The 57,671-nt window shown below is 59.5% G+C and carries 48 protein-coding genes and 2 riboswitches (2 of these 50 cut by a window edge); of the genes, 33 read left to right on the top strand and 15 right to left on the bottom strand.

The window, feature by feature from the left end:
* From HF327_RS04570 to HF327_RS04550, 5 genes are all read right to left on the bottom strand, one after another.
* Positions 1-354, bottom strand: partial view of a DNA polymerase Y subunit UmuC family protein gene (locus HF327_RS04570; protein ID WP_169107116.1) — the 5' portion only. It extends 1,089 nt beyond the left edge of the window; only the first 354 of its 1,443 coding nucleotides appear in the window; the start codon lies at positions 352-354; the stop codon falls past the left edge of the window.
* Position 355: 1 nt separating this feature from the next.
* Positions 356-1,252, bottom strand: a complete 897-nt coding sequence (imuA, locus tag HF327_RS04565; RefSeq protein ID WP_169107115.1) for a translesion DNA synthesis-associated protein ImuA — start codon at positions 1,250-1,252, stop codon at positions 356-358.
* 281 nt (positions 1,253-1,533) lie between these two features.
* Positions 1,534-2,883 (bottom strand): HD-GYP domain-containing protein, encoded by a 1,350-nt coding sequence (locus tag HF327_RS04560; RefSeq protein ID WP_169107114.1) that lies wholly within the window; start codon positions 2,881-2,883, stop codon positions 1,534-1,536.
* A 189-nt stretch (positions 2,884-3,072) separates the two neighbouring features.
* The gene (locus HF327_RS04555; protein ID WP_169107113.1) at positions 3,073-3,711 is read right to left on the bottom strand and encodes a 3-oxoacid CoA-transferase subunit B; all 639 of its coding nucleotides are present in this window, start codon (positions 3,709-3,711) and stop codon (positions 3,073-3,075) included.
* Between the two features lie 9 nt (positions 3,712-3,720).
* Positions 3,721-4,422: a CoA transferase subunit A gene (locus tag HF327_RS04550; RefSeq protein ID WP_169107112.1), complete on the bottom strand. Its 702-nt coding sequence runs from the start codon at positions 4,420-4,422 to the stop codon at positions 3,721-3,723.
* Between the two features lie 74 nt (positions 4,423-4,496).
* Here HF327_RS04550 and HF327_RS04545 point away from each other — a divergent pair, with 74 nt between their 5' ends.
* The 23 genes from HF327_RS04545 to HF327_RS04435 all read left to right on the top strand — a co-directional run bounded on the left by HF327_RS04545 (position 4,497) and on the right by HF327_RS04435 (position 33,446).
* On the top strand, positions 4,497-5,039 hold the full coding sequence (locus HF327_RS04545; protein WP_099737070.1) for a PAS and helix-turn-helix domain-containing protein: 543 nt from the start codon (positions 4,497-4,499) through the stop codon (positions 5,037-5,039).
* A 335-nt stretch (positions 5,040-5,374) separates the two neighbouring features.
* Entirely contained in the window at positions 5,375-7,561 is a 2,187-nt protein-coding gene (gene katG / locus HF327_RS04540) for a catalase/peroxidase HPI (protein WP_169107111.1), read from the top strand.
* 318 nt (positions 7,562-7,879) lie between these two features.
* Positions 7,880-9,082 carry a GGDEF domain-containing protein gene (locus tag HF327_RS04535; RefSeq protein ID WP_407927026.1) on the top strand — a complete coding sequence of 401 codons (1,203 nt, stop codon included), beginning with the start codon at positions 7,880-7,882 and terminating at the stop codon, positions 9,080-9,082.
* A gap of 341 nt (positions 9,083-9,423) precedes the next feature.
* Positions 9,424-9,894 carry a CopD family protein gene (locus tag HF327_RS04530; RefSeq protein WP_169107109.1) on the top strand — a complete coding sequence of 157 codons (471 nt, stop codon included), beginning with the start codon at positions 9,424-9,426 and terminating at the stop codon, positions 9,892-9,894.
* A gap of 238 nt (positions 9,895-10,132) precedes the next feature.
* Complete coding sequence (locus HF327_RS04525) at positions 10,133-10,669, top strand: MarR family winged helix-turn-helix transcriptional regulator (protein ID WP_328701758.1); 537 nt, start codon at positions 10,133-10,135, stop codon at positions 10,667-10,669.
* 96 nt (positions 10,670-10,765) lie between these two features.
* Entirely contained in the window at positions 10,766-12,226 is a 1,461-nt protein-coding gene (locus HF327_RS04520) for an efflux transporter outer membrane subunit (RefSeq protein WP_169107108.1), read from the top strand.
* A gap of 86 nt (positions 12,227-12,312) precedes the next feature.
* Positions 12,313-13,662 (top strand): HlyD family secretion protein, encoded by a 1,350-nt coding sequence (locus HF327_RS04515; RefSeq protein ID WP_169107107.1) that lies wholly within the window; start codon positions 12,313-12,315, stop codon positions 13,660-13,662.
* 16 nt (positions 13,663-13,678) lie between these two features.
* Positions 13,679-15,307: a DHA2 family efflux MFS transporter permease subunit gene (locus tag HF327_RS04510; RefSeq protein WP_169107106.1), complete on the top strand. Its 1,629-nt coding sequence runs from the start codon at positions 13,679-13,681 to the stop codon at positions 15,305-15,307.
* Between the two features lie 126 nt (positions 15,308-15,433).
* Positions 15,434-15,919 (top strand): energy transducer TonB, encoded by a 486-nt coding sequence (locus HF327_RS04505; RefSeq protein WP_198460413.1) that lies wholly within the window; start codon positions 15,434-15,436, stop codon positions 15,917-15,919.
* A gap of 99 nt (positions 15,920-16,018) precedes the next feature.
* A complete protein-coding gene (locus HF327_RS04500) occupies positions 16,019-17,092 on the top strand; it encodes an MBL fold metallo-hydrolase (RefSeq protein WP_407927022.1) in 1,074 nt (357 codons plus the stop codon).
* 51 nt (positions 17,093-17,143) lie between these two features.
* A riboswitch (glycine riboswitch) is annotated at positions 17,144-17,254 on the top strand.
* A gap of 18 nt (positions 17,255-17,272) precedes the next feature.
* Positions 17,273-17,400: riboswitch (glycine riboswitch) on the top strand.
* A gap of 93 nt (positions 17,401-17,493) precedes the next feature.
* Complete coding sequence (gene gcvT / locus HF327_RS04495; RefSeq protein WP_169107273.1) at positions 17,494-18,615, top strand: glycine cleavage system aminomethyltransferase GcvT; 1,122 nt, start codon at positions 17,494-17,496, stop codon at positions 18,613-18,615.
* 118 nt (positions 18,616-18,733) lie between these two features.
* Complete coding sequence (gene gcvH, locus HF327_RS04490) at positions 18,734-19,108, top strand: glycine cleavage system protein GcvH (RefSeq protein ID WP_169107104.1); 375 nt, start codon at positions 18,734-18,736, stop codon at positions 19,106-19,108.
* A 47-nt stretch (positions 19,109-19,155) separates the two neighbouring features.
* Positions 19,156-19,707, top strand: coding sequence for a MolR family transcriptional regulator (locus HF327_RS04485; RefSeq protein ID WP_169107103.1), 552 nt, complete (start codon positions 19,156-19,158; stop codon positions 19,705-19,707).
* A 90-nt stretch (positions 19,708-19,797) separates the two neighbouring features.
* On the top strand, positions 19,798-22,701 hold the full coding sequence (gene gcvP, locus HF327_RS04480; protein ID WP_169107102.1) for an aminomethyl-transferring glycine dehydrogenase: 2,904 nt from the start codon (positions 19,798-19,800) through the stop codon (positions 22,699-22,701).
* A gap of 263 nt (positions 22,702-22,964) precedes the next feature.
* On the top strand, positions 22,965-25,145 hold the full coding sequence (locus HF327_RS04475) for a PAS domain-containing hybrid sensor histidine kinase/response regulator (protein ID WP_169107101.1): 2,181 nt from the start codon (positions 22,965-22,967) through the stop codon (positions 25,143-25,145).
* Between the two features lie 15 nt (positions 25,146-25,160).
* On the top strand, positions 25,161-25,823 hold the full coding sequence (locus HF327_RS04470; protein ID WP_169107100.1) for an RluA family pseudouridine synthase: 663 nt from the start codon (positions 25,161-25,163) through the stop codon (positions 25,821-25,823).
* Between the two features lie 355 nt (positions 25,824-26,178).
* Positions 26,179-27,303 (top strand): high-affinity branched-chain amino acid ABC transporter substrate-binding protein, encoded by a 1,125-nt coding sequence (locus HF327_RS04465; RefSeq protein ID WP_169107099.1) that lies wholly within the window; start codon positions 26,179-26,181, stop codon positions 27,301-27,303.
* Between the two features lie 96 nt (positions 27,304-27,399).
* Positions 27,400-28,323, top strand: coding sequence for a high-affinity branched-chain amino acid ABC transporter permease LivH (livH, locus tag HF327_RS04460; RefSeq protein WP_099737974.1), 924 nt, complete (start codon positions 27,400-27,402; stop codon positions 28,321-28,323).
* Positions 28,323-29,561: a high-affinity branched-chain amino acid ABC transporter permease LivM gene (locus tag HF327_RS04455; protein ID WP_169107098.1), complete on the top strand. Its 1,239-nt coding sequence runs from the start codon at positions 28,323-28,325 to the stop codon at positions 29,559-29,561. The genes livH and HF327_RS04455 overlap by 1 nt, the downstream gene beginning before the upstream one ends.
* A gap of 55 nt (positions 29,562-29,616) precedes the next feature.
* Positions 29,617-30,384 (top strand): high-affinity branched-chain amino acid ABC transporter ATP-binding protein LivG, encoded by a 768-nt coding sequence (gene livG / locus HF327_RS04450; protein WP_169107097.1) that lies wholly within the window; start codon positions 29,617-29,619, stop codon positions 30,382-30,384.
* Positions 30,384-31,097 (top strand): ABC transporter ATP-binding protein, encoded by a 714-nt coding sequence (locus tag HF327_RS04445; protein ID WP_169107096.1) that lies wholly within the window; start codon positions 30,384-30,386, stop codon positions 31,095-31,097. The genes livG and HF327_RS04445 overlap by 1 nt, the downstream gene beginning before the upstream one ends.
* 101 nt (positions 31,098-31,198) lie before the next feature.
* Positions 31,199-31,963: an SDR family NAD(P)-dependent oxidoreductase gene (locus HF327_RS04440; protein ID WP_198460412.1), complete on the top strand. Its 765-nt coding sequence runs from the start codon at positions 31,199-31,201 to the stop codon at positions 31,961-31,963.
* Positions 31,964-32,462: 499 nt separating this feature from the next.
* The gene (locus tag HF327_RS04435; RefSeq protein WP_169107094.1) at positions 32,463-33,446 is read left to right on the top strand and encodes a Bug family tripartite tricarboxylate transporter substrate binding protein; all 984 of its coding nucleotides are present in this window, start codon (positions 32,463-32,465) and stop codon (positions 33,444-33,446) included.
* A gap of 160 nt (positions 33,447-33,606) precedes the next feature.
* Here HF327_RS04435 and HF327_RS04430 read toward each other — a convergent pair whose 3' ends face one another.
* The 4 genes from HF327_RS04430 to pobA form a co-directional block, all read right to left on the bottom strand.
* Entirely contained in the window at positions 33,607-34,044 is a 438-nt protein-coding gene (locus HF327_RS04430) for a universal stress protein (protein WP_169107272.1), read from the bottom strand.
* Between the two features lie 146 nt (positions 34,045-34,190).
* The gene (locus tag HF327_RS04425) at positions 34,191-34,661 is read right to left on the bottom strand and encodes a hypothetical protein (RefSeq protein WP_169107093.1); all 471 of its coding nucleotides are present in this window, start codon (positions 34,659-34,661) and stop codon (positions 34,191-34,193) included.
* Between the two features lie 188 nt (positions 34,662-34,849).
* Positions 34,850-35,620 (bottom strand): 2OG-Fe dioxygenase family protein, encoded by a 771-nt coding sequence (locus tag HF327_RS04420; RefSeq protein WP_169107092.1) that lies wholly within the window; start codon positions 35,618-35,620, stop codon positions 34,850-34,852.
* 203 nt (positions 35,621-35,823) lie between these two features.
* Positions 35,824-36,999 carry a 4-hydroxybenzoate 3-monooxygenase gene (gene pobA / locus HF327_RS04415; protein WP_169107091.1) on the bottom strand — a complete coding sequence of 392 codons (1,176 nt, stop codon included), beginning with the start codon at positions 36,997-36,999 and terminating at the stop codon, positions 35,824-35,826.
* 198 nt (positions 37,000-37,197) lie between these two features.
* Here pobA and HF327_RS04410 point away from each other — a divergent pair, with 198 nt between their 5' ends.
* Entirely contained in the window at positions 37,198-37,986 is a 789-nt protein-coding gene (locus tag HF327_RS04410; RefSeq protein WP_169107090.1) for an IclR family transcriptional regulator domain-containing protein, read from the top strand.
* A gap of 64 nt (positions 37,987-38,050) precedes the next feature.
* Here HF327_RS04410 and HF327_RS04405 read toward each other — a convergent pair whose 3' ends face one another.
* Positions 38,051-38,962, bottom strand: a complete 912-nt coding sequence (locus HF327_RS04405; RefSeq protein WP_169107089.1) for a LysR family transcriptional regulator — start codon at positions 38,960-38,962, stop codon at positions 38,051-38,053.
* A 193-nt stretch (positions 38,963-39,155) separates the two neighbouring features.
* Here HF327_RS04405 and HF327_RS04400 point away from each other — a divergent pair, with 193 nt between their 5' ends.
* Positions 39,156-40,154, top strand: coding sequence for a Bug family tripartite tricarboxylate transporter substrate binding protein (locus HF327_RS04400; RefSeq protein WP_169107088.1), 999 nt, complete (start codon positions 39,156-39,158; stop codon positions 40,152-40,154).
* Positions 40,155-40,287: 133 nt separating this feature from the next.
* Here HF327_RS04400 and HF327_RS04395 read toward each other — a convergent pair whose 3' ends face one another.
* Positions 40,288-41,628, bottom strand: a complete 1,341-nt coding sequence (locus tag HF327_RS04395) for an MFS transporter (RefSeq protein ID WP_169107087.1) — start codon at positions 41,626-41,628, stop codon at positions 40,288-40,290.
* 339 nt (positions 41,629-41,967) lie between these two features.
* Here HF327_RS04395 and cyoA point away from each other — a divergent pair, with 339 nt between their 5' ends.
* The 7 genes from cyoA to HF327_RS04360 all read left to right on the top strand — a co-directional run bounded on the left by cyoA (position 41,968) and on the right by HF327_RS04360 (position 48,916).
* A complete protein-coding gene (cyoA, locus tag HF327_RS04390; protein ID WP_169107086.1) occupies positions 41,968-43,023 on the top strand; it encodes a ubiquinol oxidase subunit II in 1,056 nt (351 codons plus the stop codon).
* Positions 43,024-43,083: 60 nt separating this feature from the next.
* On the top strand, positions 43,084-45,090 hold the full coding sequence (cyoB, locus tag HF327_RS04385) for a cytochrome o ubiquinol oxidase subunit I (RefSeq protein WP_169107085.1): 2,007 nt from the start codon (positions 43,084-43,086) through the stop codon (positions 45,088-45,090).
* Entirely contained in the window at positions 45,083-45,715 is a 633-nt protein-coding gene (gene cyoC / locus HF327_RS04380) for a cytochrome o ubiquinol oxidase subunit III (RefSeq protein ID WP_169107084.1), read from the top strand. Before cyoB ends, cyoC begins: the two co-directional genes overlap by 8 nt.
* Positions 45,716-46,141, top strand: a complete 426-nt coding sequence (cyoD, locus tag HF327_RS04375; protein WP_169107083.1) for a cytochrome o ubiquinol oxidase subunit IV — start codon at positions 45,716-45,718, stop codon at positions 46,139-46,141.
* A gap of 8 nt (positions 46,142-46,149) precedes the next feature.
* The gene (locus HF327_RS04370) at positions 46,150-46,941 is read left to right on the top strand and encodes an SURF1 family protein (protein ID WP_169107082.1); all 792 of its coding nucleotides are present in this window, start codon (positions 46,150-46,152) and stop codon (positions 46,939-46,941) included.
* Between the two features lie 121 nt (positions 46,942-47,062).
* Positions 47,063-48,364 carry an ATP-binding protein gene (locus HF327_RS04365; protein WP_169107081.1) on the top strand — a complete coding sequence of 434 codons (1,302 nt, stop codon included), beginning with the start codon at positions 47,063-47,065 and terminating at the stop codon, positions 48,362-48,364.
* Between the two features lie 15 nt (positions 48,365-48,379).
* Positions 48,380-48,916 carry a response regulator transcription factor gene (locus HF327_RS04360; RefSeq protein ID WP_099737100.1) on the top strand — a complete coding sequence of 179 codons (537 nt, stop codon included), beginning with the start codon at positions 48,380-48,382 and terminating at the stop codon, positions 48,914-48,916.
* A gap of 189 nt (positions 48,917-49,105) precedes the next feature.
* Here HF327_RS04360 and clpA read toward each other — a convergent pair whose 3' ends face one another.
* From clpA to dnaE, 3 genes are all read right to left on the bottom strand, one after another.
* Complete coding sequence (gene clpA / locus HF327_RS04355) at positions 49,106-51,433, bottom strand: ATP-dependent Clp protease ATP-binding subunit ClpA (protein WP_169107080.1); 2,328 nt, start codon at positions 51,431-51,433, stop codon at positions 49,106-49,108.
* 63 nt (positions 51,434-51,496) lie between these two features.
* Positions 51,497-51,862, bottom strand: coding sequence for an ATP-dependent Clp protease adapter ClpS (gene clpS, locus HF327_RS04350; RefSeq protein ID WP_099737102.1), 366 nt, complete (start codon positions 51,860-51,862; stop codon positions 51,497-51,499).
* A 336-nt stretch (positions 51,863-52,198) separates the two neighbouring features.
* Positions 52,199-55,732: a DNA polymerase III subunit alpha gene (dnaE, locus tag HF327_RS04345; protein WP_169107079.1), complete on the bottom strand. Its 3,534-nt coding sequence runs from the start codon at positions 55,730-55,732 to the stop codon at positions 52,199-52,201.
* 259 nt (positions 55,733-55,991) lie between these two features.
* On the opposite strand from dnaE, the gene HF327_RS04340 reads away from it, so the two are divergent.
* On the top strand, positions 55,992-56,783 hold the full coding sequence (locus HF327_RS04340; protein ID WP_169107271.1) for an outer membrane protein assembly factor BamD: 792 nt from the start codon (positions 55,992-55,994) through the stop codon (positions 56,781-56,783).
* A 96-nt stretch (positions 56,784-56,879) separates the two neighbouring features.
* Here the strand turns inward: HF327_RS04340 and HF327_RS04335 are convergent, their stop codons facing one another.
* A protein-coding gene (locus HF327_RS04335; RefSeq protein WP_198460411.1) for an ATP-dependent DNA helicase crosses the window boundary here: on the bottom strand, positions 56,880-57,671 show its end. Its footprint extends 1,281 nt past the window's final position; 792 of the gene's 2,073 nt are visible here — the last part of the coding sequence; its start codon lies beyond the right edge, outside the window — the gene reads right to left on this strand; it ends in the stop codon at positions 56,880-56,882.

Here is a 57,671-nt window from a genome sequence, read left to right as displayed (position 1 = left end):
GATTTCCTCCCGTAAAGCAAGCTTGCGCCCTTGCTCTGTGCATTTTTGCTGCAGTCTGAGCCGGGCCAGCGCCTGCCAGGCCGTGAGACCTTGAGCGCGCAGCGACTGCGGCTCCGATGCCTGCCCCGGCGCTGCCGCACAGACTTGGGCAAAGGACTGGTCCAGTCGCTCCAGCATGGCCTCGATGCCGCCCCACAGGCGCTGCACCATGCTGGTTTCCATGAGCAGCGCGTCTTCCAGCAGAACCACACGCGGCGAGAACTCCAGTGCCCACCAGCAGGCGCTGTCGGGAATCGGCGTCTGAGCGCTCAAGCAGGCCGCAGGCCAGGCAATCCAGTGAGCACAGTCACCCATATCATGCCTCCGCCGCCCAGTGAGAAGCCATCACAGGCGAAGCCACTCGCCCTTGCCTCAGCATGGCGGCATCCTCGCTCTGGCGTGCCTGTCTGTGTGCCTGGGCCTGAAGCACCGGCAGCCATGCCCATTGCAGAAGTGATAGCTGCACCGGCTTTTCCAGCAAAGGGCCGCGGCGCTTCAGTATCTGAAGCTGCAAACCAGGCATATGGCGGGCCGCAGCGTCCGGCGCAGCTCTTTCCACCCTGAGCCGCAATGCGGCAGGCGAGCTGTGCAATGTGGAATCCAGCTCTTGCCATAACCAGATCGGTCGGCCCTGGGAGGCCGCCGCCAGCTGCAGGCGCCGCTGTGCCGACAAGGGAAGACCGGGCAGCCAGGCCAGCACCGCCAGCACATCGCGGCAATGCAGGGCCTGCTCGCAGGCCCAGGCCAGTTCCTGCGCAGAACGATCTGGCCGAACGCAGCACAGGCGCTCAGAATCCAGGCCCGCAGCCTGCAAGGACGGGGCAAACGGCAGATAAGGCGGTGCCACCAGTACCAACTTCTCCGTCTGCCGTCCCGCCAGCCGATGCACCCGCTTCGCCAGGGCGGGCAGCAGCAAGGACCATTCCGCATGGCAATGCGCTGGCTGCTGCACCTGAATCAAGGCATTGCCAGGCCAGCCACCACCGGGCAGCTCCCGGTCCAGAGCCGCATGGCCGCTGGGCCAGACAGTCTGGCCGCTGTCCAGTTGCCAGTCCGTGCCGCGCCAGACACCAGGAATCTGTATGGCCGATGCACCCGCAGGCCGTGAACCTACTTTGGTGCCCTGCTCAGCATCGGTCCTCAGCGGGCCAGACACGGCCATACCGGGCCTTGCGCCAGAGCGTACAAAAGAGGTCAAGGATTGGGTGTTCATGCAGCAACTCCAAAATACTGTACAAATATACAGTTATCTGTGTTTTTCCGCAAAACAAGGTCCGATGCAAGGCGGCAGATGCCCACAGCCCTTTGGCCTCAACAGCCATGCACTATCAAAATTGAATGTTCAAAAAAACGAAAGCAGGCAAGGGAAAGCACACCGCATCGCGGCGTAATGCAAAAAATTTTGATTGAAATCGCGGCTTTTCGCTTTCTGTTCAAGCGCCTTCAGCTATCAAATTTGAGTTGACAGACTCTGTCTCTTTCGCCGCAACGCGGTCAGTTCAGTGACTGCTTTCCAGCATGCACCCCTGCTGCACCCGCATGCGGCATCAGCTGGGCACAGGCCTCGCACCAGTCGACCGCTGCGACATCAAACATCGATCCACCGTGATCCGGCGCCGGCCGGCGGCGCAGACAATCGTTCATGGTGGCCTGCAGCTGCCACAGGGCTTCACGGTTGACCAGCGCCAGCTCGCTCATGCCCAGCGCATCGTCCTTGAGGTAGCTCAGCACATCCATCTGCTGGCTGGGGTGTGAACCCGCTTCGGCCAGTTGCTTTTGCAGCTGCGCCAGGCTGGCTTCCACCAACACCGCAGCCTGTGCATCGGGCATTTGCTGCCATTGCTCGGGGAAGTCGCTTTTGAGTTCCGTCCATTTGCGCATTGCAGCCTCGAGTGCGGCGATGCTGTGCGAGAACTCGGCCTGCAGCGGCTCAAGCGGCTGACCAGGGCTGATTTCGTCATAGAGCAGCGGCAGGATCAGGTGCACCAGATCGGCCGGATAGCTCTTGTGGTTCATGCGCAGCATCAGTGACAGGCGCTGACCGGGCATATCGGTGAACTTCTCGAAGAAGGCCGACACCACCTCGGCCAGCAACAGCACCTGCCCCATGGGCGAAATGGCGTTGCCCTTGATGCCGCGCGGATAGCCGGAGCCGTCCATGCGCTCATGGTGTTCCAGTACGGCGATTTCGACGGCACGCGAATACAGCTCGGTGCTGCGCACCACCAGCATGGCGGTGACCGAATGCGCGACCAGATGCTTGCGCTCTTCGCCGCTCAGGCGGTGCTCAGGATCGGTCCACGCGGGGTCCATATAGAGCATGCCCACATCGTGCAACAGTGCCGCAGTGGCCAGCGGCACGCATTCGCGCTCGGTCCAGCCATTCTTGAGGGCCAGGAAAATCGACACCAGCGCCATTTGCAGGCTGTGGTGATAAAGATCCTCGCGCTGCTCGCGCATGACAGTGAGTTTGAAGGCGATGGCCTGGGGCAGCAGCAAGCCCTTGAGCGGTGCCAGCAGGCGCTCCAGATCACCCATGGACTTGACCATGCGGACCAGCAACTCGACCTGCTCGCACTGCTGTCGTGCCAAGGTCATCAGCGAAGCCACATCGACCAAGTTACCCGTGATCAGGTTGGCATCAATCGGGTCACGCAGCTTGTGCATGACCAGACGGTCATAGAGACGGCTGTCCACACGTGTACCTTTGTCCACCAGCTTCATGCCCTTCTCGGTATAGATTGCGTCACCTGTCATCACCTCCGTATGCTCGGCCATATCGGTGACTGCGCGCAAAAAATGTACATCGGTCTCGTGCCCTGAAGCACCAGCGTTCTCACTCATCAAAGCACTCTGTTTCTGTCTGCTCAATCAAACCCAATTGTTGCAGATTGAATTATTTTTTGTAACTTTATTCAGCATAAACAGCTTGCAACGCTTTATCCATATGCGATTGCAGCTATCAAATATGCAGATTCGGCATAAAAAAAAGAACCGCCTCGGCGGTTCTTCTAGGGTTCAGCGCTGACTTGCTTATCGGATCAGCGTCACGCCGGTCTTGGACTGAATCTCTTCAAAGCTCACGCCGTCGGCCAATTCCACCAGCTTCAGGCCTTCGGGAGTCACGTCCATCACGCCCAGATCGGTGATGATGCGGCCGACCACGCCCACGCCAGTCAGTGGCAGGGTGCAGGCAGGCAAAATCTTCAGATCGGTGGTGCCGTCCTTTTTCTTGGCCACATGCTCCATCAATACGATCACGCGCTTGACGCCAGCCACCAGATCCATGGCTCCGCCCATGCCCTTGACCATCTTGCCGGGAATCATCCAGTTGGCCAGGTCGCCCTTTTCGGACACCTGCATGGCCCCCAGAATGGACAGGTTGATTTTGCCGCCGCGAATCATGGCAAACGACTGGTCGCTGCCAAAGATGGACGAGCCCGCAATGGTCGTCACGGTCTGCTTGCCGGCGTTGATCAGGTCAGCGTCGACCTGGTCTTCTGTCGGGAAGGGGCCAATGCCCAGCATGCCGTTCTCGGACTGCAGCCACACTTCCTTGTCACCGGTGTGGTTGGCCACCAGGGTGGGAATGCCGATACCGAGGTTGACGTAGAAGCCGTCTTCGAGTTCTTGGGCCGCGCGCGCGGCCATCTGATCTTGGGTCCAAGGCATGACAGCTCCTTATTTTTTCTCAGTGATGGTGCGCTTTTCGATGCGCTTTTCGGGGTTGGCGTTGTGCACGATGCGGTGCACATAGATGCCCGGCAGGTGGATATCGTCAGGCGCGATCTCGCCCACTTCCACCAGCTCTTCCACCTCCACCACGCAGACCTTGCCGCAGGTTGCCGCAGCAGGGTTGAAGTTGCGAGCCGTCAGGCGGAACTGCAGGTTGCCGCTCTTGTCCGCGCGCCAGGCCTTGACCAGGGACACATCGGCCACGATGGAGCGCTCCATCACATAGGTTTCACCATCAAATTCGCGCAGCTCCTTACCCTCGGCCACCAGCGTGCCCACACCGGTCTTGGTGAAGAACGCAGGGATACCGGCGCCGCCAGCGCGCATCTTCTCGGCCAGCGTGCCCTGGGGCGTGAATTCCAGCTCCAGCTCACCGGCCAGGTACTGGCGCTCGAACTCCTTGTTCTCGCCCACATAGCTGGCGATCATGCGCTTGATCTGGCGGGTGTCGAGCAGCTTGCCCAAGCCAATGCCGTCCACACCGGCGTTGTTGGAAGCGACAGTGAGATTCTTGACGCCACTGGCGCGCACAGCGTCGATCAGGGCTTCAGGAATGCCGCACAGGCCAAAGCCGCCAACGGCCAGCAATTGCCCGTCAGCCACAACGCCTTGCAGCGCCGCATCTGCGGATGGGTAGAGCTTTTTCACACATGTCTCCTTTATTTGGGATGCTCTACGATACTACGTACTCAAGTAAGTAGTTTTTCGTAAAGAGCAGTACTATGAATGTGGATTACCAGTTGGCGTTTGACTCAGCCCCCGTCGGTCTTGTCATTTCGCGCAACCGCATCATGATCGACTGCAATCGGCAGTTATGTGAAATGTTCCATGCATCGCGCGAGGTACTCATAGGCCAGACGTTCCAGGTGCTTTACCCCAGTGTCGATGAATACGAACGGCTGGGCGCGCGCATCGCCCCCATTCTCAATACCACAGGCATTTATTCGGACAACCGCATCATGAAGCGCGCCAATGGCGAGGTCTTCTGGTGCCATGTCAGCGGCCGCACCCTTGATCGCGATGACCCGCATGCCTCTGGCATCTGGAGCTTTGAAGACCTCTCGGCCCAGCGCCCCGTCAAAGCCGAACTCACAGGTCGCGAGCGCGAAGTAGCAGCCCGCCTGCTCGAAGGCATGACCAGCAAGGAAATCGGCAAGGCGCTGGCCATCAGTCACCGCACGGTGGAAATCTATCGCGCGCGCCTGATGCGCAAATACGGTGCCTCCACGGCCGCTGATCTGGTGCACAAACTGGTGGCTGGATGAGCGCCACTCAAGTGCTAGGCCAAGCACGGCATTTGACATCTCCTGCTTGTGCAAATGCGCACGCTCGCATAGGCTTGAAAAGCCAAGCCGTACCTGTTGTCTGAAGCAGCAGAGCTGCTGCGGCAAGGCCGTCAAAAAAGCCTCCCTCACATTTATTTCTATGACGCGGCTTAGTAATTTCAATAGCGCAAAACGCCTGTCTTGCCTGCCCCCGCTGATAATTCACCTCAAGCATTTGCAAATGACTATCGAAATTAATTAATCAATGCCAAATATTGATTGACGTCAGTTTTCTAACCCCACCGACTTGTCGGAACGTTGAAACGGAGAGCCCCATGACTACAGAATCCAAGTGCCCCTTCCACCAAGGCCAGAACAGCGCAACCGCTGCCGTCGGCAATGGAACAACCAACGATCACTGGTGGCCAGATCGCTTGCGCGTGGAACTGCTGAGCCAGCACTCCGCCAAGAGCAACCCTCTGGGCGAAGACTTCAACTACGCTGAAGAATTCCAGAAGCTGGACTATGAGGGCCTCAAGCGCGATCTGCGCAAGCTGATGACGGACTCTCAGGACTGGTGGCCTGCCGACTACGGTCACTACGGCCCTCAATTCATCCGCATGGCCTGGCACGCCGCCGGCACCTACCGCGTGCAAGACGGCAGAGGGGGCGCCGCCCGTGCTCAGCAGCGCTTTGCGCCGCTGAATAGCTGGCCCGACAACGTCAACATCGATAAATCTCGCCGCCTGCTGTGGCCGCTCAAGCAAAAGTACGGCAACAAAATCTCCTGGGGCGACCTGATGATGCTGTGCGGTAACGTCGCGCTGGAAACCATGGGCTTTCGCACTTTCGGTTTCTCCGGCGGTCGGACCGACACCTGGGAACCCGATCAGGACGTGTATTGGGGTGCTGAAAAAGAATGGCTGGCCACCAGCGAAAAGGCCAACAGCCGCTACTCTGGCGATCGCGAACTGGAAAACCCGCTGGCTGCCGTTCAGATGGGCCTGATTTACGTGAACCCAGAAGGCCCGGACGGCAACGGCGACCCCCTGGCTTCTGCCCGCGATATTCGCGAAACCTTTGCCCGCATGGCCATGGACGACGAAGAAACCGTCGCCCTGATCGCGGGTGGACACACCTTCGGCAAGACCCATGGCGCAGGCGATGCGGCCCACGTAGGTGCCCCCCCTGAATCTGCCGGTCTGGAAGCACAAGGTCTGGGCTGGGCCAGCTCCTTCCGATCCGGAAAGGGGGCAGACGCCATCACCTCCGGTCTGGAAGTGACCTGGACACAGACCCCGACGCAGTGGAGCAATTTTTTCTTTGAGAACCTGTTCGGCTTTGAATGGGAACGAGAGAAGAGCCCCGCCGGTGCCGGGCAGTGGGTAGCCAAGGATGCCGGCCACATCATTCCCGCCCCCGACGCTGGCGGCGCAATGCGCAAGCCCACCATGCTGACCTCAGACATCGCTCTGCGCGTGGATCCCGTCTACGAAAAGATTTCTCGTCGTTTTCTGGAAAACCCACAGGCATTTGCTGAAGCCTTTGCCCGTGCCTGGTTCAAGCTGACTCACCGGGACCTGGGCCCACGCTCGCGTTATATCGGCCCAGAAGTTCCCAAGGAAGAGCTGCTGTGGCAAGACGTGGTGCCTGCCGCCACAGAAGCACCGATAAGCGAAGCCACTGTCAATGCCATCAAGGCCAAAATTCTGGCCTCTGACCTGAGTGTGCAGGAGCTGGTCGGCACAGCCTGGGCCTCGGCCTCCACCTTCCGCGGCTCCGACAAGCGCGGTGGTGCCAACGGGGCCCGGATTCGTCTGGCACCCCAAAAAGACTGGGCTGCAAACAACCCCGCGCAATTGAGCAAGGTTCTGGAAAAGCTGGAAAGCATCCGTGCCGAGTTCAAGATCTCTCTGGCCGACCTGATTGTTCTGGCAGGTGGTGTGGGCGTGGAAAAAGCCGCTGCCGACGCGGGCGTAACCATTGCCGTGCCTTTCAGCCCCGGTCGTACCGACGCGTCTGCCGCGCAAACCGATGTGGACTCGATCCAGTTTCTGGAGCCCAAGGCCGACGGCTTCCGCAACCATCTGCAAGGCAAGTTCCCAGCGTCTCCAGAGGCACTGCTGATCGACAAGGCGCAGTTGCTGACCTTGACCGCCCCCGAGATGACCGTACTGCTCGGCGGCTTGCGCGCCATCAACATCAACACCGATGGCAGCCAGCATGGCGTGCTGACGACAAAGCCCGGCCAGCTGACAACCGACTTCTTCGTGAACATTCTGGACATGGCCACCCAGTGGACTGACCTGAAGGACGGCACTTACGAAGGCGCAGATCGCAAGACCGGCGCCAAGAAGTGGACAGGTACCCGGGTTGACCTGGTGTTTGGCTCCAACTCCATACTGCGTGCCCTGACCGAGGTGTACGCAGAGATGGGTAACCAGGACAAGTTCTACCAGGACTTTGTGGCTGCCTGGACCAAGGTGATGAACCTGGACCGCTTTGATCTGAAAAAGGTCTGACAAAGCAAGGGGGCGCATGAGGCATAAACCTCCCCCCCAAAAAAAACGCCTTCTCTCTCAAAAGCACTCTCCGGAGTGCTTTTTTCGCTCAGATGAATGCCTTCACATTTTGCTGAACCTGATCTCAATTCCACCCATTGATGTCACCGTTCATGGCTTCAAAGAAAAGCCAAAACCCTATTGCACATCCTTCGTATTTAATTGTTAATTCACAGGAAAAACGTCGTAAGGCTTGCGCTCACCGCCTGCAAGCACCTTGAAGCAAGGGTCCCGCCATGTGCTTGAACAGAACTAGATTCCTCTTCAGCGAGGCCTGAAATCATCATGGACAAGGAACACCTCTATGTACTGGCTCCGGCCCTGACATTGCTGTTCCTGTCCGGCTCGTTGCTTCTATGCTGGGTTTTTCAGCGCCAGCAACGTTTCCTGCTCTGGCAATGCTGCGCTTACGCACTCACCGCTCTGCCCTTCGCTTTTCAAAGCACCGCATCCACAGAGATGCTGTATCGCTACGCAGCCATCAGCTGCACGCTTTATTTGCTGGGCGGCTGGTTTTTGGCCAAGTGCTGGGCCGAGCACTGGCGGGTCCCCACCCAGACCAGAGTCAGTCTTGCAATCGCCCTGGTCACCCTCATCAGCGCCATTTACTACAGCAACAACCTTTTGGCGCGCGTTCACATCTCCAGCGCAGGCATCGGCCTCATCATGTTGCTACCCGTTCTATCAGCGCTGCGGCACCGGCATTCACCAGACTGGCTGGACAAGGTTTTGCTCACCAGCGCGCTCATCTATTCCGTTATAACCATCACCCGGCCCATGATCATTACGGTGCTGGGACATTCAGAGTTCGAGAAATTTGCAAACTCGGTCTACTGGTTCGCTAGTGCGATGAGTACTTTGTTTTTTGCCATTTTCTTCACCGTCTTGATGGCTGCCATCGCCATCCGCGCCACCATTCGGCAGTTGCGCAACGAACGCGATCAGGATTCATTGACCCAGATTCTCAATCGCCGGGCTTTTTATGAACTGGCGCGCTGCCGGCTGGAGGACAAGCGTCTGTTACCCATGGCCATACTGGCGGGCGATATAGATCACTTCAAACGCATCAACGATACCTGGGGCCACAGCCGCGGCGACGAGGTGCTGAAGCTGATCTCTGCCACTTTGCAACGCAATGTGCGCGGCTTTGACCTAGTTGCTCGCTTTGGCGGTGAAGAATTTGTGATGCTGCTGACACGCATAGACCTGGCAGAGGCCGAACAGGTAGCCCAGCGGATACGGCTTGAGCTCCGCTCCGATCACTCCGTGCTACCCAAAAACGCCACCCTGACCATGAGCTTTGGTGTGGCCCCCATCGAAAACGCCAAGCAGCTTGAAAGTGCACTCAAGGAGGCAGATGACCTGCTGTATGCCGCCAAGCATGCGGGGCGCGATCAAGTCCATGTCTCGGGCAACAACTACCAGAACATCGACTTTGAGCACACCATGCCCAACCCTGGAGTCAGCGCATCGCATATCTGAGAGGATCTGCAGACTCCGTAAAAATGGCTGCCAGCGTATATAAGTGACGCGCTGATAGCTATTTTTTTGATAGTGACAGAAATTTCTGAAGCCTTATCTATCCAAGTCACATGTCCAGATAATGGCTTGCTGCGAAAGATTCCAGCCCCCGCACAAAGACTTCCAACGGGCTCTGGTCGCCATCGCCAGATCTGGCAAAACGGCTTCTTTTCTCTCTGCGTTGAGGCCCTGTTCTATCCGCCTTGAACAAACTGAGAGACAAGCTATTTAGTCTCTGCGCTCCACCGGCAGGACGATCTCCGTTAGGCTTGCAGCGTTCTCCCACTCAAGCCCCACAGCCCATGCTTTTTATTCTGCTCAAACTTCTGCACCTTTTGGCCGTACTCATCTGGGTAGGCGGCATGTTTTTTGCCCATTTCTTTCTGCGCCCCTCCCTGCAAGTGCTGCAACCACCAGAACGTGTCGCGCTGATGCACGGCGTGCTCCAACGCTTTTTTGCCTGGGTGCTGGTACTGGTCGTCGTGGTTCTGGCCTCGGGTATCGGCATGATTGGCAGCATTCATGCCATGGCTGCTCAGGCGGGCGGGCAGTTCAATATGCCCGTCAGCTGGATTGTGATGAGCCTTCTGGGCGTGGTGATGATGGCCGTGTTCGGTCACATCCGTTTTGCGCTGTTCAAACGCCTTGATGCTGCCGTGCAAGCCAAGGACTGGCCCACAGGCGGCAAAGCGCTCGACAGCATTCGCAAATGGGTGTCCCTCAATCTGGCCATCGGCCTGGTGATAGTCGTGGTGCTGCGCGTGCCGCTGTAACTCAGCACCCCGACCTTTGCACTCTCAAGCCCAGCCTGTTCATGGCTGGGCTTTTTTTGACTCCAAAAAAGCATCAAGCGCTTACCAAGCGTGCTCATACAGCTTCTATTTCCGTAGCAAATGGATGATCGGCAACTCTGTCTCATGCGACATAGATCAAAAATTTTGCTGACTTTTTTTTGCGCTTGCACAATAATTGCTCACTCAATCATTGATCAAACAAACATTGGTGGTGCAAGTGCAAACCCCATCCGACATCCTCATCGACCCGCAAGACGAATCCAGCTTTTTCTACAGAGCTGGCGTCTATTCGCCAGACAAAAGCATTGGCTTTCTGATGCGCCGCGTGCTCAGTTCCATCCTGCAGCAGGCCGATGCACAACTGGCCGAGCATGGACTGACCTATGTGCAATGGCTGCCGCTGTACAAGCTACTGCTGTGCGCCGACACCAATAGCAGCGATCTGGCCAAGGCACTGGGAATGGACCCCGCCTCTGTGACCCGCGCGCTGGACCGCATTGAAGCCAAGGGCCTGCTGCGCCGCGAACGCTCCACCACCGACCGCCGCGTGGTGCACCTGGTGCTGACCGACGAAGGCCGCAGCGTGGCCACGCAAGTGCCCAAGGTGCTGACCCAGGTGCTCAACGGTCACCTCAGCGGCTTCAGCCATGGGGAATGCGCGCTGATGCTCTCCATGCTGCAGCGCATGCTGGCCAATGGCGATGCACTGCGAGAAGCGCTGCAGCACGCGTCGCCACCAGACCCCTCCGAATAAACCGGCCCGGGCCTGCAGCCAAAGCAAATCACCCCAGCAGGCCTGAAACGACTGACCTCACTGCCCCATTTCAATAAAAACCACTGGCACTTTTCCATGACCCAACGCACTCAACGCAACACCGCCGCACTCGCGGCTCTGGTCGCTGTACTGGCTCTGGCTGGCTGCGCCTCCCAGGGCCTGGCCCACACGCCGCTGGCGCAGATCGCAGCGGCAGATACCGGTCTGGCGGGCACCTCGCCTCTCAGCGCCGCAGACGCCACCGCCCTCAGCGCCCCCCAGTGGTGGACGGGGCTGGGCGATACCCAGCTCAACCAGCTCGTCAATCAGGCGCTGACTGGCAGCCCCAGCCTTGCGGCCAGCAACGCGCGCTTTGAAAAAGCCGCAGCCTTGGCCACCGCCAGCAGCACAGCCAGCGACATTCGCGGCACGCTGAGTGCGGATGCCACCCGCCAGCGCTACACGGCCAACGGCATGATTCCTGCCCCCATCGCAGGCAATATCTACAACAGCGCCAACGTGCAGGCCGGCCTGTCCTGGGCGCCTGACTTTTTTGGCAAGCACTCGGCTGAACTGCAATCGGCCCTGGGCCAGGCCCGCGCGGCCAAGGCCGATTCAGCCGCAGCCGCGACTCAGCTGGCCGCACAAGTGGCCCGCAGCTATGTCGCTCTGGCCCGCCTGATTGCACAGCGGGATGTGGCCGAGCGCACGCTGGGCCAGCGCCAGTCGCTCTTAAATTTGAGTGAGCAGCGCACCAAAGCGGGTCTGGACAGTCAGGTCGAACTCACGCAGGCACAGGCCGGCATGCCTGAGGCCCGCACACAGATTGAAATGCTCAATGAGCAAATCACGCTGACCCGCCGCACGATTGCCGTGCTGTGTGCACAGGCCCCCGATGCGCAGAATGCCTTGTCACCCCAAATGGCCGGTCTGCGCCTTCAGAGCGTGCCCCAGACTCTGGGTGCTGACCTGCTGGGCCGCCGACCCGATATCGTGGCCGCGCGCTGGCGCGTGGAAGCCGCGACCCAAGGAATTGATGCCGCCAAGGCCGACTTCTACCCTGATGTGAACCTGACCGCCTTTGTGGGCTTGAATGCGCTGGGGCTGGACAACCTGTTTCAAGGCAGCTCACGCCAGCTAGGCATTACGCCCGCTCTGCGCCTGCCCATCTTCGACGGCAAGCGCCTGCGCGCCCAGTTGCGCGGCAAGCAAGCCGATCTGGATACCGCCATTGCCCAGTACAACGGCGCGGTGCTGGATGCCGTCAAGCAGGCAGGGGACTCCATCGCCTCGGTGCAGTCGCTGCAGCGCCAGCAATCGCTGCAGACCGAATCGCTGTCCAAGACCGAACGTGCTTATGACTTTGCCGTGCAGCGCTACCGCGCCGGGTTGGGCAACCAGATCACGGTGCTGAACACCGAAACCCAGCTTATCGCCCAGCGCCGACTCGCCGTAGACCTGCGGGCCCGCGAGCTGGACACCCGCGTGGCGCTGGCCGCCGCACTGGGTGGCGGCTGGAGCGACGACACGCAGGCCGTGCAGGTCAGCGGCCACTGAGCCCATCACTTTTCACTGGGCGCAGCTTTTAAAGGCTGCGCCCTGGCAGCAAAACCACTCATACAGATAACAAAGCGCCAGATATCATGACCGACAACACCAAGCCACAAAGCACCGCACCCAACGCAGCCCCTCAAGCTCCCGCTTCCGCCTCGCCCACCGCCAACCCCACGGGTCGCCGCAAGGGCCTGACCATCGTGGCCGCCGCCGTGGCCGTCGGTGCCATTGCCTGGGGAGGCTGGCACTGGATGGTGGCCCGCAACTACCAGACCACAGACAACGCCTATGTCGCTGGCAATGTGGTGCAAATCACGCCTCAGGTAGGCGGCACCGTCATCAGCATTGGCGCGGACGATACCGATTACGTCAAAGCCGGTCAGGTTCTGGTTCAGCTCGACCCCGCCGACTATCTGGTACAGCTGGCACAGGCCGAATCCCAGCTGTCGCAAACCGCGCGCCAGACCCGCACCTTGTATGCCAACAACGCCCCGCTGGCCGCGCAAGTCGCCCAGCGCGAAGCCGATCTGCTGCGCCTGAAGGCCGAAGCCGCCAAAGCCAGCGACGACGTGGAGCGCCGCCGCCCCCTAACCGCCACCGGTGGGGTGGGCAAGGAAGAGTTTGACCATGCCAAGGCCGTAGCCACCGCCGCCAGCAACGCCGTGGTCGCCGCCGATGCCGCCGTGCGCGCCGCCAAGGCCCAGCTGGCCGCCGCTGAAGCTCAGACCAAGGGCACGACGGCCGAAGATTTCCCCGCCGTGATGGCGGCCGCCGCCAAGGTGCGCGAGGCTTACCTGTCGCTGCAGCGCACGCGCCTAATCTCGCCCGTGGATGGCTTTGTCGCCAAGCGCGGCGTGCAACTGGGTCAGCGCGTGGCGGCAGGCGCACCCATGATGACGGTGGTGGACCTGCACAACCTCTGGGTCGATGCCAACTTCAAGGAAAGCCAGCTGGCCGATCTGCGCATGGGCCAGAAGGTGGAGTTGACCGCCGACGTCTATGGCGACAAGACTACCTATGAAGGCAAGGTCGTGGGCCTGGGCGCAGGCACCGGCGCAGCGTTCTCACTGCTTCCCGCCCAGAACGCCACTGGCAACTGGATCAAGGTGGTCCAGCGCGTGCCCGTGCGCGTGAGCCTGGAGCCCGAAGCCCTCAAGCAGCACCCGCTGCGCGTGGGACTGTCCATGGATGTGAAGGTCGATATCCGCGACAAGGATGGCCTGGCACTGGCCAACGCCCCCCGCACCACCCCCGTGGCGCAGACCGCTGTGTATGACGGCACACTGGCTCAAGCCGAAGAACGCATTCAGCACATCATTTCAGGCGACAAACTGCCCGCGCTGACATCGCTGAACAAGGTGCCTGCCGCGCAAACCGAGGCGGCGGCCACACCAGCCAATGCCGAGCCCGCCAAGCAAGAGCAGCAACCTGCCCAATAAGACGCGGAAATCAGCCATGACTTCCCCCTCTTCCGCCGCCCCCGAGGACACCGGAGCCACCGGCCCCGGCAAGGCTCCCCCGCTGCCTCCCACGGCCATGCCCGCCATTGCGCCTCTCAAGGGCGCGCCACTGGTGCTGGGTACGCTGGCCCTGTCGCTGGCCACCTTCATGAACGTGCTGGACTCCTCCATCGCCAACGTGGCCATTCCGGCCATCTCGGGCGATGTGGGTGTCAGCCCCAGCCAGGGCACCTGGGTCATCACCAGTTTTGGTGTGGCCAACGCCATCTCCGTGCCGCTGACCGGCTGGCTCACTCAGCGCTTTGGTGCCGTGCGTCTGTTCACCATGAGCGTGCTGCTGTTTGTGCTGACCTCCTGGCTCTGCGGCTTTGCCCACTCGCTAGAGATGCTGGTGTTCTTCCGCGTGCTGCAGGGCCTGGTCGCCGGGCCCATGATTCCACTGTCGCAAACCCTGCTTTTAGCCAGCTATCCACCGGCCATGGCGGGGGTGGCGCTATCACTTTGGGGGGTAACCACGCTGGTGGCTCCCGTGGTCGGGCCGCTTTTGGGCGGCTGGATTACCGACAACATCTCCTGGCCGTGGATTTTCTACATCAACGTGCCCGTGGGCCTGCTCTCGGCTGTCATGACCTGGAGCCTGTACCGCAGCCGCGAGACACCCACACGCAAGCTGCCCATCGACACCGTGGGCCTGAGCCTGCTGGTGCTCTGGGTCGCCGCGCTGCAGCTGATGCTGGACAAGGGCAAGGAGCTGGACTGGTTTGCCTCCAATGAAATCATTGCTTTTGCCGTGATCGCCGTCGTCGCCTTTGCCGTGTTTGTAGTCTGGGAATTGACCGATGCCCACCCGGTGGTCGATCTGCGCCTGTTCAAGCGGCGCAACTTTGCGGCCGGCTCGATTTCGCTGTCAATTGCCTACGGCCTGTTCTTTGGCAACGTAGTGCTGCTGCCCCTGTGGCTGCAGCAGTGGATGGGCTACACCTCCACCTCGGCCGGTCTGGCACTGGCACCCGTAGGGATACTGGCGATTGTTCTGACCCCCATCGTCGGCCGCAAAGTCGCCGTGTGGGATCCGCGCAAGATGGCGACCGCCGCATTCATGGTATTTGCGCTGGTGCTGTGGATGCGTTCGAAGTTCACAGTAGAGACAGACTTTGGTCATATCCTGATTCCCACGCTGATTCAGGGCGGCGCCATGGCCTTCTTCTTCATTCCACTGACGACCATCACGCTCAGCGGACTGACACCAGATCGCATCCCGGCGGCCGCAGGCCTGTCCAACTTTGTGCGGATTACGGCGGGTGCCATGGGCACCTCCATTGCCACAACCCTCTGGGAAAACCGGGCCTCCATGCACCACGCTCACCTCACAGAGCTGCTGGTGCAAGGCCAGGGCACATTTGCCATCACCGTCAAGCAATTGCAGGCGGCGGGCATGAGTGCAGAGCAGGCCTATGCGCAGATCAACCGGCTGATTGACCAGCAGGCCTTCACCCGCGCAGCGGACGATATCTTTCTGGCATCGTCCTTTCTGTTCCTGAGCCTGATCGTACTGATCTGGTTCACCAAGCGCCCTGTTCCGCAAGCCGGAGGCGGAGCAGACGCGGCCGCTGGCGCGCATTGAAAAACGCAGAGTAGCAACGCCAAACTTCAAGCCAAAATAGCTGCCAGCGCTTTACCCATCAGCGCTGGCAGCTATTTTTTTTGAGAGAACAAAGGCGCTTACCGGAACTTGGGCAAAAATACTTTCATGCCTATTTCAAACGTCTCCCGCTCTGCCGCCATCTGCGCCATCACCCTCGCAACCGTGGTGCTTGGTGCCTGCACCACGGTTGCACCGGATAAGCCCGGCAATACGGAGAGCGCGCAAGCCACTGTGAGCCAGCCATCATGGCCGGAATGGACACGCACGGAATGCGTTCCTATGGCGAAGCTCGATCAGCAACCCCAGCTGCGTCGCCAGACAAGCCCGATCATCCAGTCCAGCTGGTTTCCCAAAGGGCTAAGCACCACCGTCACCTTCTTGCTTGAAGTCACCCCTCAAGGCACGCTGGGCCGCGTGCTCTGGCAACCGGCCAACACCGACCCGCGCATCGTGAAAAGCATCCAGAGGTCGCTGGCTCGCTGGAAGTTCACGCCCGGCATACGCCAGGGTCAGCCCGTCACCACCTGTTTCGAGCAGCCTTATGAGCTGATTTTTCCGCCCATCAACGAACCGATGGCGAATACGCCTTAACCCGAATCGCTCACTCAGATACGGCTGCTTGCAAGTTTGTGCTTACAGTGCACAAGCCCAGCCTCAACTATTCACTCTGACTGACTTCAGGCGCTGCACTTGATTCGCTTTTCATCCCCAATCGCTGACTATCAGGCATCGCCCCAGAACCGGGGCGGGCGCTTTCACAACGTCCACCCGCGCCCAGCCAACGGCCCCAAGCCGGATGCCAGAACGCTGTGGAAATTTCTGTTCAACAAGCCCGCCAACACCGAGCCCGGCAGCACCCTTCCCCTGCAAAAGCTCAGCCGCGCTGCGCTGGATGCCGCGCCTGAGCGCAGCCTGTACCGCATTGGCCACTCCACCGTATTGATCAAGCTGCGCGGCGGCTGGTGGCTGACAGACCCCGTGTTCTCTCAGCGCGCTTCGCCGTTTTCCTTTGCCGGGCCCAAGCGCTTTCATGCACCGCCCATTGCGCTGCATGAACTGCCCCCGCTGCACGGTGTCATCCTCTCGCACGACCATTACGACCACCTGGACCGCGCCACCATCTGTGCGCTGGCGCCCAAAGTGGACGTCTTCCTCTGCACACTCGGCGTGGGCGACCGGTTGATTGACTGGGGCGTTCCCGCAGCTAAAGTCCGCCAGCACGACTGGTGGCAGAGCAGCGAGGTCAATGGCCTGCGCATGACCGCGACACCTGCCCAGCACTTTTCAGGCCGTGGACTTGGCGACGGGAACCGCACGCTGTGGGCATCGTGGGTGATTGACGATTTGCAGAGTCCATCCCTACTGCGCGTTTTCTTCAGTGGCGACGGCGGCTACTTTGACGGTTTTAAGGAGATAGGCCAGAGCTTTGGCCCCTTTGATCTGACGCTGATGGAAACCGGTGCCTATGACGAGCACTGGCCCTATGTCCACATGCACCCGGAACAAACGCTGCAAGCCCATCAGGACCTGCAAGGCCGCTGGTTGCTGCCGATTCACAACGGCACCTTCAATCTGGCCATGCACGCCTGGTGGGACCCTTTCGAGCAGATTCTGCATCTGGGCCAGCAGCAAGGCATCCCCGTAGCCACCCCCATGATGGGCGAGCGTATCGACCTGAACCAGCCCCACGCCTGCACCCCATGGTGGCGGGACTGCATGCCGCAAAGCGCATTCGCTGAAGTCCCTGTGCCAGAGCTATCGTAAACCCCAGCCCGCCACAAACTACTCAGGGCAGGCCAGACAGTTCTACTAGAATTGTCCTCGTCAGGAGAGAGTGCTCACAGCTTCACGCTGCAACGTACCGCCGAAGGCGCAGACACCCCACCCGGTGCCCAAACGCTCAGGCAAAAGGACTGACGACCGCTGCCAGGCTGAATGCAGGTAGCGTTCCTTGCTGGAGAGAGATGCCGCACTACGCAATTCAGCTAGGCGATGGCATCCACCGAAGGAGCAAACCGCCCGACATCACTGCGGCGGCGAATCTCTCAGGTAAAGCGGACAGCAGGGCAAGCCCGCTACGCATGGCAGCCGCCTTGCATAGCCACTCATCTTGGTTTGAATGACCGGAGCGCTTGCCTGTGACTGTTGCCGCTACTACTTCCGCTATGTCTTCCGACCTGCGCACCACGCCTTTGTTCGCCCTGCACCAAAGACTGAGTGCCCGCATGGTGCCATTTGCTGGCTACGCCATGCCCGTTCAGTACCCGCAGGGACTGATGGCCGAGCATCTTCACACCCGCAAAGCCGCTGGCCTGTTCGATGTTTCGCACATGGGTCAGCTGCTGCTGCGAGGCCCGGACGCCGCTGCCGCGCTGGAGTCGCTGATGCCCGTCGATGTCATCGGCCTTGGTCTGCACAAGCAGCGTTACGGCCTGCTGCTCAACGAGCAAGGCGGCATTCTGGACGATCTGATGTTCGTCAACCGGGGCGACGATCTCTTCCTCATCGTCAACGGCGCCTGCAAAGAGGGCGATATTGCGCATATTCAAAAACACATAGGCCAGCGCTGCGAAGTCGTGCCCCTGCCCGACCGTGGCCTGCTGGCATTGCAAGGCCCGCAGGCGGCTACTGCGCTGGCGCGTCTTATCCCCGGAGTGACATCGCTGGTCTTTATGACTGGGAACCACTTTGACTGGCAAGGCCACGCGCTCTACATCACGCGAAGCGGCTATACGGGTGAAGACGGTTTTGAGATTTCCGTGCCCAGCAACGCCGCCGAGGCTTTGGCCCAAGCATTGCTGGCCCAGCCCGAAGTCGCCCCCATTGGTCTGGGCGCGCGCAACTCTTTGCGTTTAGAAGCGGGCCTGTGCCTGTACGGCAACGATATCGACACCACCACCACTCCGATAGAAGGCGCGCTGAACTGGGCCATTCAAAAGGTGCGCCGCCCTGGCGGTGAACGCGAAGGCGGCTTTCCCGGCGCGGCCATTGTGCTTGCGCAGCTGCAAAATCCGCAGCAGCTCACGCGCAAGCGTGTAGGGCTTGTGGCCCTTGAGCGCATTCCCGTGCGCGAGCCTGCGGTACTGGAGAACATGGACGGCCAGCATATCGGCCACATCACCAGCGGCCTGCTCAGCCCCACGCTGAACCAGCCCATCGCTCTGGCTTATGTAGAGCCCGACTATGCGGCAGTGGATACCGAGATTTTCGCCATGGTCCGCGGCAAGCCCGTGCGCATGAAGGTGGTGGCCACACCGTTTGTGCCCACCAATTACTACCGCGGCTAAGGCTGCCACCGCAGAACAGTCAGGCCAGTTCTCCAAACAGGGCACAGAACGCCGCTAAAGTGCGCGCTGGACCTTTCTCAAACATCTGATTCCCCGAATCCCCCATCTGGAGCCTTCCATGAGCATCAAGTATTCCAAAGAACACGAATGGATCAACGTCGCTGACACCAACGCCGCCATCGTCGGCATCACCGTCCACGCGCAAGACGCGCTGGGCGATGTGGTGTTTGTGGACCTGCCCGCCGTCGGCTCCACCTTCAAGGCTGGCGATGTCGCTGGCGTGGTCGAGTCCGTCAAGGCCGCCGCTGATGTCTACATGCCCGTGACCGGCGAAATCATCGAAGTCAACGAAGCCCTGCGCGACGACCCGGCACTGGCCAACAGCGACCCGCTGAACACCGGCTGGTTCTTCAAGGTCAAGATGAGCGATGTGAGCGAGCTCGAAGGTCTGATGGAAGAGACCGCTTACAACGACTTCGCCAAGGACAACTAAGCATATCAACGGCCCTCGCATTGCGAAGGCCGTTTTTGCATGCAGCCATGAGCACCATCAAGTATTTCGACGATCCGGAAGTCGGTCTCTCCCGCGAGACCAGCCACCCGGCCTTTGTGCGCATCGCGGTCCATGATTTCTATTACGACTGCGGTGACGACTTCAGCCCCTTCGGCAACGATGACGGCAGCGACACATTGGCCGCACTTGAAGAGTGGTACCAGGAGCAGACGGGCGGCAAGCCCGCCAAGACCCTTCGCTTTCTGCGCCAGCAACTGAGCGACTGGGATCTGCCCGTGCCCAAGGACATGCTGGCGCATGATGATGCGGCCAAGGCCCAGTGGCTGGCCAACGACGACATGAACCAGAGCTATCTGCGCTCGGTCTGCCGCGCCCACGTCGCCACTGCCTTTGCTCAACTCAAGATCATGGGCAGCATCGATGCCGATCTGCACGAGCAGGCCCTGCTTGCCCTGGCCTGCCAGCAATGGCTGAACACCTTGGCACGCATCAAATACCCCGATTGGGAATATGCAGACCAGGAAAGCGAACGCCTGGCCCTGATGAATACCGCGCTGGAACAAGCCAGCACTGCTTGAAGCACCGGCTGTATGCCTTCGGGCATACGGCATTCACGCATGCCTAGCATGCAAACCGTCAGTCACAGTATTTGAGAATAGGTCCCTCCCATGCTGATGTCACCTCCCGCCCCCGTTGCTTCGTTGGAGTCTCTGGAAAACTCCCGCGAGTTCCTCCCCCGCCATATCGGCCCGGATACCGACGAGCAGCAAAAAATGCTGGACGTCATCGGCAAGCCCACGCTGAATGCGCTGATTCGCGACGTGGTGCCCACATCCATCGCCCGCCCCACGCCCATGGACTTGCCTGCGCCGGTAACAGAGGCGGCTGCGCTGGCCGAGCTCAAAGCCATTGCCAGCAAGAATCAGGTGCTAAAGAGCTTCATCGGTCAGGGCTATTACGGCACGCATACGCCGGGTGTCATTCTGCGCAATATTCTCGAAAATCCCGCCTGGTACACGGCCTACACGCCGTATCAGGCCGAAATCTCGCAAGGCCGCATGGAGGCGCTGGTCAACTTTCAGACCATGGTGACTGACCTGACCGGTATGCCGATTGCCAATGCATCCATGTTGGACGAAGCCACGGCCGCTGCCGAGGCGATGACACTGGCCAAGCGCTCGGTCAAATCCAAAAGCAAGCGCATCGTGCTGGCCGGTGATGTTCACCCCCAGACCATTGAAGTCATTCAGACCCGCGCCCAGCCCATAGGCATCGAAGTCAGCATTGCCAACAGCCAACAGGAATGGGAAGCCGCCCTGGCCGGCGATCTGTTTGCTGCCGTCATCCAGTACCCGGCCTCCAGCGGCTGGATTGTGGACTGGAAGGCCGATGTAGATGCCATCCACGCCAAGCAAGCCGCCGCCATTGTCGCCACCGACCTGCTGGCCCTGACCCTGCTGACACCGCCCGGCGAATGGGGTGCCGACATTGTGGTGGGCAACAGCCAGCGCTTTGGCATGCCCATGGGTGCCGGTGGCCCGCACGCCGCCTTCATGGCTTGCCGTGACGAGTACAAGCGCTCGCTGCCCGGCCGTCTGGTCGGCGTCAGCGTCGATGTGCATGGCAAGCCCGCTTACCGCTTGGCGCTTCAAACGCGCGAGCAGCATATCCGCCGCGAAAAGGCCACCTCCAATATCTGTACGGCACAGGTGCTGCCCGCAGTCATTGCCAGCATGTACGCCGTCTATCACGGCCCCCAAGGCCTCAAGCGCATCGCCCAGCGCGTGGCGCGCTTTACCGCCATTCTGAGTCGCGGCCTGGCGCAACTGGAATTCAGCGCCCACCACCATGACACAGCCTTCGATACGCTCAGCCTGCACACCCAGGCCGCTACGGATTCCATAGCTGCTCGCGCCGTATCCAAGGGCGTCAACCTGCGAAAAGCCTTTAATGACTATCTGTGCATCAGCCTGGACGAAACCACGACCCGCGCCGATGTGGAGCTGATCTGGAGCATCTTTGCCAAAGACGGCCAAGCCCTGCCCACGATTGACGCCATGGACGAAGGCGCGCCCTCGTTGATTCCCGAGGCTCTGCAGCGCAGCAGCGCCTTCCTGACCCACCCGGTCTTCAACACCCACCACTCCGAAACCGCCATGCTGCGCTACATCCGCAGCTTGAGTGACAAGGACTTGGCGCTGGACCGCAGCATGATCCCGCTGGGCAGCTGCACCATGAAGCTCAACGCCACCAGCGAGATGATCCCCATCACCTGGCCAGAGTTCGCCAACATCCACCCGTTCTCCCCCGCCAGCCAGTTGCAAGGCTATGCAGAACTGGACGAGCTGCTGCGCGGCTGGCTGTGCCAGGCCACGGGCTACGCCGGCATCAGCCTGCAACCCAATGCAGGCTCGCAAGGTGAATATGCGGGTCTGCTGGCCATCAAGGCCTTCCACGAATCCAGGGGCGACGCGCACCGCAATATCTGCCTGATTCCCAGCAGCGCCCACGGCACCAACCCGGCATCTGCGCAAATGGTGGGCCTGCAGGTTGTGGTCACCCAATGCGACGACAACGGCAATGTGGACATGGATGACCTGAAGGCGCATTGTGAAAAGCACAGCGCCAACCTGGCCTGCATCATGATCACCTACCCCAGCACACACGGTGTGTTTGAGACGCAGGTCAAGGAGCTGTGCCAGCTGGTACACAGCCATGGCGGCCGTGTGTATGTGGATGGTGCCAACATGAACGCACTGGTCGGCCTGGCCGCGCCCGGTGAGTTTGGCGGCGATGTCAGCCACCTGAACTTGCACAAGACCTTCTGCATTCCCCATGGCGGTGGTGGCCCCGGCGTGGGTCCTGTCTGCGTGGTCGAAGACCTCGTACCCTTCCTGCCCGGCCATGCCACGTGCGGAGACACTCGAAAAGTAGGAGCAGTCAGCGCAGCACCTTTGGGCAATGCAGCGGTTTTACCCATTAGCTGGATGTATATCCGCATGATGGGCGAGCCGGGTTTGAAGTTGGCGACCGAAACCGCCATCCTCAATGCCAACTACATCAGCGCGCGCCTCAAGGACCACTTCCCCACCTTGTACGCAGGCGAGCACGGCCTGGTCGCGCACGAGTGCATCCTAGACCTGCGTCACTTCAAGGAAAGCTGTGGCGTGATGGCCGAAGACGTCGCCAAGCGCCTGATTGACTACGGCTTCCATGCCCCAACGCTGTCATTCCCCGTGCCCAACACACTGATGGTGGAACCGACCGAGAGCGAGAACCTGTACGAGCTGAACCGCTTTATCGACGCCATGATTGCCATCCGTGCCGAGATTGCCGAGATCGAAGCGGGCAAGCTGCCTCAGGACGACAACCCGCTCAAAAACGCTCCGCACACGGCCGAGACCTTGCTGACCACCGAGTGGAACCACAGCTACAGCCGCGAGACTGCCGCCTACCCCATGCCTGCCCTGCGCCGCGCCAAGTACTGGAGCCCCGTGGGCCGCGTGGACAACGTCTACGGTGACCGCAACCTGTTCTGCAGCTGCGTGCCCATAGACGCTTACGACGACTGATCGTGAAGAGCGTGCTGACGAGCTGACCCCGTCAACACGCTCTGAGGTGTGGAATCTCAAAAGCCAGTGCGTTACCGCCCTGGCTTTCAATGTCAAAAACACCTCTGCTGCCCATCGATCAAACGCGGAAAGATATGAATTGATGAGCAAATAATGCTTACCGCTTAGGCTCGAGCAAGACCCAAGAGACTTTTGGCAGGCTGCAAGCAGCGCCCCCGCTTACACTGCCGGTGATTTACTCGCTAACCGGCACCTGCCTGCCCATGAGCTCTTCTGACCGCCCTCTCCCGCCTCCACTTCCCGCCATTGACGATGGCCTGCCCCTGCATGCCCTGCTGTCGCCGGGGGGTGCACCCCTGGGCTTGAGCGCAGAGACCCTCCCGCTGGTGCCCGAGGATGAAGACCCGCTGCAGGCGCTGGTGGCCGAGCTGCGCAACTATCAGCATGAGCTGGAGCTGCAAAACGAGGTGCTCAACTACAGCCAGGCGGTGGCTGAAAGTGCCTCCGAGCGCTTCGAAACCCTGTTTGCCAGCATTCCGCTGCCCCTGCTGGTGCTCGATGAGTTCGATATGGTGGTGCAAGCCAATGCCATGGCGCACCGTGCCTTTCAGCCCACCGAAAAAGACCGGCTGCTGGTCAACTTCAAGCCCTTTGTGCATGAGAGCGACACCCAGCGCGTGGCCATGGCGTTTGAGCAAGCCAAGGCCACGGGCCGCGCTGAGGTGCATGAGGTGCTGTTTCAGATCAACGAGCAGTACGAGCTGTGCGGTGACCTGCATATTTCCGGCGTGGCCGTGCACCAGCAAAACGGGCCGGCCACCTGGCAGTACCTGTGCGCCGTGGTCAACCAGGGCCCGCTGCTCGCCGAGCGCAAGACGCTGCAAGAGCGCAACCAGCAACTGCACACCAGCGAGCGACGGCTGGAGTCCGTTATCAACTCCTCGCTGGACGCCATCATCTGCGTTGATCAACGCCAGCACATCACCGTCTTCAACCCTACGGCCGCGGCGCTATTTTTATGCTCGCCTCAGGATGCGCTGGGCAGCCCGCTGGACCGCTTTCTGCCAGACGCCACCCAGGCGCTGGCGTTTGCCTCTTTAACGACGCAAGCCGTGCTGGGCGAGATGACCGGCATGACCGTGACAGGACGCGAGATTCCGGTCGAGGTCAGTGTCTCCTTCGAGCATCACAGCAGCGGCGACACCACCACCATCTTTGCCCGCGACCTGACCAGCCGCAAACGCGCTGATGCCCAGCGCAACGCGCTGGAAACGCAGCTGCGCGAGTCCCACAAAATGCAGGCTGTGGGCACCATGGCTGGCGGCATTGCCCACGACTTCAACAACATCGTGGGTGCCATTCTGGGCAATGTGGAATTGGCCAAGGCCGACAGCGCTGGCAACCCCGCCGCCATGGAAAGCCTGCGCGAGATTGAAAAAGCCGGCCGCCGGGCCCGCGATCTCGTACGCCAGATTTTGACCTTCAGCCGCAACGACAAGCCTGAGCGCCGCCCCGTGCAGGTGCAGGAAGTCATGTCCGACACGGCCCGCCTGCTGCGCGTGACCTTGCCGCCCTTCATCGGACTGCAGCTGCTTGAACCCGACAATCTGCCACCGTTGATGGCCGACCCCACGCAGGTGGAGCAAGCCCTTTTCAATCTCTGCAACAACGCCATGCAGGCGATTGGCAACCAACGCGACATCATCCAGATGCAGGCCATGCGCATTGCGCCAGACAGTTATCAATGCGAGCGTCTGGGCCTGCCCGTGGCCGAATACCTAGCCTTCATCGTGCAAGACTCCGGCCCCGGCATGGATGCGGTCACCCAGAGGCGTATCTTCGAGCCATTTTTCACAACCAAGCCCGTCGGTCAGGGCACGGGGCTGGGCCTGTCGGTGGTGCATGGCGTGATGCGAACACATGGCGGTGCCGTCGATGTGCACAGCGAGCTGGGCCAGGGCAGCTGCTTTACGCTCTACTTCCCTTTGAGCGATAGGCACGACGCTGACGTCGATTTCGCGGAACCCATCGCCGCCAAACCGGTGGCCCTGCCAGCCGAGCCGCTCGAGCCCAGCGGTTCCCGCCATGTGATGTATGTAGATGATGACCAGGCTCTGGTCTTTCTCTTTCAGCGCCTGCTGCGCCGCCGGGGTTATCAGGTCTCGGGCTTTACCGATCCGCACGAGGCCATGGAAGCGCTGCAGGACGCACCCAGCCGTTATGACCTGATCGTGACCGACTACAACATGCCCGGTTTCAGCGGCGTAGACCTGCTCAAGCAGGCCCTGCAGATCAACCCTCAGTTGCCGATTGCACTGGCATCTGGCTATGTCACCGCCGAAATAGAGCAGGCAGCCATTGCGGCGGGAGCCAAGGCACTGATCCACAAGCCCAATGATGTGCAGGACTTCTGCACCACCGTGCATGAGCTGCTGAACCCTTGATTTTTGATGATGTTGATGAGTGAACTGAACTGCGTGTATGAGGACGAGCACCTGCTGGTGCTGAACAAACCCTCTGGCCTGCTGTGCGTGCCCGGCCGTGGCCCTGACAAGCAGGACTGCCTGAGCCTGCGCGCCCTGCAGCATTTTGGCGATGCGCTGGTGGTCCACCGTCTCGATCAGGCCACCTCCGGCCTGGTCATCATGGCGCGCAACCTGCCCGTGCAGCGCCAGCTCAGTCAGGCTTTTGCCGAGAGGCAAGTCCAAAAGCGCTATGTTGCGGTGGTCGCCGGCGAGCTGCAACCGGACCCCGTTACCGCCGATGACGAAAACTGGCAGCTGATTGACCTGCCCATTGCCGCCGACTGGGAGCGCCGCCCGCTGCGTATCATCAACCATGAAACAGGAAAAAGCAGCCAGACCCTCTGGAAGGTGCTGCAACCGGTCAACCACTGCGGCCTGCCCGCCACCCGCGTGCTGCTAAGCCCCCTGACAGGCCGCACCCACCAGTTGCGCCTGCACATGGCCGCCACGGGCCACGCCATTCTGGGCGATGCCCTTTATGCCTGCGGGGAGGCTTTGGCTGCCAGCCCACGCCTTTTGCTGCACGCGGCAGCACTGGAGATGACACACCCCGTCACAGGGACTCTGCTAAAGATCGAAAGCACGCCTGACTTTTAAGCGTCCCGTCACCCAGACAAACACCATGGCTTTGCCTGATTGCATAAAAATTCAGCAAATCACAAAAATCAGCGAAACAGCGGCACACCGCGCTACAAAAACACCAAGAAGGCCGCTAAGGCCACCGCCTTACGCAAAATTCCAGCGCCAGCCATGATTCCACCTTCAAATGAAGGCAGAGCTATATCCACAGTGCACTAGCTGCTATGCCCGACATAGCAAAAACCGCTCGCCTGCACCACCCCCTGCATACCCTGTTGCCTTCAGCAACCACTCGATTAACCTGAGCTTCTTTGCGCAAGCTGCATGTGCAGTTTTTGCGTTTCACGAACATTTAGTTTCGAAGGAAGTCCTCATGAGCATTCCGTTCCGCATGCAAGCCGTTGTTGCCGCTCTGGGTCTGGCTGGTGCCGCTCTGGTATCCACGGCTGCACACGCCCAGATCAAGATCGCCTTGGTCATCCCCACCACCGGCGCTCTGACTCAGTACGGCGACATGGTCAAAGAAGGCGCAACCACCGCTGTCGAAATGGCCAATGCGGCTGGCGGTATTGGTGGCAAGAAGATCGAACTGGTGCCCGTGGATGACGCTTGCGAGCCCAAGCAAGGCCCCGTGGCCGCCAACCGCGTGGTCAACAGCAAGATCGGCTATGTGGTCGGCCCCGTCTGCTCGGGTGCATCGATTGCTGCAGCCCCCATCTACAACAATGAAGGCGTGGTGGTGGTGACACCCTCCGCAACGTCGCCTGCGCTGACGGATGGCAAGAACTACCATTTCATCTTCCGCACCATCGGCCGCGATGATCAGCAAGGCCCAGCCGCTGCCAAGTTCATCGTCGAGAAGATCAAGCCCAAGAAGGTAGCCGTGCTGCACGACAAGCAGTCGTATGGTCAGGGCATAGCCTCCTCCGTGCGCGCTGATCTGCAAAAAGCCAATGTGCCTGTCGCCTTGTTTGAAGGCATCAACGCCGGCGACAGCGACTACTCCGCCGTCATCACCAAGCTCAAGGGCGCTGGCGTGGACTTTGTCTACTACGGCGGCTACCACCCTGAAATGGGCCTGCTGCTGCGCCAAGCTGCAGAGCAAGGCCTGAAGGTCAAGATGATGGGTCCTGAAGGTGTAGGCAATCCTGAAGTCAACGCCATTGCCGGCCCTGCCGTCGAAGGCATGCTGGTCACGCTGCCCGCAGACTTTGCTGCCAACCCCAAGAACGCTGCCGTCGTGAAGGCCTTCGCAGACAAGAAGCGCAATGCTTCAGGCGCTTTCCAGCTGACCTCGTTTGCTGCGACCCAATCACTGCTGGCTGCCATCAAGGCTGCGGGTGACAACCCCGCCAAGGTGGCCGACTGGATGCACAAAACCACAGGAGTGGAAACCGTGCTGGGCCCCGTTTCCTGGAACAAGCAAGGCGACTTGAACGCCTTCGACTTCCAGGTCTTCCAGTGGCACAAGGACGGCAGCAAGTCGCTGGCCAAGTAATTCCACCGCTATCTTCCGGGGCAGTGGCGAGGGCCACGCCCGCGGATGTTTGATATCTGGCCCTCGGGCCTTTTCCTGTTTCAAGGGTGGCGTTACATGTCAGATTTTCTTCCCCAGCTGATACAACAGCTATTCAACGGGCTCTCACTCGGAGCCATTTACGCCCTGATCGCCATTGGCTACACCATGGTCTACGGCATCATCGGCATGATCAATTTCGCCCACGGTGACATCTACATGCTCGGGGCCTATATCGGCCTCGTCACGCTTTCGGCGGTGGGCACGCAAAGCGGCCTGCCCATCTGGGCCATCATCGGCCTGATGCTGGTGGTCTCCGTCTTCGTCACCGGCGTCTATGGCCTGGTGGTCGAACAGGTGGCCTACAAGCCTGTGCGCCAGAGCCCGCGCCTTGTGGCGCTGATCTCGGCCATCGGCATGTCCATCTTCTTGCAGAACTGGGTGGCTCTGGGCCAGGGCGCACGCGACATGGCCGTGCCATCGCTGCTGCCGGGTGCCATCAACTTCCACATGGGTGATTTCGAGGTCTTCATCCCCTACACCCGCGTACTCATCATCGTGGTGACCGTGCTGCTGATGATTGCCCTGACCATGTACATCAAGCATTCGCGCATGGGCCGCGCCTCGCGCGCCTGCGCGCAGGACATGCACATGGCCAACCTGCTGGGCATTGACACCAATAAAGTCATCTCCTTCACCTTTGTGCTGGGTGCCGTGCTGGCTGCCGTAGGCGGTGTGCTGATTGCGCTGGCTGTGGGCAAGCTCAACCCCTTCATCGGCTTTCTGGCAGGTATCAAGGCGTTTACGGCTGCGGTACTGGGCGGCATTGGCTCCATCCCCGGAGCCATGCTGGGCGGGGTGATTCTGGGTGTGGCCGAGACCTTTGCTGCGGCCTACATCTCGTCGGAGTACAAAGACATCGTGGCCTTTGGTCTGCTGGTCACCATCTTGATGTTCCGCCCCTCCGGCCTGCTGGGCAAACCTGAAGTGGAGAAGGTCTGATGAAGTACAGCTTTTCCGCTTCCTTTCGCGATGCGCTGATCGCCACGGTGATGACAGCCATTGTCGTCACCCCCGTCTTCAGCCTGCATCTGGAGCGCGCAGGCATGCGCACCCAGATTGCCCCGGACTGGCGCTGGACTATCTGGGCCTGCGTCATCGTGTTCGTCGGCCAAATGCTCAAGCCCTTGCTCACAGGCAAGATGCCCAAAGTCAGCCTGCCGGCCATGCCGCAGATGAAGTCGGGCACACGCAATGTCGTCATCTTTGTGGTGCTGATGATGGCAGCCTCCTGGCCGTTTTTCGCGGGCCGCAACGCAGTGGACATTGCGACTCTGGCCATGATTTACGTCATGCTGGGCCTGGGCCTGAACGTGGTGGTCGGCTTTGCCGGCCTGCTGGATCTGGGCTTTGTGGGCTTTTACGCTGTAGGCGCCTATACCTATGCGCTGCTGTTCCACTGGGCCGGCTGGTCGTTCTGGCAAGCCCTGCCGCTGGCGGGCGCCGCTTCCGCCCTCTTCGGCTTTGTACTAGGATTTCCGGTCTTGCGCCTGCGCGGCGACTATCTGGCCATTGTGACACTGGGCTTTGGCGAAATCATTCGCCTGCTGCTGACCAATATGACCAGCGTCACGGGCGGGCCTGACGGCATCTCCAGCATTCCCAAGCCCACGGTGTTTGGCCTGCCCATGACACGCAACCCCGTGACTGAGGGTGGCACGACCTTTCACCAGTTTTTCGGGCTAGAGTTCAACTCCATGCACATGGTGATCGCGCTCTATCTGATGGCGCTGCTGCTAGCCATGGTGACGCTGTTCATCAGCAACCGCCTGATTCGCATGCCTATTGGCCGCTCATGGGAAGCGCTGCGCGAAGACGAAATTGCCTGCCGCTCCCTGGGCATGAACCCCATGAAGATCAAGCTTTCGGCCTTCACGCTGGGTGCCATGTTTGCGGGTTTTGGCGGTGCATTTTTTGCGGCACGCCAGGGCATCGTGAACCCCGAATCCTTTACCTTTATTGAGTCCGCGCTCATTTTGGCCATCGTGGTGCTGGGTGGCATGGGCTCGCAACTGGGCGTGATTCTGGCGGCCATCATCCTGACGGTCCTGCCCGAGCTGGCGCGCGAGTTCTCTGAATACCGCATGCTGATCTTCGGTCTGGTCATGATCTTGATGATGATCTGGCGTCCGCAAGGTCTGCTGCCCATGAAGCGCCATCAGGTGGAGATCAAAGCATGACTCTGCCTATCAACGCTATTATTTTTATAACTACAACCACAGGCAGGACAAGCGCATGAGCGAGTATTTGCTAGAAGTCAAAGACCTGTGCATGCGCTTCGGCGGCCTGCTGGCCGTGGACAGCGTGGGCTTCAACGTGCGCCCGCAGGAAGTGTTTGCCATCATCGGCCCCAATGGCGCGGGCAAGACCACCGTATTCAACTGCATCAGCGGTTTCTACCAGCCATCGGGTGGCGCAGTGGTGCTCAACGGGCAAAGCATTGCCGGGCAAAGCAGCCATCAGGTGGCCAATCACGGCGTGGTGCGCACCTTCCAGAACGTGCGCCTGTTCAAAAATATGACCGCGCTGGAAAACCTTCTGGTCGCCCAGCACAGCACGGGCCGGGTCAACCTGCTCAGCGGTCTGTTCAACACGCCCGCTTACCGCCGAGCCGAAGAAGAAAAGGTGGAAAACGCCCTGCAATGGCTGGATGTCATGGGCCTGCGCCAGTTTGCCAACCGTGAGGCGGGCAATCTGGCCTACGGCCACCAGCGCCGCCTTGAAATTGCGCGCTGCATGATCACCAAGCCTCGCGTGCTGATGCTGGACGAGCCCGCCGCCGGTCTGAATCCGCAGGAGAAGAAAGACCTGCAGCAACTCATAGACCAGTTGCGCACGCAGTATGGCGTGACCGTGCTGCTGATCGAGCACGATATGGGTCTGGTCATGGGCGTCTCCGAGCGCATTCTGGTCATGGAATACGGCAAGCCCATCGCCATGGGCCTGCCCGAAGCGATTCGCAATGATGAACGGGTCATCAAGGCCTATCTGGGAGAAGCCTGATGAGCAAATCGATGCTGGAGCTAAACCAAGTCTCCACCCACTACGGCGCGATCTGCGCCGTCAATCAGGTCAGCCTGCATGTCAACCAAGGCGAGATCGTCACCCTGATCGGCAGCAATGGAGCGGGTAAGACATCGCTGCTGATGACGGTGTGCGGCAACCCGCGTGCCAGCAGCGGGCGCATTGCATTCGAGGGCGAAGACATCACCCAGATGTCCACCCACCACATCATGCGCCGCGGCATCGCCATCTCGCCCGAAGGCCGCCGTGTCTTCAAAGACCTGACGGTGACCGAGAACCTGCAGATGGGTGCCTTCTTTCTGAACAAGAACGAAATTGCCGATGGCATTGAGCATGTCTTCACGCTGTTCCCGCGCCTCAAGGAGCGCGCCGTGCAGCGCTCGGGCACCATGTCGGGCGGCGAGCAGCAGATGCTGGCCATTGGCCGCGCGCTGATGAGCAAGCCTCGCCTGCTGCTGCTCGATGAACCCACACTGGGTCTGGCTCCACTGATCATTGCGCAGATCTTCGAGATCATTCAGACCATTCGCGCTGCGGGTGTGACGGTGTTCCTCGTCGAGCAAAATGCCAACCGTGCCCTGCAGATCGCCGACCGTGGCTATGTGCTGGAAACCGGCAAGGTGGTGCTGGAAGATACCGGAGCCAATCTGCTGACCAATGATGATGTGCGCAAGGCCTATCTGGGCCATTGATGGCGCACTGAATCACTGAGCGCAGCGCGCGTCATGATGCACAGGCCCCGCCGGATGCAAATCTGCGGGGCCTGTTTTTTCTGTCACCAATCAACCGTAAGATGGCCGACATGACCAAGCATCTGACGATTCTCACCGGCGGCTCACGCGGTATGGGCCTTACCATGGGCCAGCAACTTCTGGCGCAAGGCCAACAAGTGCTGAGCATTGCCCGCAAGACCAGCGCAGAGCTGGCTGCCAGCGCCAGCAAGCCCGAGCAGCTATTGCAATGGGAGCAAGACCTGTCCCAGAGCGCAGCGGCCGCACAGCGCCTCGCCACCTGGCTGGGCACGCTCAAACGCAGCGACTGGGCCAGCATCACCCTTATCAACAACGCAGGCGTCATGCCGCAGATTGCACCGCTGTCGCAGGTGCCTGCGGCCGACATGATCAACGCCATGCGTGTGGGACTTGAAGCCCCCATGGCGCTGACCGGGGCCTTTCTGAGCGCCACCGAAGGCTGGAGCATTCCACGCAAAGTGCTCAATATTTCCTCCGGTCTGGGCCGCCGCGCCATGGCATCGCAGGCCAGTTACTGCACGGCCAAGGCGGGCATGGACCAGTTCAGCAACTGCGTAGCGCTGGAAGAAGCGGCCAAGCCCAACGGCGCGCGCATTGTGTCGCTGGCACCGGGTGTGATTGATACCGATATGCAGGTGCAGCTGCGCAGTGCAGCCACTGGCGACTTCCCCGATGTAGAGCGCTTTGCCGGTCTGCACGCCAATGGCCAGCTGACTTCGGCAGGTGATGCCGCAGCCCGCGTGCTGGCCTGGCTTGAGCGGCCTGATTTTGGCGATCAAGTTGTCGCCGATGTGCGCCAAGCCTGAGCTACTTTCGCCTCAAAAGCATAGCTGCTGGCGCTTGATGGATAAGCGTCAGCGGCTTTTTTACTTTGGACTAATGAACAAAGCAAAAATCTGTGCTGCGAGGCAAGCTATTCGCGAGGTAAGCCCTTGCAAGCCTTGCATGCGTGGCAGAATGTTTCCACTGTTCTGAAGCAGCTGCAAGGCTGCAAAGAGCCGCAATCCGCGCCCGTGGGCCACAACGGCAGCGACACCCGATCGGTACGCTGCCCCCGTGCTAGTACATGCAGCAACCCTGCCGTGCAGCGCGCGCGAATGCTGGCTTGCCATGTCCGTACCGCATGGCTCGCGCTCTCCGGTAAAGACAAATACCCATTGATGGCGGAACCACCCTCCCCGATCATCGAAAAGCCCACCTTCCGTGACGCTGGTTTTAGGCTTATCAGCCCATGACACCAGCAGCGACTGCGCCGCCCTTTATGCGGGCCAGCGCTCCCCCGTTCGTCTCTGGAGTTTCTTTTTCATGTTTCGCCAAATCCTCATCAGCACAGCCGTGATCGCAAGCACGGGCCTGAGCTTCTCCGCCGCAGCACAAGACCTCGCCAAGGACTATCCGAACAAGCCTGTGCGCATGATCGTGCCTTTCCCGCCGGGCGGCGGCACTGACATTCTTTCGCGCGTGATTGCCAGCAAGCTCACCGAAGTCAGCAAATGGTCTGTCGTGCCCGACAACCGCGCTGGCGCAGGCGGCACCATTGGCATTACCGAAGCAGTGAAATCTGCACCCACGGGCTATGACATGGTGATGGGCCAGAAAGACAATGTGGTTCTGGGCCCCTATCTGTACAAAAGCCTGCCCTGGAACCCCACTCGCGATCTGACGCCCGTGGCCCACGTGGCCTACACCCCCATCGTGATTGCCACGGCAGCCAACTCGCCTTACAAGACGCTGGCGGATGTGGTGGCGGCAGCCAAAAAGAATCCTTCCAAGATTACCTACGGCTCGCCCGGCAACGGCACCAGCATTCATCTGGCCGGCGTGATGCTGGAAAAAGCCGCAGGCATTCAGCTCACGCACGTGCCCTACAAGGGCTCCAACCCTGCCATGATGGATGCCCTGTCTGGCAATGTGGACCTGCTGGTCTCGTCCGTTCCATCGGCCATTGGTCAGATCAAGGCCGGAAAGATGCGCGCCATTGCGGTCACCTCTGCCGCCCGCTCCACCTCGCTGCCTGAGACGCCTACGCTGGCTGAGTCTGGTCTCAAAGGCTTTAACGTGAGTACCTGGTACGGCATCTTCATGCCCCGCAACACGCCCACCCCCATCGTGAACAAGGTCAACGCAGAGGTGAACAAGCTCCTGGCCATGCCTGAAGTCAAGGAAGCCATCCTGACGCAGGGCGCCGAGCCCAAGGCCATGAGCGTGCAGGCATTTGAGCAATTCTTCCAGAGCGACTTCAAGGCCAATAAAGCCATCGTTGAAGCTTCGGGCGCTAGTATTCAGTAACTCCCTGAGCGGCTTTGCCGCTTCCCCCAAGGGGGACGGCAGCATCGCCGCGAGTCGGCTCTTGCTTACCGCCCCTTTGTTGGGCCGTGCTTGATTCAGTACTGCGCCCTGTAATGAAAAAGACCTCCATCGGAGGTCTTTTGTTTAATGTGAGCGGCTTTTATTCGCGTACGACGAGGACAGGGATTTTGACGGCACCCAGCACGCGCTGGGTCACGCTGCCTAGCATCAGCTTTTCAAGTCCGCGGCGGCCTTGCGAGCCCATGACAATCAGATCGGCCCCCACGCTGACCATGGTGTTCACAATGCCTTCATGCACGGCATGACCCTCGCCTACCAGCGTTTTCACGGGAACGCCCGCTTCTTCCATGATGGTCTTGACGGCATCCAGTGCCGTATTGGCCTCAGCCGTAGCTGCGCTCAGATACTGCGACTGGCCATAGGCAAAGTCCGCACCTACGCCGGTGAAGGGATAGGGGTCCACCACATAGACCGCCGTGACGGCACTGCCAAACACCTTGGAAAGCTCTGCTGCCTTGCGCGCGGCCAGCAGCGAGGGGTTGGAGCCATCGACCGGAACCAGAATGTGATTGAACATGGACATAGGCGTCTCCTTATGGGTTGTGGCGGCATCGGAGTCAAGCAATACCGCCGTGTGATACGTTCAGTCTGCCTGCATCATGCCTCAGCGTGTTGATCTGAATCAACCCTGAAGTCCCGCCCCAACGCCTCATCAGAGACCCATCAGATACAGACGTGAGCAGCCTCGTATTCGTAGCACTTGTCCAGCAGCTTGTCCGACTTTTCAGTAATCGTGATGCGCGTTCCATCGGGACGCAGCAGTGAGACATGCTTGAAAGCCGGTTCGTCGGGCTTGCTCGGGCCATCGCGGCGCACGGTCCATTCTTCCTGCACGACGCCGTCTGGCATATCCAGCATCACCACGATTTGCTCGGTGTCATCCGCCAGGCGAAGGCACTTGGCATCATTCATATTGACAACAGCACCCGCCGGCGCGGCCAGGCCATAGGGGCATGCTTCCACGCCATGAATCGGTATGGCGTTCTCGCCAACCTGAATTTCCAGACCATTACGAAAGTAAATGGTGGGTTCCTTGGTATGAGCCTGCAGCGATGGGTTTTCAGTGGGCGAGCAAGCCACTATCGTTATAAGAGCGGTCAGTGTAGATAGACTAAGGGCGTAAAGACGATTCATCACAAAAAACCACGCCTTGTGGGGCGTGGTGTTGGCCAGTTTCTTTTAATTTGTTGAATAGCTCGGTGAAGCTCTCTGTCCTCTCTTCACCCTCGGACGCGCATCATGCAGCGTCCCCGTCATCACTTTGATGACCTGAATACGTTACAGTTTTGCTCAACTTTTTTAAACCCCTCTGATTGCAGCAATCAAGAAGCCGTCCCCTGCAAGTCCGCACCCTGAAAATTGCCACGGCGGTAGGTCAGCACCAGGGTATCGCGCACGCCGCCGGGCTCTGCCGGTTGAATGGGCGTGGTTTCATGAATCATGCGCGCATCATCGAGAAGCATGATGGACCAGGGCTCGGTCAGCGTAAAACGCTGGCCGTTGGGGCCCGTGGCTTCAAACACGCGGGTCTCCCCCCCCTTCACGCCCTGGCGGTTCACCATCAGCACTGCGACCAGATCTACGCCATCACGGTGCGCGCCTTCCGGTGTGGGGCGACCAATGCCATCGGTGGTGTCAATGCGAAACTGGTGTGCTTCCACAAACCAGCGCTCATGCATTTCATCGGCGCAAAAGACCTGATCGGCCAGCTGACCCAGCGCATTGATCATCGCCAGCCAGGCCGGACTATGGGTGGTCGCATCCAACATGGGATCGAACATGCGCTGCATACCGCCGTGCAGTGCGTTGTACTCCACAGGCTGCCAATGCGCGCGGTGTGGCACCTGATGCACGTGATCGCCATCGCTCACAAAGCAGGAGTGGCGACGGCGACGGTAGCGGCCACCGTCTTTGAGAAATGCATCGGGCGGCAGGCCCTGCCAGTCGGCATCCATGGCCTGCAGATCATTCACACTCAAGCCCATCCACTGGGCAAAATCCTCGGGCTGCAGCACGGCATAACCGTGCGTGCGCAAGGACTGGGCCGCCTGAGCCGGCGGGATGTAGGGAGGAGAGAACATGATGTGCGCCATAAGGTGGGCAAGCTTACTCCTCGTAGCGCGCGCTGACATCTCGTCCAGCATCGATATTTACGCAAGGCTGCACCAACCAATTTGCATGAATGCACGCAAAACTGCCCGCATCACGCAAGCGATGCGGGCAGTCAAAGCCCGGTACCGACAGCAGGCACCAAGGCGTTCGTCACGACCGTGACGAGAGCCATGCAACGGAGGACTTACACCAGTGGCAGGCCCACGTAGTTTTCGGCCAACGAGGTCGAACCGGCTACAGAATTGACGATGTAGTCCAGCTCGGCTTCCTGTACCTTGGTGTTGAACTCGCCCTCATTGGGGAAGTTGTGCAGCATGGAAGTCATCCACCACGAGAAGCGCTCCGCCTTCCAGACGCGGCGCAGGCATTGCTCGGAATAACGATCAATACCGGCTTCTGAGTTGTCCTTGTAGTACTCGGTGAAGGCTTGCGACAGATAGCCCACATCGGAAGCCGCCAGATTCAGGCCCTTGGCACCGGTGGGCGGCACGATGTGCGCCGCATCGCCGGCCAGGAACATGCGGCCAAAGCGCATGGGCTCGGTCACAAAACTGCGCAGCGGTGCAATGCTTTTCTCCAGCGAAGGGCCGGTCACCAGATTGGCGCGCGCTTCGGGGTCCAGACGCTTTTTGAGTTCTTCCCAGAAGGCTTCGTCGCTCCAGTCTTCGACCTTGTCGGTCAGCGGCACTTGCAGGTAGTAGCGGCTGCGGGTGGCGCTGCGCTGGCTGCACAGGGCAAAACCGCGCTCGGTGTTGGCATAAATCAGCTCGTGCGACACGGGAGGTGTATCGGACAGCAGGCCCAGCCAGCCGAACGGGTAGACCTTTTCAAAGGTCTTGATCTTGTCCTGAGGGGCGCTTGCACGGCAGATGCCGTGAAAGCCGTCGCAGCCAGCAATGAAATCGCATTCGATTTCATGCACTTGGCCGTCTTTTTCATAGCGCACCTTGGGCTTGGCGCTCTCAAAGGCTACAGGCTGCACGTTACTGGCTTCATAAACCGTAGTCAGGCCTTCTTCAGCGCGTACCGCCATCAGGTCGCGCGTCACTTCAGTCTGGCCATAGACCATCACGCGCTTGCCGCCGGTCAGGTCATGCAGATTGATGCGATGGCGCTGGCCCTTGAATAGCAGCTCAATGCCGTCGTGCGGCAGACCTTCTTCATTCATGCGTTTGTCTGCACCCGCCTGCTTGAGCAGATCCACCGTCACCTGCTCCAGCACACCGGCGCGGATACGGCCCAGCACATAGTCGGCGCTGCGCTGCTCAATGATGATGTTGTCGATACCTGCCTTGTAGAGCAGCTGACCGAGCAAAAGACCTGCGGGACCGGCACCGATGATGGCTACTTGTGTACGCATGATGTGTGACTCCTTGTTATGGCTTAAATACTTTCAGGCAGCCCCGGCGCGGTACTTGCTGTACAGGCCGGTGCTGATTGAGTACGGCCACAAGACTAAGTTTTGTGCTGCATCAAGGCAAAGCTCAGAAGCGTTGTTTGCGCGACAATCGCACAATAAGAACGACAATCGCACAAAAACAGATTGGAAGCACATTTCATGAGTGAGCCCAACTCCCCCTCCATTGCCCCAGCCGACTTTATTGCGGGCCTTGCCAAAGGTCTGGCCGTGCTGGAGAGCTTTGACACTGAACGCCAGCGCCTGAATGCCACCATGGCCGCCAATCGCGCGGGGATTACCCGCGCCGCCGCACGCAGACATTTACTCACCCTGGCCTATCTGGGCTACCTTGAAACGGACGGCAGCTACTACTGGCTGGCGCCCAAGGTGCTGCGTCTGTCCGGCAGCTATCTCGCTTCAGCCCAGTTGCCACGCATCGTGCAGCCCGTGCTGCACAAACTTGCCGCGCAAACCGGCCTCTCCTACTCATGCGTGGTGCGCGAGGGCAGCGAAGTCGTCATCGTCGCGCGCAGTGCCGTGCATGAAAGGGGCCAGCGACTGATGGCCCACGGCCTGCACCTTGGCACGCGCCTGCCCGCCCATGCCACATCAACCGGCCGGGTGCTGCTGGCATCGCTCTCGCCTGCCGAGCTGCAAGACTGGCTGGCCACGTATGACCTACCCAAACTCACCGCGCATACGGTGTCGGATACGGCGAACTTGAAAACCCTGCTGAACGAGGTGCGCCGCCTCGACTACTGCCTGGCGCTTGAAGAGCATGAACTGGCCATTCAGGCCGTGGCCGTGCCACTGCGCAATATGCAGGGGCGCACCATCGCAGCGCTGAACGTCGTCACCTCCGCCAAGCGCATGAGCCCGCAAATCATGCAGCAAGAGATTCTGCCGCTGCTGCAGGAGGCCGCCAGAACCCTGCGCCCCTTGCTTTAAAGCTATGTTTTTTATAGCCAAAAGCGCTTTCAATAAAAGGGATAGAGGCATATTTGATTCAAAATCAGATATGCCCACTCTCCACCGAGCAGACCTGAACGCTGAGCCTGCGCAGCAACTCCGCCGAGCGCCGCATCAAAGGCGTGGATTTTTTCTTGGCCGGCTGCACCAGACACAGCGTGCTGACAATATGCGGTGACTTGATGGGCACCTCGACCAGCGCGGCATCGGTGGCATGGCTATGCATGGCGCTATCGGTCAGCGCCGCATAGCCATAGCCGCCACGCACCAGGTCCAGAATGGCTGGCACGCTGGAAACTTCCCACACCACATTGAGTTTGACCTGAGAAAGCGTGGCCTGCGCCTCCATCAGCTTGCGGAAAATCTGCCCATGTTGGGGCATGATGAGCGGAAACTCGTCCAGATGCTCAAACGGAATGCTGGTGCGACCCGCCAAGGCACTGGCTGGGCCAATCAGACACAGACGCTCTTCCAGCACGGGCGTGACTTCAATTTGCGGGTGCGGCTCAGGTGTGTAAACCAGCCCCAGATCCATGCGCCCCGAAGTCAGCCACTCCGAGATATTCATCGAGAAGCCTTCCACCACGGCCAGCCGCGCCTTGGGCATCTCCCGGCTGAAAATATCAATCAAAGGCAGGGTCAGCCGCCGCGCCAGGCTGGGCGGTAAGCCCACCGTGATGCGGCCCACAGGCTCATCGCGCTGACTGCTTAAATCTTCCTTGGCCAGCGCCACGCGCTGCATGATGGCATTGCCATGCTCCAGCAGGCGTCGGCCCGCATCCGTCAGCGTAACGCCGCGGCCCGTACGAATGAGCAAGGTTTCGCGCAACTCGGTTTCTAGCGCCCGCACCTGGCGACTGAGCGCAGGCTGAGCGGTGTCCAGCAGCACTGCGGCCTTGCTGAAGCTGCCCACTTCGGCGACTCGCACAAAGGTCTCAATTTGCTGCAAATTCATGTCATCCACCTCTCAATACAAGCTATGCTATTTTGCTATAGCTGCTAGCCCCAGCTAGGCCTAGGTGTTTTAAGCCCCAGTGACACAATGTAATCAACTGGGCATAAATATCTAAAAACAACAGCCGACGAGATCAACAATGCGTGACAAAACACGCAGCTCATCACTGACAGTCCTTCCAGGGAGACAAAAAATGACTCAATCGCTCAATATGAGCCGTCGCCAAGCCGCATTCGCGCTGGGCGCGATTGCCGCTGCCGTGGCATCCCCCAGCTTTGCGCAAAGCGCCAAGTGGCCCACCAAGTCCTCGCGCATCATCAACCCTTTCCCCGTGGGTGGTGGCCCTGACGGCCTGTCGCGCCTCGTGGCCGACAAGCTGGGCCGCGCCTGGGGCCAGCCTGTGGTGGTGGAAAACCGCCCCGGTGGCAACGGCTTCATCGCCATCAGTGAATTCAAGCGTGGTGCCACAGACGGCACAGACATGATCCAGTTGGACAACGTCCACATCGCCGCCTACCCCCACCTGTTCAAGAAGCTGCCCTACGACTTGAACAAGGACTTCGAAATTCTGCTGCCGCTGTTCCGCAACTTCTTCTTTGTTTGCGTTCCCGTCAACAGCCCCTACAAGACCATTGGCGATCTGATTGCAGACGCCAAGGCCAACCCCGGCAAGCTGAACTACGGCTCCTGGTCTGTGGGCAACCCCGTGCACCTGGGATCGGCCCTGCTGGAAAACCAGACCGGCACCAAGATGGAGCACGTGATCTACAAGGAAACCAGCCAGCTGTATCAAGGCGTTGCCAATGGCGAGCTGACTTTTGCTCTGGGCTCTCTGGGCACAGCAGGCCCCCTGGTGCGTGGCGGCAAGCTGCGTTTCCTGGCTGTCGCCGGTCCCAAGCGCATTGCCGGTTTCGAGAACGTACCGACCGTATCCGAATCGGGTGGCCCTAAGGACTACGCCGTGATCGGCTGGAACGCCCTGGCCGTGCGCCCCGGCACACCGGCTGCCGTGATCGAGAAGATTCAAGCCGATACACGCCTGGCTCTGACGGGTCAAGACGTCAAGGACAAGTTCACCGCCTTCGGTTACGAATCCTTCAATCCCACACCCGCTGAATTCAAGGCCTTTATGGCTGCTGAAAGCAAGCGCTTTGGCGAAGTCATCAAGAAGGCAGGTCTGGCTCTGGATTAATTTCCAGCCATCTAGCCTATAGAAAAGCCGCCTCTTGAAGGCGGCTTTTTCTTGTCTGAACATTGGCCATCCATCCCAAACAAAACGCCCGGAAGCAGCCGGGCGTTTTGCTATAGGCGCTTAACGCTAAGACTTACTGATCACGGGTCTCCAGCGCACGGTTGATACCCAGAGCCACCAGTGTGCACAGCGCACCCGACAGCAAATAGATACCCAGCGCCACCAGACCGAACTTGGCCGACACACCCAGCGCCACCAGCGGTGCAAAGGCCGCACCAATCAGCCAGGCCATATCGGTGGTCAGTGCAGCGCCGGTATAGCGGTAGCGCGAGGAGAAGTTGGAAGTCACCGTGCCCGATGCCTGACCGTAGGACAAACCCAGCAAAACAAAGCCCACAATGATGAACACATTGTTGCCCGTGGTGCCGCTACCCAGCAGCCAAGGAGCCAGAAAGCTGAAGATACCAATCAGGCAGGCCATGGCACCCAGCGTGTTGCGGCGCCCCACCCGGTCTGCCAGCCAGCCCGACACCATGATGGCCACGCCCGCCAGCAGCGCACCAATAATCTGCACTACCAGCACCGAGATGACCGACTGATCGGAGTACATCGAGATCCAGGACAGTGGGAACACCGTCACCAGATGGAACAGCGCAAAGCTGGCCAGCGCGGCAAAAGCGCCAATCAGTACATTGCGGCCTTCGTTACTCAGAAGACGTGTCACGCTGACGGGTTCCAGCTCGCGCTCTTGCAGCAGCTGTGTATAGGATTGGCCTACGACCAAACGCAGACGCGCGAAAAGCGCTACAACATTCACAGCAAAAGCCACACAGAAGGGGTAGCGCCAGCCATAGCTCAGAAACTCATCAGCCGTCAGGCTGGAGTACAGAAAGGCAAACAGTGCGGCCGCAAGAACAAAGCCCAGTGGCGCACCCAGCTGTCCAATCATTGAATACCAGCCACGCTTGTCCTGCGGAGCCGACATGGCCAGCAGTGAAGGCAGACCATCCCAGGAGCCACCCATCGCCAGGCCCTGGCCGATACGCAGCACGACCAGCGCCCAGACAGCCTTCATGCCCGCATCGGCATAGCTGGGCAAAAACGTCATGCTAACCGTACACACTCCCAGCAGCAGCAGCGCCAGTGTCAGCTTGGTGGCGCGACCCCAACGGCGCTGCACGGCCATGGATAGCGCTGTACCGATGGGGCGGGCAATGAAGGCCAGCGAGAAAATGGCAAACGCCGCCAGCGTGCCATCGAGCTTGGACAGATAGGGGAATAGCAGTGTGGGGAACACCAGCACGCAGGCAATGCCAAACACAAAGAAATCAAAATACTCGGAAGATCGTCCGATGATGACGCCCACCGCAATCTCACCGGGGGTCACATCTTCATCGGTATCCGCGTAAGCCAGGGTTTCCGAGTTCTCATAGTCTTGCTGAGTAAGACCAATGGACGGGTTCATGCTTGTCATAGAGGGTCTTCTCCTTGTCTTGCTGTTCAGTCCCGGGGACGCTTTCCGTTCTACGCCCAAGAATGTGCAGCTGCAATAGAGTTTTCGCCCTCGGTACTGTCAGCCAACCGACACGCAGGTGCGCTTTTGAGGGCTTATTTAACAATTACAAGCCCTACTCGAGTATCTTTTCCCGCCCACCAAACCCCTGCTAACTCATTGTCACATAGCGTATTTTTAAAACCGCTACATTGACCTGAGACAAAATGTCCAATAGACAAATGACACTCAGGTATTACATTTGCGGAGATCCAGTAATCCGCGTTTACACCTAAGCGCGACTTTGTCACGCCTGAAGCAATGTTAAAAATCAAGGAAATCCGTGGGCCCGCGTGGCTCGCAGCGGCTGCTTTGACTGCGACCCTCGCCGGTTGCAGCAAGCTTGTCGTGCTCAACCCAGCTGGCGATATTGCCAAGCAACAGGGCGATCTGGTCATTACGGCCACCTTGCTGATGCTGCTCATCATCGTCCCCGTCATCTTTTTGACGTTGCTGTTCGCCTGGAAATACCGCCAGTCCAACACAGAAGCCACGTACGACCCTGAATGGCACCATTCCACAGCGCTGGAACTGGTGATCTGGACCGTTCCTCTGCTCATCGTTATTGCTCTGGGTGCCATCACCTGGATCAGTACCCACAAGCTGGACCCTTACCGTCCTCTGGACCGCGTCTCCTCCACCAAGGCCCTGTCTGCTGACGTCAAGCCTCTGGAAGTGCAAGTCGTTTCCATGGACTGGAAGTGGCTGTTCTTCTACCCCGAGCAAGGTATTGCATCGGTGAATGAACTCGCGGCTCCCGTGGATCGCCCCATTCATTTCAAGCTGACAGCGTCCAACACCATGAGCGCTTTCTACGTGCCTGATCTGGCCGGCATGATCTACACCATGCCCGGCATGCAGACAGAGCTGAACGCGGTGGTCAACAAGCCTGGCGTGTTCAAGGGCATGGCCTCGCACTACAGCGGCGCAGGCTTTGCAGGCATGAACTTCAAGTTCCATGGCGTAAGCCATGAAGAGTTTGACCAGTGGGTGGCCAAGGCCAAGACTGAAGGCAAGACTCTGACTCGCGATGCCTACCTCGATCTGGTCAAGCCCAGCGAGCGCAACCCGGTCGAACGCTTCGCCGCCGTGGATGAAGGCCTTTACACCAAGGTGCTGAACCGCTGCGTGGAAGACGGCAAAAAGTGCATGAACGAAATCATGGCCATTGATGCTGCCGGTGGTGGCGGCCATGCCTCGCACGGCAAGACCTCCAACGTGAGCCTGCCCCTGGACGTTTGCACATCCAAGGACGCTGACCGCGTTGTGGCTCTGCTCGACGAAGTCGCAGCCTCCGGAGCTGTCGCACAGCAATAAGTAGCTTACGGAGCGGATGAGCTTAGGCCCGCCGCTCCAATACGACAAAAGTGACTCAACATGTCTGAAACAACAACCCCGGCCGCACACTGGCTGCTGGGCCGCATCACATGGGATCAGATTCCCATGACGCATGAGCCCATCGTGCTCATGACCTTTATTGCCGTGGTGCTTGGCGGCCTCGTGGTGGTTGGCGGCCTGACCAAGTTCCGCCTCTGGGCCCCACTCTGGAACGACTGGATCACCTCCATTGACCACAAGAAGATCGGCATCATGTACATGATTCTCGGTCTGGTCATGTTCCTGCGCGGCTTTGCCGACGCGGTGATGATGCGTATCCAGCAGTCCATGGCCTTCGGTGAAAACCTCGGCTACCTGCCTCCTCACCATTACGACCAGATCTTCACAGCCCACGGCGTGATCATGATCTTCTTCGTGGCGATGCCTTTCGTGACCGGTCTGATGAACTATCTGGTTCCTCTGCAGATCGGCGCACGTGACGTGTCTTTCCCGTTCCTGAACAACTTCAGCTTCTGGATGACTACCGGTGGCGCCGTGCTGGTGATGATCTCCCTATTCCTGGGCGAGTTCTCCACCTCCGGCTGGCTGGCTCTGTCCAATCTGGGGCACCAGAGCGGAAGTACGGGTCTTGACTACTACATCTGGGGCCTGCAGGTCGCCGGTGTCGGTACGACGCTTTCGGGTATTAACCTGATCGTGACCATCATCAAGATGCGCGCTCCTGGCATGAACCTGATGAAGATGCCCGTCTTCACATGGACTGCCCTGTGCACCAACGCCCTGATCGTGGCTTCGTTCCCCGTGCTGACCGCCGCTCTGGTGCTGATGTCGCTGGACCGCTACATGGGTACGCACTTCTTCTCGAACGACTTCGGCGGCAACCCGATGTTGTACGTGAACCTGATCTGGATCTGGGGTCACCCTGAGGTCTACATCCTGATCCTGCCTTGCTTCGGTGTGTTCTCCGAAATCGTGGCAACGTTCAGCCGCAAGCGCCTGTTTGGCTACACATCGATGGTTTACGCCACCGTGTGTATCACCATCCTGTCCTACCTGGTGTGGCTGCACCACTTCTTCACCATGGGTTCGGGTGCCAGTGTGAATACCTTCTTCGGTATCACCACGATGATTATTTCGATCCCCACGGGCGCGAAAATCTTCAACTGGCTGTTCACCATGTACAAGGGCCGTATCCGTTTCACAGTGCCTATGCTGTGGACCGTGGGCTTCATGGTGACCTTCGCCATCGGCGGTATGACCGGCGTTCTGCTGGCCGTGCCACCTGCTGACTTTGTGCTGCACAACTCGCTGTTCCTGATCGCCCACTTCCACAACGTGATCATTGGTGGCGTGGTGTTTGCCGTGTTTGCCGGTATCAACTACTGGTTCCCCAAGGCTTTTGGCTTCAAGCTCAATGAGTTCTGGGGCAAGGCATCGTTCTGGTTCTGGCTGGTCGGCTTCTGGGTTGCTTTCACACCCCTGTACATCCTGGGTCTGATGGGCGTCACTCGCCGTGCCAACCACTTTGACGATCCTTCGCTGCAAATCTGGTTCATCATTGCCGCCTTCGGCGCTGCCCTGATTGCCGCTGGTATTGGCTGCTTCTTCATCCAGCTGGCCGTGTCCATCTGGAAGCGTGACGAACTGCGCGACGTGACTGGCGACCCATGGGAAGGCCGTACGCTGGAGTGGGCAACTTCCTCGCCTCCTCCCCAGTACAACTTTGCCTTCACCCCCGTGGTGCATGACATCGACGCCTGGCACGACATGAAGAAGCACGGCTACGAGCGCAAGCTGTCCGGTTTCGAGCCCATCCACATGCCTGCCAATACTGGCGCTGGCGTGGTAATTGCTGGCCTGTCCACCGTTCTGGGCTTTGCTCTGATCTGGCACATGTGGCCCCTGACGATCGCTTCGTTCATCGCGACCGTGCTGGCTTCGATCATCCATACCTTCAACTACAAGCGTGACTACTACATCCCCGCAGCCGAAGTGGCAGCGACGGAAGAAGCACGCACCAAGCAGCTTGCAGCAGCCCATGTCTAATACACATATCCACGCTGGCGGCGCTGCCGCCCTGGCCAAGCGCGAGTACCACCTCGCGCATGAGCCCCACCCAGAAAACGGCACCTCGCTGGGCTTCTGGCTCTACCTGATGAGCGACTGCTTGATCTTTGCCGCGCTGTTCGCCACCTACGGCGTGCTGGGCCGCAACTACGCTGGCGGCCCCAGCGGCAAGGATCTGTTCGATCTGAGCCTGGTGGCCATCAACACGGCCTTCCTGCTGATGTCGTCCATCACCTTCGGCTTTGCCATGCTGCAAAAGCAGAAGAAGAACGTCAACGGAACTCTGCTGTGGCTGGCCATCACCGGCCTGCTGGGCGCGGCCTTCCTGGCAGTGGAACTCTATGAGTTCCACCACCTGATCCATCAGGGTGCTACACCCCAGACCAGCGCTTTCCTGTCGTCCTTCTTCACGCTGGTGGGCACCCACGGTATCCACGTGACCTTTGGTCTGATCTGGCTCATCACCCTGATGATTCAGATCAAGAAGCACGGCCTGATCAACGAGAACGTGCGCCGTATTAACTGCCTGTCCATGTTCTGGCACTTCTTGGACGTGGTCTGGATCGGCGTGTTCACCTTTGTGTATCTGATGGGGGTGCTGTAAATGAGCGCACACGATATCCACGCTGGCCACGATGATCACCACGATCACGATGACCTGCACGTCACCATGGGTGACTATGTGAAGGGCTTCATCCTGGCCGTCATCCTGACAGCCATCCCCTTCTATCTGGTCATGAATGGCATCATCACCGACCGCGCCACCGCTGTCGGCGTGCTGGGTCTGTTCGCCATCATCCAGGTGCTGGTGCACATGGTGTACTTCCTGCACATGAACGGCAAGATCCAGGGCGGCTGGACCATGCTGTCCACGATCTTCACGGTCATCTTCCTGTCCATCGCGATTGCCGGCACCTTGTGGGTCATGTTCCATATGAACGCCAACATGATGCCCGGCCATGAGATGCACCCGGCAGCCAGCCATGCAGATCATGCGGGTCACACAGCTCCTGCTGCAGTCACCCCTTGACTGACAACATGAAGAATCAGAGCGCTGCGCGGCAGCGCTCTCCCTTCACCAAGGCGATGCTCGCGATAGTGGGCATCGCCTTGTTTTTAGGGTTCATGACGCTGGGCACCTGGCAGGTGCAGCGCCGCGCATGGAAGCTTGATCTCATCGAGCGCGTAGACCAGCGCGTGCACAGCGCTCCCGTGGCCGCACCCGACCAAAGTCTGTGGCCCAAGATCAACGCCGCCACCTATGAATACCTGCCCGTGCAGGCTCAAGGCGTATGGCTGGACCGACAAAGTGTGCTGACCAAGGCGCTGACCGAGGACGGCGCAGGGTTCTGGATGATGACCCCGCTGCAGCGCGCCGATGGCTCGCAGATTCTGGTCAACCGCGGCTTCACGCCTGAAAAAATGCGCGCCAGCTGGCTCAAACAGATCAGCGAAGCCGGACCATCGACCCAAACCGTCACGGTGATCGGCCTGATGCGCATGAGCGAGACCGGCGGCGGTTTTTTGCGCAAGAACGATGCAGCCAACGGCCAGTGGTTCTCTCGCGATGTAGCGGCCATTGCGCAGGCTCAGGGCTTGAACAATGCTGCGCCTTACTTCATCGACCTGGGCGTGCCCGCCAGCAACCCCGCATTCACGCAGTCTCAACAGAGCCCCATGTTTGATGGGGTACTCAAGTCAGGCATGACTGTCATCCAGTTCCCCAATAGCCATCTGGTTTACGCCCTTACCTGGTATGGGCTGGCAGCGATGGTTTTAGGGGCTGCCTGGCTGGTGCGCAAGCACGACAAAGCCAGCGCCGGTCGCTGAGCCCAACACTCACCAAACGCCCTTCGGGGCGTTTTTTATTGGGCCCTTGGACAACCCTCATACCTCAGAACGGCATAGCCCCAATCCATCCACGGAAGGCCTGCTCAGTGACAATTGCGCGGTGAGCCAAAATTCTGATTCCCTATTCCGCGTACAGCGTCTGACCGAGCGGCAAAACATGCAGCTGCTGATTCAGCTGCGCTGGATTGCCGTGGTGGGCCAGGTCATCACCATCTCGCTGGTGCACTATGGTTTTCATATCACCCTGCCCTTGCTGCCAATGGCCTTGGTGCTGGTTGCACTGGTAGCGACCAACCTCGCCTATATCTACTGGAGTCAGGGCCTGCACCGCCCCGTCACCTCACGCAGCGTTTTTTATGCGTTGCTGGCCGATGTGCTGGCTCTCACCATTCAGCTGTACTTGAGCGGCGGTGCCAGCAACCCCTTTATCTATCTATACCTGCTGCAAGGCATTCTGAGTGCGGTGCTGCTGCAATCGCACTACACATGGGTGGTGGTGGCCGCATCCTTTGTGGGCGTGACGGGGCTGACCATCTTCAACCAACCGCTGCATGTTCAGTTTGCCACGCAGGAGGGGCTGCCCAGCCTCTACGTCGTAGGCGTGCTCATCAGCTTTGCACTGACCAGCATTCTGACCATCGTCTTTCTGACGCGCATTGTGGACAATATGCGCCGCCGCGACAGCCGCATCTCCAATATGCGCCAGCGCGCCAGTGAAGAAGAACACATCGTGCGACTGGGCCTGCTGGCCACCGGTGCCGCCCACGAACTGGGCACACCCATGGCCACCATGTCGGTCATTCTGGGCGACTGGCAGCACATGCCCGCCCTCATGCAAGACCCAGACTTGCGCGAAGACCTTCAGGAAATGCAGCGCCAGTTGCTGCGCTGCAAGTCCATCGTCTCGGGCGTGCTGTTATCGGCCGGCGAAACCCGTGCCGAAGGCACGGAAAGCACCACCTTTGTGAGCTTTGTGGAAGGCGTGGTCAGCCACTGGCAAAGCCATAACAGCCTGCAGCACTTTGCCTTGCGCAATGAAGGCGCGGCGGACTTTGCCATGCTCTCAGATACTGCACTGCAGCAGATGATATGTAATTTACTGGACAATGCACTCGAAGCCTCCCCCAGCTGGGTGGAGCTGAGTCTGTCCAGCGACAAGGAACAGGTACACATCCAGGTACGCGATCACGGCCCCGGCTTTGACGCCTCCGTGCTGCAGCAGCTGGGCCAGTGCCATGTCTCCACCAAACAGGAGCGCCCGGGCCGTGGTCTGGGTCTGTTCCTCGTCACTAACGTGGCTCGCGCCCTGGGCGGTCGGGTTCAGGCCAGCAATCTGCCCGCCCAACAAGGCGGCGGCGCGCTGGTTGAAATTCGCCTGCCCCAGTCTGCCCTCGCGATTTGAAGCATTGTTGATTGCATGGAAGAAGACCGATTACTGCTGCTGGTTGAAGATGATGCAGCCTTTGCTCGCACCCTCAAACGCTCCTTTGAGCGCAGAGGCTACCGCGTGCTGCATGCCGCCAGTGGCGAAGAAGTGCAGGCGCTGCTGACCGGGCAGCTGCCGCAGTATGCGGTCATGGACCTGAAGCTGGCCGGCAACGCCTCGGGCCTGAACTGCGTGCAGATGCTGCACCAGCTCAACCCCGAAGCGCTCATCGTCGTGCTCACCGGCTACGCCAGCATTGCCACCGCTGTGGAAGCCGTCAAACTGGGCGCCTGCCACTATCTCGCCAAGCCCTCCAATACCGACGACATAGAAGCCGCCTTTGGCCGCGTTGAGGGCCGCACTGATGTCGAGGTCAGCAACCACACCACCTCTATCAAGACGCTGGAGTGGGAGCATATTCACGAGACGCTGGCCGAATCGGGCTTCAACATCTCCGAAGCCGCCCGCCGCCTGGGCATGCACCGCCGAACACTGGCACGCAAGCTAGAAAAACGGCAGGTCAAATAGGCAACTCCAGCAGCTGTAGTTCTCAATAACGCAATGATTTTGATAGCTACTAGCACCTAATTTCATTAGACTTCAAACATCATCAAGCTTGAAATCGAGTCAGAACAAGCGCTAGCCGCTATCCATAAAATTCAGCCCAAAGAAAAAGCCGACAGCTTTGACACTGTCGGCTTTTTTTAGCGGTGCTGATTATTCAGCGACGGCGTTCTCAGGCTCTGCCTTGGAGGGATCCTCTTTGGGCAGCTCGGTAATGGTGAGCTTGATGTCACCCTTGCCTTCATTGCCCGCATCGTCCCAGTCCACTTCCAGGCGACCACCATTGGTCAGGCGACCGAACAGCAGCTCATCAGCCAGAGAGCGGCGGATGGTGTCCTGAATCAGGCGCTGCATCGGACGCGCACCCATCAGCGGATCAAATCCCTTCTTGGCCAGATGCTTGCGCAGGTCATCAGTAAATGTGACCTCTACCTTCTTCTCGGCCAGTTGCTGCTCCAGTTGCAGCAGGAACTTGTCCACCACGCGCAGGATGATCTGCTCGTCGAGTGCCTTGAAGCTGACCGTTGAGTCCAGACGGTTGCGGAACTCAGGCGTGAACAGGCGCTTGATATCGGCCATCTCATCACCGGCCTCTCGCGCATTGGTAAATCCAATGCTGGCCTTGTTCATGGTCTCGGCACCCGCGTTCGTGGTCATGATGATGATCACGTTGCGGAAGTCGGCCTTGCGTCCGTTATTGTCCGTCAGCGTACCGTGGTCCATGACCTGCAGCAGCACGTTGAAGATATCCGGATGTGCCTTCTCGATTTCGTCGAGCAGCAGCACCGAATGCGGCTTCTTCGTGACAGCTTCGGTCAGCAGACCACCCTGGTCAAAGCCTACATAGCCGGGAGGCGCACCAATCAGGCGCGACACCGCATGGCGCTCCATGTACTCGGACATATCAAAGCGGATCAGGTCCACACCCAGGATGTAGGCCAGCTGCTTGGCAGCTTCCGTCTTGCCAACGCCCGTGGGACCGGAGAACAGGAAAGAGCCAATCGGCTTGTCCGGCTTGCCCAGACCCGAGCGCGCCATCTTGACGGCGGACGCCAGCACTTCCAATGCCTTGTCTTGGCCAAAGACCACGCTCTTCAGGTCACGCTCCAGCGTCTGCAGCTTGCTGCGGTCGTCGTTGCTGACATTGGCAGGGGGAATGCGCGCGATCTTGGCCACAATGGCTTCGATCTCGGCCTTGCCAATCAAGGTCTTGCGCTTGTCCTCAGGGGCAATGCGCTGGGCAGCACCGGCTTCGTCGATCACGTCAATCGCCTTGTCGGGCAGATGGCGGTCGTTGATGTACTTGGCCGACAGCTCCGCCGCAGCCTGCAGGGCTTCCGCAGCGTATTGAATGCTGTGGTGCTCTTCAAAGCGCGACTTCAGGCCCTTCAAGATGTCCACGGTTTCAGCCACCGTCGGCTCGACCACATCCACCTTCTGGAAACGGCGCGACAGGGCCGCGTCTTTTTCGAAGATGCCACGGTATTCCGTGAATGTGGTCGCACCAATGCAGCGTAACTGGCCGCTGGACAGTGCAGGCTTGAGCAGATTGGACGCATCCAGCGTGCCGCCCGATGCCGCACCGGCACCGATCAGCGTATGGATTTCGTCAATGAACAAAATAGCGTGCGGCTTGTCCTTGAGCGACTTGAGAACGCCCTTCAGGCGTTGCTCGAAGTCACCACGGTACTTGGTGCCGGCCAGCAGCGCGCCCATGTCCAGCGAATAGACGACGCCATCCTTGAGCACATCAGGCACCGTGCCTTCGGTGATGCGCCATGCAAGACCTTCGGCAATCGCGGTCTTGCCCACGCCGGCTTCACCCACCAGCAGTGGGTTGTTCTTGCGCCGGCGGCAGAGGATCTGAATCGTGCGCTCGACTTCGTATTCGCGCCCGATCAGCGGATCAATCTTGCCTTCCTTGGCGGCCACGTTCAGGTTGAGCGTGAACTGCTCCAGCGGCGAGGCTTTTTCACTGCGCTCGCTGCCGCCACCCTCTTCACTCTCCGAAGGCGCATCGGCCTTGGCGGGCTCTGGCGGCTCGCCCTTCTTGATGCCATGGGCGATGAAGTTGACCACGTCCAGACGTGTCACGCCCTGCTGGTGCAGGTAGTAGACGGCATGCGAATCCTTTTCACCAAAGATGGCCACGAGCACGTTGGCACCCGTCACCTCTTTTTTGCCATTGCCTGTGGACTGCACATGCATGATGGCGCGCTGAATCACACGCTGGAATCCCAGCGTGGGTTGCGTATCCACCTCGTCGGTGCCATCCACCTGCGGCGTGTTGTCCTTGATAAAGTTGGACAGCGATGAACGCAGATCGTCGATATTGGCCGCGCATGCGCGCAGCACCTCAGCTGCACTGGGGTTGTCCAGCAAAGCGAGCAGCAGATGTTCCACGGTAATGAACTCGTGGCGCTGCTGACGGGCCTCGACAAACGCCATGTGCAAGCTGACTTCCAGTTCCTGAGCGATCATGTGCGACTCCTTTCGGCTTGCTTGGTTTGACTCACTGCTAACTAATCTGGGGGCGGTCTGCGCTTATTCAACAGGCTCGAATGTCGCTTGCAGCGGATGCCCGGCTTTGTGGGCCGCCTGAAGCACCTGCTCGACCTTGGTCGCAGCAACATCCTGGCTATAGACGCCGCAGATGCCGCGACCGTCCAGATGAATTTTGAGCATGATTTGTGTGGCGGATTCGCGGTCTTTGTTGAAAAGTTCCTGCAGCACTGCAATCACAAACTCCATGGGCGTGAAGTCATCATTGAGCATCACGACCTGATACATGCGTGGCGGCTGAAGCCGTTGACGACGGCGCTCCAGCACCAAAGCGTCACCACCGTCAGGCGTTCTGATCGCTGGCGAGACCGGGGGAATTGATGGGGGTTGGGTTGCCATGAAATCCATTCTAGCGAGCCGTTGCAATGTTTTTGCGCTGGCATATGCATAGCATTGTTAGGGATTTCAAGCGGGTCAAACGCAAATATAGGCAAACCAAGGGAAATCCATGGAAATCCCATGCCCAGCAAGCGCTGAACGCTATCAAAAAATCAAACCGCCATTTGATGGGCGCGCAAACGATGGCAACAAGGCCTGCAGAGATTTTTTCGAAGTCGCGAAGGTATATGGCCGACTCCCAATTCAGACGCGCAACGCAGTGCGCAACAACGGGTAGTGACTGTCATGCACCTCGTCATTGCGTTGCTGCGCGATCTTCGATCAAGTCTCAACAGGCCTGGTTTTTTACTTATAAATCACCTTCACCTGGCCTGCCCCGACCGAGCCATACCAAGCGGCCAGCGCCGCATCTGAAGGGTAGAAGCGGCTGCCCTCACCCAGTTCCAGCTCGCAGCTGGCTGCGCCGCGAGCGTCCTTGCAGACCAGGTCAAGTCGCACCTTCACGCCATGGGTGACATTGCCGCTCTCGGTCTCTTCTACCTTGGCCGGAAACTGGCGCAACAGCCCCGGAACGTCGGGCATGTTTTCACCCACGCTGACCTGAAGATAGCGGGCGTAGCGGCAGCGGGCATCGGACAGCGCCCACATTTGCTGCACTTTCATCCGCAGACCGCCGCTGAAGCGATCGGGCTGCAGACGGCCTGAGACGACGACAAATTCGTCTTCCTTGAGCACATCGACACAGGCAGCCATGGTTTTTTCATCCACAGAAGCCTCAATCGCCATCGATTTGTCGTCGATGGTGAAGATGCTGAGCTTGCCTCGCTGACCGTTGATGGTGCGCAGCCCGCTGATGATGCCAGCCATGGTCTGCGCCTCACGGCTGTCGCGCATCTCGGCAATCGGGGTGCGCACAAAACGACGCACCTCGGCCTCAACCTCGTCAAACAGGTGGCCCGTCAGGTAAAAGCCGATAGCGGTTTTCTCCAGCGTCAGCTTTTCCTTCACGCCCCAGGGCAGCACATCGGCCATAGGCGGCTCAGCAGTGCTGGATCCCACGGCGTCATCGCCCATCATGTCAAACAGACCGCCTTGATCAGCATTGGCAATCGATTTGGCTGCAAAGCCCATCGCAACATCAAGCGTCGCCATGAGCGATGCGCGGTTGAGGTCAATCGAATCAAAGGCACCGCCCTTGATCAGCGCCTCTACCGTGCGCTTGTTCAGGCGGCTGCGGTCTACGCGCAGACAGAAGTCGAACAGGCTCTTGAACGGGCCTTTTTCATGACCGTTGGGTCCAGTACCCACGCCGTTGCGCGCAGCCACTATCGCTTCGATAGCAGCTTGCCCAGTACCCTTAATGGCTCCAAGCCCATAACGTATGACTTTGTCGGTCACCGGCTCAAAGCGGTGCACGCCGCGGTTCACATCGGGCATCTCGAAGGTGATACCCATTCGCAGCGCATCTTCGTACAGCACTTTGAGCTTGTCGGTGTTGTCCATTTCGACGGTCATATTGCCGCAGTAGAACTCGGCCGTGTAATGCACCTTGAGCCAGCCGGTGTGATAGGCCAGCAAGGAGTAAGCAGCGGCGTGCGACTTGTTGAAGCCGTAGCCCGCAAACTTTTCCATCAAGTCAAAAACTTCGTCGGCCTTGGTCTCATTGAGCCCGTTCTTGGCCGCGCCTTCGCGGAACAAGGCGCGGTGCTTGGCCATTTCCTCGATTTTTTTCTTGCCCATGGCACGGCGCAGCAAGTCGGCGCCGCCCAGGCTGTAGCCACCCAGCACCTGAGCGGTCTGCATCACCTGCTCCTGGTAGACCATGATGCCGTAGGTCTCGGCCAGCACTTTTTCGACCATGGGGTGCGGGTACTCCACCACTTCACGCCCGTGCTTGCGCTCGATAAAGCTGGGAATCAGGTCCATGGGACCGGGACGGTACAAGGCGTTCAGCGCAATCAGGTCTTCCAGACGTGAAGGCTTGGCCTCCTTGAGCATCTGCTGCATGCCGCGCGATTCAAACTGGAACACGGCTTCGGTCTTGCCGTCCGAGAACAGTTTGTAGGTCGGGTAGTCATCCAGCGGAATGTTCTCGAACTGGAAATTCTCCTGACCCTTGTGGCGCTTGATGATAAATTCGCGCGCAATTTCCAGAATGGTCAGCGTCGCCAAGCCCAAAAAGTCGAACTTGACCAGGCCGACCAGTTCCACGTCATCCTTGTCATACATGGCCACGGCAGAAGTGCTGCCGGGCTGCTGATACAGCGGGCAAAAATCTGCCAGACGCCCCGGCGCAATCACCACACCACCGGCGTGCATGCCGATGTTGCGGCACATGCCTTCGAGCTTTTGCGCCATCTCGATGACGGTCTTAACGTCTTCTTCCCTCTCAATGCGCTCGGCCAGAATCGGCTCGGCCTCAATGGCATAGGTGTACTTGTCACCTTCCTTTTTGGGGTTGGGCGGGTACTTGAGGGTGACATGCAAACCGGGCTTATTGGGGATGAGCTTGGAGATGCCGTCGACGAACATATAGCTCATGTCCATGACACGGCCCACGTCGCGAATCGCCGCACGCGCAGCCATGGTGCCGAACGTGGCAATCTGGCTGACAGCATTGCGGCCGTACTTGTCCTTTACATAGTCGATGACCCGATCGCGATTTTGCTGGCAAAAGTCGATGTCAAAGTCAGGCATGGAAACGCGTTCTGGGTTCAGAAAGCGCTCAAACAGCAGGTTGTACTCCAGCGGGTCAAGGTCCGTGATCTTGAGCACATAGGCCACCAGCGAGCCTGCGCCTGAGCCACGGCCTGGCCCCACAGGACAGCCGTTTTGCTTGGCCCATTTAATAAAGTCGCCCACGATCAGGAAGTAGCCGGGGAAACCCATCTTCATGATGGTGCCCAGCTCAAACTCCAGTCGCTCTACGTAGCGCGGGCGCTCGGCATCGCGCTTGACAGGATCGCGATAGAGATGGGCCAGACGCTCTTCCAAGCCTTCAAAGGACTCATGGCGAAAAAATTCGCCCATGGTCATGCCTTCCGGCACGGGGAAGTTGGGCAGCTGCGGGTTGCCCAGCTCCAGCGTCAGGCTGCAGCGGCGGGCAATTTCCAGGGTGTTTTCAATGGCGCTGGGGATATCAGCAAACAGTTGCTCCATTTCCGCAGCGGTCTTGAAATATTGCTGGCGCGTGAACTTGCGCACGCGCTTGGCGTTGCCCAGAATTTCGCCTTCAGAGATACAGACCCGGGCCTCGTGCGACTCATAGTCGTCGGGCTTGGAAAACTGAATCGGGTGGGTCGCAACCACGGGTAAATTCAAACGACTGGCCAGCTTGACGGCCGCCAGCAAATGCGACTCGTCATCAGCACGTCCCGCACGCTGGATTTCCATGTAGAAGCGATGAGGGAAGATGGTGGCCAGACGCTGCGCAATCTCGCCTGCGCTTTTTTCATCACCACGGGTCAAGGCAATGCCCACGGGGCCGGCCTGTGCGCCCGCCAGCGCGATGAGGCCTTCGCCCAGCTCTTCCAGCCATTCCCATTTGTGCTGGGCCTGATCGCGCACCACATTGCGCGTCCAGCCACGGGCCAGCAGCTCGGCCAGGTTGTGATAGCCCTGCTTGCTTTGCACCAGCACGATGATGCGCGAAGCAGGCGAGTCGCCCAGCCCTTCCAGCACAATTTCGGCCCCCAGCACAGGCTTGACGCCCTTGGCTCGGCCTTCGCGATAAAACTTGATGCCGCCAAACAGGTTGTTGAAGTCGGTGATGGCCATTGCCACCTGCCCATCCTCGGCAGCGGCCTTGATCATGGCGTTGATACGGGTGGTTCCGTCAACCACGGAAAATTCGGTGTGCAGGCGCAGATGGACAAACATGGGCGCTATTGTAGAAAGAGCGCGTCATCCCTGCGGGCTCAGTGCCTCTGTTTGCTTGTTTGCATCGCAATGCGCTGCCAGTCCAGCGTAAAGACGGCGGTAACTCACGGCGGCAGCGCGACTGCCCATTACAATGCGTCGATCCTTTTTCGGGAAGGTCAGGGTCTGGTGGTGTATGGTGTGGTGCTTTCGCCCAACCAAAAATATCTGCCGGGCCTACCTCCAACTACCGCTAATGATTGTCAGAAAACTGTCCACCATGCCGCGTATTTCACTGACTCTTGTCCCTGCCGTGTTAATCGCCGCCGCTTTGGCGGGATGCTCCAGCACCAAGGACGACCCGACGGCCAAGTGGACCCCCGAACGCATCTACACCGAAGCGCGTGAAGAGTCTTCCTCGGGTGCCTTTGACAAGGCCGTACCCCTGTTTGAAAAGCTCGAAGGCCGCGCCGCTGGCACACCTTTGGCTCAGCAGGCCCAGCTGGAAAAAGCCTATGCCCAGTACAAGGGCGGCGAAAAAGTCCAGGCTCTGGCCACGCTAGACCGCTTTACCAAGCTGCACCCCGCAAGCCCTGCCATGGACTATGCCCTCTATCTGAAGGGTCTGGTCAACTTCAACGACAACCTGGGCATGTTCGGCTGGCTGACGCGCCAGGACCTGTCCGAGCGCGACCAGAAGGCCGCCAAGGATTCGTTTGAAGCCTTCCGCGAGCTAATCACACGCTTTCCTGAGTCCAAGTACTCGGAAGATGCCCGCCAGCGCATGCAGTACATCGTGAACTCGCTGGCGCAGTATGAAGTCCACGTGGCCAAGTACTACTATGGCCGCGGTGCTTATGTGGCCGCCATCGCCCGCGCTCAGACAGCCGTGCGCGACTACCAGAACGTTCCTGCCGTGCGCGAAGCCATGGTCATCCTCGTCAAGTCCTATGACGCACTGGGCATGACCCAGCTGCGCGACGATGCCCAGCGTGTGCTGGAAAGCAGCTACGGCAGCGCAGCCCTGACGCCCGTCGAGCAAAAAAAGGCCTCCTGGTGGAAGCTCTGGTAAGCCAACGCGCTGCATAGCTGCCAAGACTTGCCTCCAAAAAAAAAGGATACGCAATGCGTATCCTTTTTTGTTGCTGCTCAGGGTTTCCAGGTGGACTCAGCGCTTACCTTGGCCGCGTGCGGCAGCCAGCTGCTCCAGAGCTTCTTCAAACTCGGACAGACTTCCCAGCACCCGCATGGGTGGCAAAGCCGCCATCAGCTGGCCGCCATAGCCCATGCTGACCAGCCGACTGTCGCAAATCACCAGCACACCGCGATCAGACTCACTGCGAATGAGGCGCCCCGCCCCTTGTTTGAGCGCCAGCGCGGCCTCGGGAATCATGTAGTCGTGAAAGGCTGTTCGCCCCACGCGCTCCAGCTGCCGCGAGCGCGCTTCAACCAGTGGGTCATCGGGAGGGGGGAATGGCAGCTTGTCGATCACCACCAGCTGCAGCAGATCGCCAGGCAGATCCACGCCTTCCCAGAACGTGGCTGACGCCACCAGAATCGCACCCCGCGGCTGAGGCGACTGGCTGACACCTGCAGCCATAAAGCGCTGAATCAGCGCCAATTTGGGGGCTTCACCCTGCACCAGTACATCCAGATCAGCAAACAGGCCCAGGGCAGAACGCAGCGATTCACTGATTGCATGCAAGGCCTTGAGAGTCGTGGTCAGCACCAGTGTGCGTCCGCCAATGCGCTGCGCCGCATCCAGAACCAGTTGTGCCACCTGCAGGCTGTGTTGGACGCTACCCGCTGCGGCAAAAGGCTGGGGCACATAGACACCCGCCTGATGGTGATAGTCAAACGGGCTCTCCACCTGCAGAACCTTTGCGCCGCGCAGCCCGCAGGAGTCCGTAAACCAGCTCAATCGCGCATCATTGCCCAAAGTGGCCGAGGTAAAAATCCA

Source organism: Comamonas suwonensis, assembly GCF_012844455.2.
Taxonomy (GTDB): Bacteria; Pseudomonadota; Gammaproteobacteria; order Burkholderiales; family Burkholderiaceae_C; genus Comamonas; species Comamonas suwonensis.
The sequence above is the reverse complement of the archived record's forward strand: the minus strand, read 5'-3'. Positions and strand labels throughout refer to the sequence as shown.

Bases quoted from the DNA above. Each gene is read 5' to 3' on its own strand.
- imuA (WP_169107115.1), bottom strand. From the start codon at position 1,252: ATGAACACCCAATCCTTGACCTCTTTTGTACGCTCTGGCGCAAGGCCC.
- HF327_RS04560 (WP_169107114.1), bottom strand. From the start codon at position 2,883: ATGAGTGAGAACGCTGGTGCTTCAGGGCACGAGACCGATGTACATTTT.
- HF327_RS04555 (WP_169107113.1), bottom strand. From the start codon at position 3,711: ATGCCTTGGACCCAAGATCAGATGGCCGCGCGCGCGGCCCAAGAACTC.
- HF327_RS04545 (WP_099737070.1), top strand. From the start codon at position 4,497: ATGAATGTGGATTACCAGTTGGCGTTTGACTCAGCCCCCGTCGGTCTT.
- katG (WP_169107111.1), top strand. From the start codon at position 5,375: ATGACTACAGAATCCAAGTGCCCCTTCCACCAAGGCCAGAACAGCGCA.
- HF327_RS04530 (WP_169107109.1), top strand. From the start codon at position 9,424: ATGCTTTTTATTCTGCTCAAACTTCTGCACCTTTTGGCCGTACTCATC.
- HF327_RS04520 (WP_169107108.1), top strand. From the start codon at position 10,766: ATGACCCAACGCACTCAACGCAACACCGCCGCACTCGCGGCTCTGGTC.
- HF327_RS04515 (WP_169107107.1), top strand. From the start codon at position 12,313: ATGACCGACAACACCAAGCCACAAAGCACCGCACCCAACGCAGCCCCT.
- HF327_RS04510 (WP_169107106.1), top strand. From the start codon at position 13,679: ATGACTTCCCCCTCTTCCGCCGCCCCCGAGGACACCGGAGCCACCGGC.
- HF327_RS04505 (WP_198460413.1), top strand. From the start codon at position 15,434: ATGCCTATTTCAAACGTCTCCCGCTCTGCCGCCATCTGCGCCATCACC.
- gcvT (WP_169107273.1), top strand. From the start codon at position 17,494: ATGTCTTCCGACCTGCGCACCACGCCTTTGTTCGCCCTGCACCAAAGA.
- gcvH (WP_169107104.1), top strand. From the start codon at position 18,734: ATGAGCATCAAGTATTCCAAAGAACACGAATGGATCAACGTCGCTGAC.
- HF327_RS04485 (WP_169107103.1), top strand. From the start codon at position 19,156: ATGAGCACCATCAAGTATTTCGACGATCCGGAAGTCGGTCTCTCCCGC.
- gcvP (WP_169107102.1), top strand. From the start codon at position 19,798: ATGCTGATGTCACCTCCCGCCCCCGTTGCTTCGTTGGAGTCTCTGGAA.
- HF327_RS04475 (WP_169107101.1), top strand. From the start codon at position 22,965: ATGAGCTCTTCTGACCGCCCTCTCCCGCCTCCACTTCCCGCCATTGAC.
- HF327_RS04470 (WP_169107100.1), top strand. From the start codon at position 25,161: ATGAGTGAACTGAACTGCGTGTATGAGGACGAGCACCTGCTGGTGCTG.
- HF327_RS04465 (WP_169107099.1), top strand. From the start codon at position 26,179: ATGAGCATTCCGTTCCGCATGCAAGCCGTTGTTGCCGCTCTGGGTCTG.
- livH (WP_099737974.1), top strand. From the start codon at position 27,400: ATGTCAGATTTTCTTCCCCAGCTGATACAACAGCTATTCAACGGGCTC.
- HF327_RS04455 (WP_169107098.1), top strand. From the start codon at position 28,323: ATGAAGTACAGCTTTTCCGCTTCCTTTCGCGATGCGCTGATCGCCACG.
- livG (WP_169107097.1), top strand. From the start codon at position 29,617: ATGAGCGAGTATTTGCTAGAAGTCAAAGACCTGTGCATGCGCTTCGGC.
- HF327_RS04445 (WP_169107096.1), top strand. From the start codon at position 30,384: ATGAGCAAATCGATGCTGGAGCTAAACCAAGTCTCCACCCACTACGGC.
- HF327_RS04440 (WP_198460412.1), top strand. From the start codon at position 31,199: ATGGCCGACATGACCAAGCATCTGACGATTCTCACCGGCGGCTCACGC.
- HF327_RS04435 (WP_169107094.1), top strand. From the start codon at position 32,463: ATGTTTCGCCAAATCCTCATCAGCACAGCCGTGATCGCAAGCACGGGC.
- HF327_RS04430 (WP_169107272.1), bottom strand. From the start codon at position 34,044: ATGTTCAATCACATTCTGGTTCCGGTCGATGGCTCCAACCCCTCGCTG.
- HF327_RS04425 (WP_169107093.1), bottom strand. From the start codon at position 34,661: ATGAATCGTCTTTACGCCCTTAGTCTATCTACACTGACCGCTCTTATA.
- HF327_RS04420 (WP_169107092.1), bottom strand. From the start codon at position 35,620: ATGGCGCACATCATGTTCTCTCCTCCCTACATCCCGCCGGCTCAGGCG.
- pobA (WP_169107091.1), bottom strand. From the start codon at position 36,999: ATGCGTACACAAGTAGCCATCATCGGTGCCGGTCCCGCAGGTCTTTTG.
- HF327_RS04410 (WP_169107090.1), top strand. From the start codon at position 37,198: ATGAGTGAGCCCAACTCCCCCTCCATTGCCCCAGCCGACTTTATTGCG.
- HF327_RS04405 (WP_169107089.1), bottom strand. From the start codon at position 38,962: ATGAATTTGCAGCAAATTGAGACCTTTGTGCGAGTCGCCGAAGTGGGC.
- HF327_RS04400 (WP_169107088.1), top strand. From the start codon at position 39,156: ATGACTCAATCGCTCAATATGAGCCGTCGCCAAGCCGCATTCGCGCTG.
- HF327_RS04395 (WP_169107087.1), bottom strand. From the start codon at position 41,628: ATGACAAGCATGAACCCGTCCATTGGTCTTACTCAGCAAGACTATGAG.
- cyoA (WP_169107086.1), top strand. From the start codon at position 41,968: ATGTTAAAAATCAAGGAAATCCGTGGGCCCGCGTGGCTCGCAGCGGCT.
- cyoB (WP_169107085.1), top strand. From the start codon at position 43,084: ATGTCTGAAACAACAACCCCGGCCGCACACTGGCTGCTGGGCCGCATC.
- cyoC (WP_169107084.1), top strand. From the start codon at position 45,083: ATGTCTAATACACATATCCACGCTGGCGGCGCTGCCGCCCTGGCCAAG.
- cyoD (WP_169107083.1), top strand. From the start codon at position 45,716: ATGAGCGCACACGATATCCACGCTGGCCACGATGATCACCACGATCAC.
- HF327_RS04370 (WP_169107082.1), top strand. From the start codon at position 46,150: ATGAAGAATCAGAGCGCTGCGCGGCAGCGCTCTCCCTTCACCAAGGCG.
- HF327_RS04360 (WP_099737100.1), top strand. From the start codon at position 48,380: ATGGAAGAAGACCGATTACTGCTGCTGGTTGAAGATGATGCAGCCTTT.
- clpA (WP_169107080.1), bottom strand. From the start codon at position 51,433: ATGATCGCTCAGGAACTGGAAGTCAGCTTGCACATGGCGTTTGTCGAG.
- clpS (WP_099737102.1), bottom strand. From the start codon at position 51,862: ATGGATTTCATGGCAACCCAACCCCCATCAATTCCCCCGGTCTCGCCA.
- dnaE (WP_169107079.1), bottom strand. From the start codon at position 55,732: ATGTTTGTCCATCTGCGCCTGCACACCGAATTTTCCGTGGTTGACGGA.
- HF327_RS04340 (WP_169107271.1), top strand. From the start codon at position 55,992: ATGCCGCGTATTTCACTGACTCTTGTCCCTGCCGTGTTAATCGCCGCC.